This is a genomic window from Paenibacillus sp. FSL R5-0517 (assembly GCF_037974355.1).
Classification (GTDB): domain Bacteria; phylum Bacillota; class Bacilli; order Paenibacillales; family Paenibacillaceae; genus Paenibacillus.
The window spans coordinates 2,998,913-3,056,583 of sequence record NZ_CP150235.1; the positions used below are offsets into that span (position 1 = coordinate 2,998,913).

Here is a 57,671-nt window from a genome sequence, read left to right on the forward strand (position 1 = left end):
CACATTGGCTTCTGCTGGATGAGCCGAGCGCTGGTTTGGAAGCGCAAAGTGTCGTGCTTTTGCTGGATGCATTGGAGCAACATCGTCAGGCAGGTGGTGGGGGCGTGGTAGCAACACATGATTTGGATACATTCTTGCCTTGTGCGGATCGGGTATTGTTATTGCAGGAAGGTCGCCTAATCGCCGATCTTACGCCGCGAGAACTTCACGATAGGCCTGAATTGCTGGAGCAGACAGGGATCGGACTGCCACCTTCGATGCGACTAGCACAGCAGATGAGGGCTGCGGGTCTTGATCTACCTTCTATCGCGATGACACCAGAAGAGATGGCTGAAAGTATTATTCAGTCTACGTTCGTTGAGGTGGGCGTTCAGAACGAAGGGAAAGTGGCATCCGGACCAGCGACTAACCTGGCAGAGAGAGAGACAACGGAGAACATGAAAGTGCACGATCCGAAGCTTCTTCCGAACACATGGACTCCTTCAGGCGGATTATATGGTGTTATGGACCCGCGTTTGAAATGGATTTTATATATTTTGCTGGTCACCGCCGCGATGCTTCAACATCGATGGCTGGGATTGACATTAACACTGGTGCCGGTAGTGACAGCACTTGTCGGGCTCCCGCGTCAGACTTTGGCTGGATGTATGAAGTTAATGAAGCCATTGTTATTCTTTTTCATCATATCGACAGCGCTATCGGGGACAACCCTTTCAACAGAGGGAGGAGGTCTGCACTTTGGCTTTTCCCTGATGCAGGCAGAGGGCACTTTGCTGAATGTGTATCGTTTGTTTATTGTCACGTTGGCAAGTTTATGGTTTTCACTAACGACACCATATGGGCGAATGGTAGAAGGACTGAATTGGGTACTCGGTATCGGTAAAAAGATCAGACTGCCCGTAGCCTCGTTTGCTCTTGCTGTATCGTTAATCTTTCGATTTATCCCGATGATCTGGAGTGAATGGCAGCGATTCTCACTGATTGTACGGGCACGTGGAAAGGTCGCTTTAAGACCAAATACCGTACGGATTCGTGATTTGGGTCCGATGGTAATTCCCTTGTTAATGGCACTGTTCCAACGTGCAGAGGATATGACGATTGCGATGGAAATGCGTAAAGTTAGAGAGCACTCTATGCTTGGAACGCGCTCTTCGTTATTGGTGTGGTCCAAGCGTGATACCTGGATTAGCATGGCAGGCCTCATTGGTTTTGTACTATTAGTATGGATTGGCCAATTGTGATGAATTAGAATTATTAACGCAGTGTTTTCCATTGTTCATGCATAAGTACGGTCGACCTTGCTCACAATAAGTGTGCGTGAATCATCTGGAAGTGGATCAGGAGGGATAAACGATGAAAGATAAGTTTTTGCGTGAAGAACGACAAGAATATACCGATGTGTCTACGGTGGAGTCGCAGCGAAACGATATCACACTCGAAGAATTCCCGGAGGGTCCTTACGGTTCATCTCTGTTATCCGAGTCTCTTGGGAAAAGTTCTCCGTGGCGGGCGGATCAGAGGTCTGCACATCGTTTTGATTATGAGAATCATGAGCTTCACGAGGGAGAAGTACGGGATTATCCGGGTCAGGATGTTTTTGACGAAACGGTTCCGGATAATGTGTCCAAACCTCAATACACGGAAGAATCGTAATGTGATATGGATATAAAATAGAGCGCAGCCTCCGACAGGTTTTATCTTGTTCGGGGGCTATTTTCGTTTGTGCTCAATAAAAACAAATCTCCTCCAATTCCACATTATGGGTTATTATATTTGTAGCTCGGAGTAAAAATTTGGTTGAATAGGCGGAGGATTCGGAATGGGCGGTTATTGGAGTGTGCAGTAGAATTACCTCCAACTCATGGTGAGGCTAAGAATTTCACGGAAAACTTCTCTGATTTTTCTTTAACCAAAGGACGGATCATGTTTACCATTGTAAATATGGATGGTGAGAATGTCGGAGGTGTGAACCTGAACAGCATTGATGAGAGAAACGGTACCTTTAGCATTGGCATTCAAATTGACAGGGATCATCGAGGAAAAGGATACGGAACCAGAGCTGTTCGCATTTTGCTGAACTATGCCTTCTTCGAGCGCAGGCTCAACAAATTCAATGACTCTGTACTCGAAGGAAATGAACCTTCTGCAGCCATGATGAGAAAACTTGGATGTATTCAGGAAGGTGTGCGTCGCCAAGTGATCTATACGGATGGAAAATACCAGGATCTAATTCTCTTTGGATTAACCAAAGACGAGTTTGTGGAAAAAGAGGGGCTTGTTTGATTGTTTGATTCCAGCATATATAAGATCACTAGGTGCTTAAAGTCTGCCAATGATCATTGGATAAATGGTAATGTACATTAAGCTAAAGGTGAGAGTATATTCTAATGATATCAAAATCTGAGATGATCGTGTGGATAAAGCGATACCCGATCCGACATGGAAAAGGTTAGGTTTTGCTGAACAGCCTGATTTTCATACTTCTGGTCTGGGTGTGGGGATTGTAATTATCGATTCAATTAAACCGCATCATCTCGTACATCACTTAAATACACGAATTAAATGTGTTACCGTACATGAAAATATGACTGTCACTATGCGAGACATTTCATCTATGAACAGGGAGGAGGATAATCGGAAAGGCGAGCATGGCCTTATGAGTGTATTAGCTTTGGCTCATGAACCTATTCTATTAGAGGGACAGATTCATGTCGGGATTGCACCAGCAGCAACATTTATCGTTTTAGATCATGGGGCATTTACAACTGGAGAAGGAGAACGTCTGAAAAAAGGAATGGAATGGATTCTTGAACATGGGCTCGAATGGAATATAAAAATTATTTTAAGCACTGGTTGGCAGGCATTAGATAATGAAGTTTATCTTAAAAATACGAGTGAAAACTCAACGGTTAAAGCATTGGCGACAGCTGTGCAACAGGGCATTTTGGTTATTTGTTCGAATGGGAATACACGTTTAAATAACATCATGCCTCCAATACAGTATTTAGCAGTAGGGGGCTACGTGGATCGTGGAAAGGCTGATCGTTCATTACACGTTCCTTTCCCTGATGAACCTTATGGCAGAAATGGAGATGGTCATTTTAGACCAGATATATTAGCACCCAGACTAGACCTTACGATCCCCTTTTGTGAAATTGAAGAATCTACTCGGCGTGTATCTTTTTATGGGGGCACATCTGGAGCGGCTGCCCTTGTTGCTGGTGTTGCGGCTCATCTATTCTCCCGATTTCCGACTTTAAGTTCTGAGATGCTAAGACACTTATTAGTCGAGCATGGAGAACCACTGGAGGGTGATGATAACCTGGCTCCTCGAATTAACGTTGAGAATACAATTCGTTATATGGACAGGGCAGATAAGCCAAGCTACATAACAAAAACTTTACCCATGGTAAGTATAAAAAATCAAAATCCCTATAACACAATTCATTCAATGGATGATATCGAAAGAGCGCTCTCTTTAACAGTTTTAGTGGAGAGGGGAGGATTATCACGTGAAGAGTTGTGGAGCTTCACTAAGGATTCATCCGCTATTGTTCGTAAAATTGCAGTATCGACCCTCGGCCAACCGATGAACGAACGAGAGCGAAAGTTGTATTGGATGTATTTAATGAATGAAACAGAAGGGGGAGTGCGTGGATGGTATATGCATGGATTATTGCAAAATGCTCCAAAGGAGGAAATACATAAATGGATAAATTGGTCAACAGATATTAACTGGTCGGTTCGATGGTGTGTTAGCGAATATTTGGCTCAATATCCAGAGTGTTTTCCCCAACTGGAAAAAAACCAAGATCCTGACGCTATACATATCAAGGCATTGCCTTTAAGGCAATGGTTCACGACTCTATTTCTATAATGAAGTAACGTAAATCAGTATGTGGAGGGAACCTTATGAAACAAACCATTTCAAGTGATGAATTAATCATTGATTGCAAGGATATTTATTTGCGCGAGTATCGACTTGAGGACTTAGAGAAACTGCAAGAAATTACGTGGCAACCTGAGGTGTATGAAATGTTACCCGGATGGAACGCTACGATTGAAAACAGGACCCTGTGGCTCACCGAATATGAAATCCCTGAGAATCAGCGTTTTAAACAAGCAGCATTGGCGGGAGGGGATATTGGAGATTTATACTTACGTATGGCTATCGTACTGAAAGAGAATGATGAGTTCATAGGATGGTGCTGCTCAGGGACCAAGGACGAACTGCCAGCACCCAATCGGGAGATTATGTACGGTATTTCGAAACACTTCAGGAATCGTGGCTATACAACGCAGGCAGTAAAAGGGATGACACAGTATTTGTTTGAACATACCAACGTTGAAATATTAAATGCCATCGCTTTGATTACCAATCAAGCATCCAATAAGGTGATACAGAAATGTAATTTTGAAAGGTTAAATTTGATCGAGATCGAGAATGAACCTTATCACCATTATCAACTGTGTAAGCATGAAGGTCATTTTTGATAGAACATAGTCCCATGTAGAATCGTTATAACATTAACATTTTGGATCAGGCTAGACAGTTATTGCTGGCTGCCTGATCTTTTTCTTTCATTTAATTTATAGGACAAGGCTTATTTTAAAAATTTTCTCCGCGATAATAGCGTTCCAGTTTGTGATCCAAATGAACAAGCTGCGCTTTTTTTTCCTCGATATCATTCAGCAACTTTTGCTTTTGATCCTCAATTAGCCTGGTTCTTTCTTTCAACGTGGAGGTTCCTTCATTGACCTGATCATAATACTTTTTGATGTCTTCCACACTCATCCCCGTTTCACGAAGGCATTTGATAAAAACCAGCCAGTTCAGATCATCCTCCAAATAAAGGCGGTTATTCTGCTCATTTCGTGCAGCGGGTTTCAGCAGTCCCTTTCTTTCATAAAAGCGGATCGCTCCAATCGAGATATCAACTTTTTTGGCTACTTCTCCAATCGTTAACATGTGAATCCACCTTTTTATAAAAAAAATTTGACCTGCACTAAGTGTAGCATAGTAACTTATACATTGTTAAATAAAAATCTAATGACGGAAAGAAGGATTCACATGAAAAAGACTGTTTTTGTAACCGGAGCAAATAAAGGAATTGGATATGAAATTGTAAAACAGTTGGGTGAAGCTGGTTGGAAAGTTATCCTTGGCGCAAGGAGTGTCGAACGGGGGGAAGCAGCTGTTTCGGAGTTAACTTCCAGGGGATTGGATGTAGAATTTGTGCAGATCGACATGATCGACATGAAGAGTATCGAACTGGCAGCTGATACGATCTATAAGAAGTATCCCTCAATAAACCTTCTGATCAATAATGCAGGTATGCCTGGTGCATTCTCTCATTCCTTCACGGATACGAAAGAGGAAGACCTGCGGAACGCCTTCGAAGTGAACTTTTTCGGCACGTTCCGTTTGAATCAGCGTTTGTTCCCGTTAATCAAAGATAATGAAGGCACAATCATTAATGTTTCGACCGACATGGCATCTCTGGACCATATGCAAAATGCGGAATTCACTTTAAATGCCTTCGACTATAACTCATCCAAAACGGCCAACAGTGCCATGACTCTTTCCATGGCCTATGAAGTCAAAAACAGCAAGGCTCAAGTCTTTGCAGTCACGCCCGGATTCACTTCAACAGATCTTAACGGCAATGCCGAAGGCGGTAAATCAAAAGAAGCCGGCGCTGCGATTATCGTGCGTTATGCGACAGATGGTAAACGCCATAATGGGGAGTTCCTTGATGAGGATGGCGTATACCCTTGGTAATCCATAAGATAATGGGTATGAGGGGCTAAAAAATTTTGAGTTCATTCTGACTGATTTTGTCTCTTGGATAGCAAGGAATATGAGAATATAACGTCGAATAAGAAAAATGTGTTTGTTAGTTCTAATTTATTAGTTGTATATGAAACAAACATAAACGTAGACGAACATCTTTCTTGTACCAGTTTAAGAGAGCATGTACTGAAAAATCATATTTCTAACAAGTGTATCAATCGGAGGTATATATTTAATGGGGGTTTCATTAGATAAAGCATGTTTAACAGATGCAGTGACTATTCATGAGATGAAAGTTAAATCATTTATGCCTTTGTTGGAAAAATATCAGGATTTTGAAACAAGCCCTGCTAATGAAACCGTAGAAAGAGTTATTACTCAAATCAATCAATCTTTTACAGATTATTTCATAATTCGTCATCTTGAAATTGCTGTTGGTGGAATAAGAGTCGTGAAAAAAGAAAATCAAGTCTACAGTGTTAGCCCAATTTTTATACTGCCAGAACATCAAGGAAAAGGAATTGCTCAAAAAGTCTTTACAATAGTTGAGCAGATATATGATGATGCAAAATCATGGAAACTAGGTACCATCTTGCAAGAGAAGGGAAACTGTTATTTGTATGAAAAGATAGGTTATAAAAAAACAGGTGCAACAAAAGCAATTAACGACAAAATGACAATGGTATTTTATGAGAAGCATTTATAGGCCGTAAATCCTTGAATAAGGGGCTTCAGATTCCTAAGCTTGTAAGCCCGGAAGCCTCAAACCAATTGGACTACTACTCTTCACTCTATCAAACAGATACAAAAAAGAATCCCCCATTCGTTTCTTAATTGAAATGATGGGGGATTCTTCATGGCAATGAAAAGCCGGAGTCTACCTCAATTCAGACATCAGTCTTATATAGCGGCATCAAAATCATAAATTCAGTTCCCACGCCTACCTGACTTCGTACTGTAATTTTCCCACCATACGACTCCACAATTGAGCGGGTAATGGCTAGACCGAGACCTGCACCACCTTGTTTGCGCGAACGAGAACTGCTTGTGCGGTAAAATCGCTCAAAGATATGGGGTAGATGTGCAGGTTCAATACCTGTACCGTTATCCTTTACTGACAATTCAGCCTTATGGTGCGTGGCATACAACGTAATGGAGATGGCTCCATGCTCTGGATCGGTGTGCTGCACCGCATTATGGAACAGATTCAGCACAACCTGCTTCAGCTTATAAGGGTCAGCCAGTATATGGACCGCAGCCGTCAAGTCCAGATGAATGGACCTCAGCTGAGCCATCATCGCAAGTTGGGGTTGCATTTCGAGCAACAGACTGTCCAACTGAATGACCTCACGCTCCTGCTTCGGAGCCTGGTCCAACTTGGTCAGGAGCAGTAAATCTTCAACGAGCTTGTTAATTCGTACCGATTCGCCGTGCATGCTGTCCAGTGCTTTATACAATTGATCCTGATTGGTCGCTGCTCCCCGCTGTAGAACTTCAATGAAGCCGTGAATGGAGGTAAGCGGGGTACGAAGCTCATGGGAAGCATCGGACAAGAAACGCTGCATCTGCTCTTTCGATTCCCGCTCCGCTTCAAACGAGTTCTCCAACCTTTCAAGCATCCCATTAAATGAAACGGCGAGCTGATCCACTTCCTCTTGTCCCTGAACGACGGGAAGGCGTTCTGCAAGGCTGCCTGCATCGATCTGCTGAACTTTATTAACCATGTTGGACAGGGGAATCAATGTCCGGCGTAATACCTTAGTGTATAGAATAAGACCGGCTACCATGGCCAACAGTGATAACATCAGAAAGATCAGAAGCTGTTTAATAATCAAGTCTTTCAGTGGCTTTGTAGCTGTGCCCATCTGGACCATGGGTAAGCCCCGATTGCGTGGACCTGGTGAGGCGAATACAATCAATTGCTCATTCCCTTGACTATCCGTTACGATCCGATAGGGAATATGTTTTTGTTCTTTCAAATCCACTGTAATGTCTTGATATTCAACGCTTGATAGATGAGGAGCTTTCAGACCGTCTTCCCCAAAAACATCCTCAAATGTACCTTGATTATCAAACAACGCCAGTGACCGGTCCGGAATAAATAGCACCCGATTGCCAGATCCGTTACCTGCCTGTCCTCCAAAAGGATTGTTGGAAGAGCCACTACGTGACTGGATTCCAAGCCAAACCGGGGGCATGGACATGAGCTGTTCTTGCATGGTTTTTGCCTGATTTCGATACAGAAAGCTTTCCATGATCCAGAATTGCAGGATACCGATTAACAATAGCAACCCAGCAAGCACGAACAGAGAACGTGAGAGCAATTGAGAACGCAGTGAACGGGGCCAGATCCATTGGTGAAGACGTCTTAAACGAAGTTTATTTTTCTTAGGCAGTGAGTTCATCAGAGGTCCACCCTGTACCCGACACCCCGAAGCGTGCGTATGAGTTTATGCTCTTTGTCCCCGAGTTTGTCACGCAAGGAGCGAACATATACCTCCACAATATTTTCTTCTCCGCCAAAATCATACCCCCATACCCGGCTCAAAATGGTTGCTTTGCTAAGTACGATCCCATGATTAAGCACAATAAATTTTAACAGTTCGTATTCGGTAGGAGATAGCTCCAGGACCTGATTCTGATAGGTGATTTCTTTGCGCTGATCATCAATTCGGAAGGGACCGTGGGTGACAGCTCCTATTAATAAAGGAAATTGATTGCGCAGTCTGGCCTGAATTCGAGCGAGCAGCTCGTCGAAGGCAAAGGGTTTGATCATATAATCATCAGCCCCCAGCCAAAGGCCCTTAACCCGATTCTCGACTTCGTCCTTCGCTGTCAGCATAATAACACCAACCTGAGCTCCGGTCTTACGAAGACGCTCGACCACTTCGAATCCATCCATCTCTGGCATCATGACATCCAGAATAGCCATATGTGGCCTGAATTCAAGTGCCAACTCAAGCGCAGTCGCTCCATCCGGTGCCGTACGCACATCGAAGCCTTCATTGCTTAATCCAAGCTCCAGAAATTGCAAAATATGTGGTTCATCATCAGCCAATAGTATTTTAATTCCGCTGCTAAGCTTCATAATGCGGGGTTCCTCCTTGCTTGCTTCCATCTTAATTCTCCCTCAAGTGATAGGGACTATATGTTGTATTATCGCTTGCCAAACTGAAATTTAGCTGAAAGGATTATGAATTATCCTCAGACAACATTCAGCGGACACTCATCCCAGTTTTATTTTGGCATGTCAGAATAGTAGACATGAAGAACTTTGAAGGAGTGATTAACATTGAATAACACCAAAAGAAGGATGGATTTTGTCCTTCTGCCAATTGTATTACTGGCGGCGTTTCTGAATGGATACGGTATCTGGAACGACCAATATGCCAATTCCTACTATACGACTGCCGTTGGTAGTATGCTCAGCAACTTCCACAACTTTTTCTATGCTTCACTAGACTCGGCAGGCTCCGTCACTGTAGATAAACCACCTGTGGTCTTCTGGATTCAGACAGCTTTTGCCTATGTCTTTGGATTGCACGGATGGAGTGTTATTTTGCCACAGGTATTAGCGGGAACCGGTTCGGTGCTCCTGATCTATTTCATGGTGAAACCTACATACGGTCTTGCAGCAGCACGGATCTCGGCGCTTGCAATGGCAACTGTGCCTGTCGTGGCGGCAGTCAGCCGGACCAACAATATTGACAGCATGCTGGTGTTTACACTACTGCTGGGTTCATGGTTTTTGTTCAAAGGCAGCAAACAAGGCAGTGCTTGGCGCATTCTCGTTGCCTTTGGGTTAATAGGCGTAGCCTTTAATATGAAAATGCTTCAAGCCTACATGATTCTGCCAGCTTTTTATTTGTTCTATTTGTTCGCATTTCAGGCGAAATGGAGAAGGAAGATCATTCTGATGATCGGCAGTACAGCGGTTCTGTCGGTCGTTTCCTTATCCTGGGCCGTCACTGTGGATTCCATACCCGAAGAAGAGCGTCCTTATATCGGCAGCAGTGAAACGAACTCGGTCATGGAACTGGCATTTGGATACAACGGCCTGGCTCGTCTAACGGGTCAGCAGAATACTTCAGGTAACGCTGGTATGCCAAATGGGATCGGACAGGGAAATAATCGTGGCAATCGAGGGGACATGTCTTCAGTTCCTAATCAGACGGATAGTGGTGTTCCTGGCGCTGGACGAGATGCCAATGCACCGGATACCGATAATTCAAATGCTTCAAACGGCAGGAACGCCATGGGCGGCATGAATGGGCTGAATGGCAATTTCCCGAACGGACAGATGCCAAATGATATGGAAATGCCAAACGGAAGAAATTCTGGCGGTAATGGTGGCGGAGGCATGGGAGGCATGTTTGGTACGGGGGAGAAAGGTCCTTTGCGTCTCTTCCAGACTGAACTGTCAGGTCAGGCAAGTTGGCTATTGCCAGTTGTGCTGCTTGGGTGCATTGCCATATTTGCAGGGTTAAGACGGAGAAATATAACCAATAAGCACAAGGAGGCCTTATTCTGGTTGGCCTGGCTGCTGCCGGTTGCTGCCTTTTTCAGTGTGGCAGGGTTCTTCCATCAATATTATCTGATTATGCTTGCACCTCCAATTGCAGCGCTGACTGGCGCAGGATTTGTAGCGATGTGGAAGTTATATCGTGATCGCACCGGATGGCAGGCGTGGTTGCTTCCGGTGTCCGTACTGCTTACGACGCTGTTCGGCTGGTATATCATGCAGGTGTATAACGATACGATTGGTGCAGGATGGTCGATTAGTGAATTAATCGCAGGCATTCTGGTTACGGTCATTCTGGTCGTTATGCTTCATCGCACACATCGATGGAAACAGGGCTTCATTATCGCGGGATTCATGGTGATGCTGATTGGTCCAATCTATTGGGCATTCACCCCAATTACTTATGGTGGTAACAGTATGATTCCGGCAGCAGGACCCACGGGTTCCAGTAGCATGTTTGGTGGAGCCGGAATGGGCATGCCGATGGGTAACGGTGCAGGAGATACAGAAATGCCTGCAACGGGTGGCCGAGGTGGAATGGGTAACCGTAACGAAGAAGTGGATACAGCCACATTGAATTATCTGAAAGAGCACAATACGGGCGAAACGTATCTCTTCGCCACTACGGACTATAATCAGGCAGCGCCTTATATCATCGATGAGAAGGCAGCAGTGATTACGCTTGGCGGTTTCTCCGGATCAGACCCGGTGTACACCACAGAGGAACTTGAGGAACTCGTCAAGAGCGGGCAAGTGAAATATTTCATGGTTGGTGGCATGGGTGGCCGTGGAGGAAACTCGGAAATTACCGATTGGATCAAAGAACATGGAACCGAGATTCCAACGTCAGAATGGAAGACAGGCACCGACAGCGGATCTATGGATAACGGAGACACCGGAAACAGAGCTGGCTTTGGATTCGGCGGACAGACGACCTTGTACGAAGTGAAATTATAAACTGTAATGAAAATCTCGAACGAAGTCCATTGGAAAAGGGAGGGGACGAACATGGCTCACGCGTACCGATACAGCATTATTATTCCCATGTATAACGAGGAAGCGGTGATCGAAGAGACTTATCGGCGTCTGAAGAAGGTCATGGGCAGCACAGGAGAGAGTTATGAACTGCTGTTTGTCAATGATGGCAGCGTGGATGGAAGTGCACAGATGATTCGTGATTACGCCCGTTGGGACGAGAGTGTGAAGCTGATTGATTTTGCTCGTAACTTCGGACATCAGATTGCGATAACAGCAGGTATGGATTATGCAGCGGGGGATGCCGTGGTTATTATTGATGCGGATCTGCAGGACCCTCCCGAACTGATACTGGATATGATCGCCAAATGGGAAGAGGGTTATGAAGTCGTATATGCCCGTCGCACCAGACGAAGCGGGGAAACTCGTTTCAAGAAATGGTCGGCAAGTCTATTCTATCGTCTACTTCGTGCCTCCACGGATACGGATATCCCGGTAGACACCGGAGACTTCCGCCTCATTGACCGCAAAGTATGTGATGAAATGAAACGTCTTCCGGAGAAAAACCGATTTGTGCGCGGGTTGGTCAGTTGGGTTGGATTTCGTCAGACGGCTATTGAATATGAACGGGATGAACGTCTGGCAGGTGAAACGAAATATCCGCTGAAACGCATGCTGAAGCTGAGCCTGGATGGCATTACGTCATTTTCGCATAAACCGCTCAAGCTGGCAGGATATGTAGGTGCGATCCTGTCGGTAGGTGGATTCATCTACATGTTAACGGTTATTGGTTCAGCCATCTTTACGGATTCTACGATTAAAGGGTGGCCATCTATTGTGAGTATCATGCTGATGTTTAACGGATTCATCCTGATTATGCTGGGCATTCTGGGCGAGTATGTTGGCCGAATCTATGATGAGACCAAGGCACGTCCACTATACATTGTAAGAGACGTGGTTCAGGCCGAGAGTCAGCAAGTGCAATCCCGATTGACAGCCCGAGTCGCTCATCATGACTAAGCGTCTGGTAACAATCTTCAAGTTTGGTATTGTGGGTGTTGCGAATACCGCAGTGGATGCGGCGGTGTTTGCTATACTCGCACTGGTCGGTATGCCGATTCTGATTGCTCAAGGAGTCTCGTACAGCTGCGGTGTTGCGAACAGCTATTGGCTGAACGGCAGGTGGACTTTTCGAGATGCGATGCGAGGGGGTAACGATAGAGCGAAACTTATTCGTTTTCTAATCACCAATCTCATCGTTCTTGCATTATCCGCCCTCATTCTGATGACATTGCACGATGTGTTGGGTTGGAGTCTCGTGATGAGCAAGATCCTGGCGACATTAATGGGAATGGTCCTGAACTATATGGCTAGTAGATATTGGGTGTTTCGTATAGCAGCTTAGCTGCGTGTAGTATGAAATATTAGTTATATGAAGCAAATGAAAGGAGTGTATGATGAAATGCGCATTAAAAAAGCCGTTATTCCGGCAGCGGGTCTCGGAACCCGTTTCCTGCCAGCAACGAAGGCACAGCCTAAAGAGATGTTACCCATCGTGGATAAACCGGCTATCCAATACATTGTTGAAGAAGCAGTGCAGTCAGGCATTGAGAATATCCTCATTGTGACTGGACGTAACAAAAAATCCATAGAAGACCATTTTGATAAATCGGTTGAACTTGAACATTCTTTATATGCCAAGGGCAAACAGTCTTTACTGGAAGAGGTGCAAGCGATCAGCGAGATGGCCAATATTCATTTTATTCGTCAAAAAGAACCGCTGGGTCTGGGGCATGCCATTGGATGTGCACGGCAGTTTGTAGGAGATGATGCCTTCGCAGTACTGCTCGGCGATGACATTATGGTGTCTGATCCGCCTGCACTTGCCCAGATGGTTCATCTCTATGAAAAGACAGGCAGCCAGATCATCGGTGTCCGTCAGGTAGACGCGGCAAATGTGAGCAAATATGGCATTATTGATTCGGCTGGTGCAGAGGACCGGGTTCACCGAGTCACCAATTTGGTCGAAAAACCTTCCCTTGCAGAAGCACCATCCCGAACAGCTGTAATGGGAAGATACATTCTGAAACCTTCCATCTTTCCCATCCTAGATCAGATCGAGAGAGGGGCTGGAGGGGAATATCAGTTAACGGATGCCTTGAAAGAAATAAGTCAGGTGGAGGAGTTGTTAGCTCTTGAACTGAAAGGACGTCGCTACGATATTGGCGATCAATTCGGATATATTCAGGCGATCTTGGAGATCGGATTGATGCGCAAGGAATTACAGCCCATGCTGACACCCTATCTTCAAAAGCTTGCAACCCAGTGGGTATAGGCATTGATATGAAGCAGAGGCCCACATCTGCTGCAACAAGATAGCCTTTCCTTCGTACATGGTTCTTTCATAGAATCCAGCATTGTACAATGTTTCCAGTAACGCTACAATGAGCAAGAAGTTCAAGTTGCTCTTGGAGGAGTGAGGAATCATGAATGAGACTATCATCAGGGACCTTATTAAGTATATGGACGTCGAGGACAACGCCGCCATTCAGTACATTCAGACCGAGCATCGGATGAAACTGGGACACTTTTGGGGAATACAGAAAGGTAACCGTGTACTGGAAATCGGGTGTGGTCAGGGAGATACAACAGCCGTGCTTGCACACCTGGTGGGGGAGCATGGGTACGTTCATGGTGTAGATATTGCACCAGAGGATTATGGTACACCGTTGACCGTAGGTGAAGCGGCAGCCAAGCTGCGGAGATCTCCGCTGGGTGACCGAATTCGAATGGATTATGAGTTCGACATTCTAAGTGATCAGGTTAAATTTGCCGAGAATGAGTTTGATGTGATTGTACTATCCCATTGTTCCTGGTACTTGAAATCGTTTGACGAACTCGCCCGGATTCTTAGCAAGGTTAGGACGTGGGGACATCAGTTATGTTTTGCCGAATGGGATGCACGAGTAACAGATGTGAGCCAGCTCTCGCATTGGTTATCCGTTCTCATTCAGTCCCAGGTTGAATGTTACAAGGAGAACAGCTTCTCCAATGTGCGTACGCTTTTTACACCGGAGGATATTCAGGAGCTTGTCACTGCGTCAGGCTGGATGATGAAGGAAGAGATTTCGATCCATTCTTCCGAACTGCAGGACGGTCGCTGGGAAACTGAAATGACACTGACAGAAGCGCCTGAGGAACTAAAACGGCTTCCGATCCCTGACAAAGTAAAAACACTTCTTCTTTCCGAACTGAAATTACTCAGAACACATCATGCGTTGGGCCCTGGGAGTCCACTGGGGACGTATGCCATTATTGCCAACAAACAGTAAGGAAATCACGAATAAATTTCATTAGCCAAAAAAATATGTTTACTTCATCACGGTAATTTTGATATTATAATCGCAATATCAAATGCGACGAAGAGACGAGTAGATAAAAACCATTCTTTCAAAGAGAGCTCCGGCAGCTGAAAAGGAGTAAAGAACTTTTTATTGAATAAAGACTCAGAGCAGCACATCGGAACTTAGCATTAAGGGATGGTGTGACAGGCGCTCCTGTTACAGAGCTAGAGTAGGAAGGTATACAACAGCAACATGGTTGTGTAACCTTTACTTGAAGAGGCGGATATGGTGACATATCAGCGAATCTGGGTGGTACCACGAGAGTTCAATCTCGTCCCTGAGACTATTGTCTTGGGGATGGGATTTTTTGGTTTTTTCGGGGCTGTGACTACACGCTTTGGAATTGCCTGAATAGTGTTTAATAAGAGGAAACTCACACCGAAAGGAAATGATGATTGAATGTCAGCAAAATTGAAAGTTGGTATCGTCGGTGGAACGGGAATGGTAGGTCAGCGTTTTGTAGACCTGCTCGATCAACATCCATGGTTTGAAGTAACAGCTATTTCTGCAAGCGCCAATTCGGCAGGTAAAACATATGAAGAATCCGTACAGGGCAGATGGAAACTCGCAGTTCCTATTCCGGAAGCGGTGAAGAAAATCGTGGTTCAAGATGCTTCGCAGGTCGAAGCTTTTGCGAGCCAGGTTGATTTTATTTTCTGCGCGGTTGATATGAAAAAGAATGAGATCCAAGCGCTCGAAGAGGCTTATGCCAAGACAGGAACACCTGTCGTGTCCAACAACTCGGCTCATCGCTGGACAGCAGATGTACCTATGGTAATTCCTGAGATTAACCCGGGACATCTGGACGTGATCGAAGCTCAACGCAAACGTCTGGGTACGAAAACCGGATTCATTGCCGTAAAACCAAACTGCTCCATTCAGAGTTATGTGCCAGCATTGCACGCTTTGCGTGAGTTCAATCCGACTCAGGTCGTTGCTTCCACGTATCAAGCCATCTCGGGAGCAGGTAAAAACTTTACGGACTGGCCGGATATGCTCGATAATGTCATTCCATACATCGGTGGCGAGGAAGAGAAGAGTGAACAGGAACCTCTCCGGATCTGGGGTAGCATCGAGAACAATCAGATCGTCAAAGCTTCTGCTCCATTGATTACCACACAATGTATTCGTGTACCGGTAACGGATGGGCATCTGGCTACCGTGTTTGTAAACTTCGAGAAAAAACCAAGCAAAGACGAAATTCTGGAGCGTTGGTTGCAGTTCAAAGGTCGTCCGCAGGAACTGGCTCTGCCAAGTGCACCAAAACAATTCATTACGTATTTTGAAGAAGAGAACAGACCACAGACAAAACTGGATCGTGACATCGAACGCGGAATGGGTGTATCGACAGGCCGACTGCGCGAAGATTCACTCTATGATTACAAATTCGTTGGATTGTCCCACAACACGCTCCGCGGAGCGGCAGGTGGTGCGGTTCTGATCGCTGAATTGCTCAAAGCCGAAGGATACATTCAACCGAAATAAGCATCAAAGAATCATGAACAGCAACAGATTTCTGCAAAGAATGATTAGATGAAAACCATCACTTGTTGATGGTTTTTTTTGTGGGCTATATCCGGAAAACGGAGTGGAGTCATGGAGTGGTATGAAATATGTAAAGTGAAAAACGCCGACAGGATTGTCAGCGTTATTTACTGCGCAGCTGCCGGGCACGGACTCGAAGCTTCGGATTCAGGAAGAATACGACTCTTTAGCCGAGAAGCCGGACAGCTGCCTTCTTCGTCGCGTTTGGTTTCCCAATGAATAGGATTGGTCATATCCGGGATGCGTTGCTCCAAAATGGCTTGATATTGACGTGCTTTCTCTTCCAAATGAGCAACCCGGCTCTTGGCTTCTTCAAGCTGAATCAGCGCTGCTTCCTTGTATTCCATCATAAGTGCGAATCGCTGTGCAACGGTTGAATCCCCTTCAAGACAGAGATCGACGTATGTTTTAATGTTCTCAATCGGTAAGCCAGTCTGTTTGAGGCATTTGACACCATGCAGCCAGTTGATGGATTCCTCATCAAACACCCGAATGTTATTTTTATTGCGTTGAATGCTTGGAACCAAACCTTTATCCGTGTAAAAGCGTACCGCGTGCTCTGTGAGTCCTGTAAGATGGGCAGCATCCTGAACCGTATACATATGTAATCCTCCTCGTAAAAAATATAATGGAGACCGCTTGACTTCGTGTAACACGAAGGAGCTAGGGTTATTGTAACGCAAGTCGGACGGAAGTGGAACAACTGCTTTTTTTGCTGAATTTCAGCAATACGTGAAGACTTGCGATTCACAATAGAAGCTTAGGAGGCGTTAATATGCAAACTGTAACTTTAAATAATGGAGTGAAAATGCCGATCATCGGCTTTGGTGTCTACCAGGTTCCTGATGCCGATGAATGCGAGAACACGGTATATGAAGCATTGAAGGCAGGTTACCGCTTAATTGATACGGCCGCCGGATACCTGAACGAAGAAGCAGTTGGACGCGCGATCAAGCGCAGTGGCATACCGCGGGAAGAACTGTTTATCACGACCAAGCTATGGATTCAGGATGCCGGATATGAAAGTACCAAGCTGGCGTTTGCCAAATCGCTCAGTAAGCTGCAGCTCGATTATCTGGATATGTACCTCATTCATATGCCTTTTGGTGACTACTACGGGTCTTGGCGTGCGATGGAAGAACTGTACCGCGAGGGCAAGATCAAGGCAATAGGCGTCAGTAACTTCCTGCCAGACCGTCTGATGGATCTTATTGTTCATAACGAAATTGTGCCTGCCATCAATCAGATCGAAACACATCCGTTTCAACAGCAGGTCGATAGTGCTGCTTTTATGAAAGAACAGGGCATACAACACCAGTCATGGTCACCGTTTGCGGAAGGTCGCAACAATTTATTTAGCAACGAAGTGCTGGCTTCGATTGCTGGGAGACATAACAAATCTATCGCCCAGGTTGTACTCCGCTGGCTTGTGCAACAAGACATCGTGATTATTCCAAAATCGGTACGCAAAGAGCGGCTTATCGAGAACTTTGATATTTTCAATTTTGTACTGAGTCCGGAAGAGATCGCAACCATTTCCACGCTGGATACCAAGGAAAGTCTATTCATGAAGATTGACGACCCTGAAGTTGCCCAGATGCTAGGTAAGATGAAAGTGGATTTGTAAAGACAGAAACGAATGACTAGATTTACGAAGCCGAGTAGTATCGTAGCGATATTAGTAATAAAAGCAATCCAATGTAAAACGCCGACGATCATGTCGGCGTTTTTTACATTCCAGTATGTTGTTAGGCGGCAGATGTCTTATCCGACTTATGCAGAAGCTGAGAGCGACGACCGAGCAGATAACCTGTCAGGGAAGCAAGCATCTGTTGGAATACCATGCCGAGCACGACCGGGACAGCAACAGGTGGCGGAAAATACGAAACAGCGAGTACTGCACCTGCGCTGATATTACGCATGCCTCCATTAAACACGAGAGCTACCTGGTCGGCCTCATTCCATCCCAACAATCGAGCAATAAAATAACTTAGTGCATACCCGAGAGATGCCAGGAAAATAATGATGACCGCAAGACCAGCCAATTTCCAGTTGAAATCGGCCAAGTAGGGGGCAACAACAGATCCATTTATTGCAACGACGGATGCCATAAACAATTTGGATAATGGATTCAATCTCGGTCCCCAGACCGGGACAATGGCGCCTTTGGTCCACTCATTCAAAAGCATACCGAGCAGGGATGGCACTACAATCATCCAGAACAGACTGCTCATCATGGCAGCTGTATCCAGGGTGACACTGGTGCCAATCAACAGAGATAATACGCCGGGAACGACGAAAGGAGCAAGCATCGTATCAATCAGGATGATGGAAAGCGTAAGTGCGATATTGCCCCGATAGATGCTGACCCAGATGAAGCTGCTTATTCCAGTTGGTATAACGGCTGCCAGAACCAGACCCGTTATGGTGTACGCATCTGTAGGGAACACCAGATGACCCATACCGAGAGCAATTAGAGGCATCGCCAAATGCAAAATAAACAGACATACAAACAAGGGGAATGGCTTCTTCAGTACATTGACAAAATCCCGTATCCCAAGACTGATACTTCCAGCGAACGTCATGAACGCAAAGAGCCAAGGAGATAAAAAGGTATAAGAAGAAAGGAAACTCCCGCATAACACGCCAATAATAATGCTGATTGGGGTAATCAGTGGCATGATGCGGTTCAAGCGTTGGTTCAAGGCTTGAAGCATTATCATGACATCCCTTTACCGTGTGATTTTACTATTATACATGTTAATAACGCTGGCTGCAGATCCATTTGCAATAAAACAGTCTAAACAGGTATCATGGACTTGGAACAAGGATTTAGAATAGGAGAAAGGGAGATGATCATGTTTAAAAGAAAACGAAGGCACACATTAATGATGACAGGCCTTATCGCATCAAGTATTCTTTTGATTTCGGCCTGTTCTGTCGTGGAGCAAGCCAATGAAAGTTTAAATTATGTTAGTGGGGCTACTGATTATATAGAACAGGTATCGAACGCCGGCGCAGATCTGCAAGAGCTCGCATCAGGTGCAGTGAACAATCCGGAGATAACCACTCAGATTCAGGAGAAAATCGACGTGATTCAAGCAGAAGCAAGCGAATTTTCTCAGCTGACTGCTCCTGCAATCGGTGAGAGCATTCATGAGAATCTGGTCAGCTACAATACGCAATTAACGGAAGTTGTGGACCATTTCGAGAATACGATTACAGAGCAAGGGTTTACGGTGGAAAATTGGGAGAAGACGGGCATTCCAGAACTCATCACCAACATTAATAACCTGAGAGATCCGCTGAGCGGACTTCAGGGGGAATAAGTTGAATTCATTTTCAATATGTAGAGACAACTAGTCTGAAATTTTCATATTTTATACGAGCGGGATATCGGAGGGATTGAATGACTGATATGTTCGCTTTTTTTATTTTCCGAAAACTCATGCATATTTAATGTCACAGGAGCTAGACTATAGCAAGTAATCACGAGATGAATATGAGCCAGGGTTTGATATATTTTGGCACAAAGGAGAACTGAGTCATGACCGAACACAATGGAAAAGTAATCATTATTACTGGTGGAGCTAGTGGTATTGGTAAAGAAACAGCCCTTCAACTTTCGGATCAAGGTGCGACTATTGTTATCGCTGACTATAATGAAGACGGAGCGAAGAAGCTTGCGGCAGAGATTGAAGCAGCAGGCGGAACAGCGGGCGCATATAAAGTGGATGTATCCAAAGGGGACGAGATTAAAGCCCTGATCGACTGGACAGTTGAGCAATACGGTACGTTAAGCGGTATTTTCAATAACGCAGGCATTGGACTTGTGAAGCCATTTCTGGAGATGGACCCGGAATCCTATCACAGAGTCATTGATGTAGATCAACACAGTGTATATTATGGGATGTATTATGGCGCGAAAAAAATGGTTGAATTAAATGTACAAGGTACCATTGTTAATACGGCTTCGATCTATGGAAGTGTTGCTGCAGTAGGCAGCTTCAACTACAATGCAGCCAAGGCGGCTGTTGTAATGATGTCCAAGTCTGGTGCATTGGAACTTGCGGAGCATGGAATTCGTGTCGTTGGTGTAGCGCCTGGTTTTATCGAAACACCGATTCTTGGCGATGACCAAGCCATGAAAGATGCACTTGCTACTCAACATATGCGTGGAGAACTTATTCAGCCAGAGAAAGTAGCCAGTGTGGTTACATTCCTCTTCAGTGATGCAGCAAGTGCAATGAATGGTACAACCGTAGCAGTAGATGATGGTTTCCTCAGCTTCAAAACCAAATAAGTAACCCTTCTAGAAGGAAGGGAAGTCTCCTCAAATAAACAGAAAAAACGGTGCAAAACGATTTATTCGTTTTGCACCGTTTTTGTATTTCATTATAAAGGAATCGTGGCATAGGAGGTGGAAATAAGTTTGTCGAATTTTCCCGAAAATTCAGAGATCATGATACAATTAACAAGGCTATAGCTTTTTATCATTTTGTGGTGTCATATACAATTCGAACTCCAAGAGAGCCATAGCTCTCTTCTTTGTAATGACATTGAGAACAGCTTTTGGTTGAACACAACGCATCATTATGAACTTGTAATTTTTCGTTGCACTGTGGACATTTATTTTCAAAAAGAGTCTTCAACACGTTAAACATGCTTAATCACTCATTTCGGATTAATTTACTTGGTTTTTATTATAACGGATAATATTCGCCTTGTATAGCACTTTAGATGGGGATCGAAATGAAATTTATATTGGCACGAAAGGAAGCGCATAACCGATGGATCTTCAGCTTTTTATCATCATGTTTATTCTCGGTCTGGTCGGTTCATTTTTCTCCGGTTTGTTGGGTATTGGTGGGGCCATTATCAATTATCCGCTACTGTTATATGTTCCATCCTGGATGGGACTGGAGCCATTCTCAACACATGAGGTATCGTCGATTAGTATGTTTCAAGTATTTTTCGCTTCACTGGCCGGTGTTGTTGCATTCCGGAGAAAAGTAAAAGCGGGGAGAAGTGGTGGGGCATTTGTTCACCGAGGATTGGTACTCTACATGGGCTCCAGCATTCTTGCTGGCAGTCTGATTGGCGGGTTCGTCTCAGGTCATTTGGATGGAAGAGTTATTAATGTGATCTATGGTATTTTGGCAATTCTGGCGATTGTGCTCATGCTGATTCCTGGAAAAGGAAAGCTTGATACCTCGGCTCCTTTGGTGTTCGACCGATGGATAGCAGCAGGCACTGCGTTTGCAGTAGGCATTGTATCAGGAATTGTGGGTGCGGGTGGTGCTTTTATCCTTATTCCCATCATGCTGACGATCCTTAACATCCCCGTGCGAACGACGATTGCATCTTCACTGGCAATTGTATTTATCTCGGCCATTGGTGGTGTGATAGGGAAATTGACGGGTGGAGACATTCCGCTGGAACCCATTATCTATACAGTGATTGGTAGCATGCTGGGGGCTTCCATTGGTTCTAAGGTTAGTTCGATGATCAATGTGAGGATACTTCGGTATGCATTAATTGTACTTATCGCCATTACAGCGGTCAAAGTCTGGTCTTCCATTCTGTAAAATCACGTACGTAGAATGAACAGTGACGATTTCGTAACCAAACGGTTGGATCACCGTATAAAGGTTATGAACATGAGCTGACACGTTGGATACACCATCAAATGAGTTCAGTTTTCGTCCATGGAGCACCTCATCTCCTTTCATGGATACATGTTTAACATTAATAGAAGTTGAGGTATCCACCCTATGAATAACGTACTTACAGAACAGGCTGATGCAGGATATCGGCTAGCTGAACAGAAAGCATCTCAGTATTTTACTGCTCTTAGGCAGCAACTTATGGATAATACGTATACAACTATACTTACCCAAGATATTCATGTGTGGCAAAAAAAACATATTCATCGTTTTGCCTGGCTTTCTCTTTTGTCACCAAGTAAACGAAAACCCGACCCCCGGGATGTGCATAGATATATCCATTGGCTGAATACGACTGGAAAGTTGGATGATTACCTGGATCGGAGTATTTCATATATCTATATGCGAGATCTGGGGCAAGCCCTTGATTCTCCAGATACTCAGGCCCGAATTCAGCACGTTGTCGAGAATACCAAAAAATATTTTATGGGCTCTGCCGCTGGGCGCAAAGGACAGCACGATTACATCAGTCTGGCTGCGCTGTACCGGTGGGGGCAGAAGGAGCACATTGAAACGGCTGTCATCTGGGTGATGAATAAATTAAAGAATGTAGCATCCAACATCCCGAAGGAGCTGGATGCAGAGCAGGCGCAGCGGAAGCTTATCAAAATTATTCTCGGCGTGGTTCTTCATGTGGACGATGAGATGAACGAGCAGACTCCACCTGAGGAACGGGCCCGAAGATTTGATGCGGCGATCAGACTCGGTTATTCCTACGGTTTGACGTATCCATTTGTGGATGACCTGCTGGATTCTCAAGCCTTGACTGCTCAGGAAAAGGAACAATATTCCCTGATGATACGCGATGCACTTCTTACCGGGGTTGTACCTGATCTGGGAGAATGGAAAGGTGCTAACCTTGAAGTGATTGAATATGTGCATTCCGAGCTTCGGGAAGCATTTGAGTACATCAAGAATTACCAGCATCCAGAGAAACAACGCACGTTCCTAGAGCAATCCTATGTTTTCTTTCAGTCTCAAGAGATGGATCGCAACAAGAAATTAGCCAATGCGAATTATACCAATGAAGAATTGTACATTCCAATTATTATTAAATCTTCGTCTTCCCGATTAATTGTCCGGTCTGTACTCAGTGCACCAGTGGATGAAGGATTTGATCTGCGGACGTTCTATTACGGGATATATAATCAGCTGGCAGATGATTTTGCCGATATGTTTGACGATATGGAAGAAGGGGCTGTAACTCCTTATACGTACTATTTGAAGTATCGTGATTTGCGCCCTGATCTGATTAATCCATATGAATTGTATTGGGCAGTCATCTCTCACCTGATCCACGATGTATACAACTCGGACGCCAAGACCCGGGAGGTCATCCTGGATCGGGCTATAAATGGTCTGAAGCGTTGTAAAGAACGGTTGGGGCAGCAGAAATATGATGAAGTAATGACGATCTTTGCCTCGGGGCAGCCTGAATTCAATCAACTGGTTCAACAGATGGTGAGAAAAGCAGATGACGTTGATTTTCTCGATAAATTGTTACGGGATCAGGTTGTGCTTCAGTTGAAACATGACAAGCAGGAGAAAGAGGAGTTCAAGCAGACCATTCGAACAGTTCGCGAACAGATTAATGTGGAGTTGCAGATTGCGAAGCCCGGTGGACTTCATGAGATGAAAGAAACGCTGATCGATGCAGCCAATTATAGCTTGCAGGGAGACGGAAAGAGGTTACGCCCCATATTAACTTGGGTTATGGGTGTGCGCGAGTATGGCCTACCCGAATCATCTATTGTTCCGCTGCTACGATCGCTGGAGTACATGCATACTGCTTCCCTGATCTTTGATGATCTGCCTACGCAGGATAATGCTTCGACGCGGCGTGGACGTTCCACTCTGCATCAGGTACACAATAGCGCCACAGCAGAGCTTACGGGTCTGTTTCTCATTCAGAAGGCGATAGGAGAACAATCCTCATTGAATCGCTTTGATGCAGCAACCGTACTCACTCTTATTCAATATTCGGCTGAAAAAGCTGAGGATATGTGTATGGGGCAAGCGATGGATCTGAACTCCAAAGGCAAAGTGTTAACGCTTGAGCAGTTGAATATGATCTGTTTTTACAAAACAGGCATTGCCTTCGAAGCTGCTCTGGTCATGCCAGCCATACTTGCTCAAGTGAAGGAACCGGAGATGGCAACGCTGAAAAAGTTCGCTTATCATGCGGGGATCGCCTTCCAAATCAAGGATGACTTGCTGGATTACGAGGGAAATCATCTCATTCTTGGGAAACCTGCAGGTCAGGATGAGCGGAACAACAATTCAACCTTTGTGTCCATCCTGGGTGATGAAGGCGCGAAGAAAGAGATGTGGGAACATTACTGTCTTGCTACAGATGCATTAAACGAGTTGCCGAAATCTATTCCATTTTTGAGACATCTTTTGGATTATCTTGTGGCTCGTGAGCGATAAACCATTTTTCTCGTGATGCCTTATTGCATATGACTTATAATGATAGATAACGACAAAGGTCGGGATTCCATAGGATGGATTCCGGGCCTTGTTTGCCTTCATAGACACAAATTTCTTGGAAAGTTTTGTTTCAAGGATTGAAATTCTGGGTATTAAGCAGGTACTGTTGTTTTAAAACCGACTAATTATTATAGAAGATCTTTTATCAGGAAAAATCTTAGATTTCGACAATCTTTAGATGGAGTTTATATGCCAAAAGGAGAGCTTACAATGCAGGTTCAAAAGGTCGATCATCATGAATTGTTCGAGCAGATTTACAACCAAGCGCCTATTGGGATTGCACTCGTTGCTCCGACGGGGCAATGGATGAAAGTGAACCCTGCTTTTTGCTGTATGCTAGGTTACACAAGTGATGAACTAATGAATCTTACGTATCAGGATATTACACATCCGGATGATTCACCACACGATATGATCTGTAGTTACGACCTATTTGAGGGTAAAATAAAAGAAAATCAATACGAAAAGCGTTACATCCATAAAAATGGTGACATCTTATGGACGTCATTGCATGTTACATTAGTTCGTAGAGAAATTACGGATGAACCGATTTACTTTATTTGCCATATTGTTGATATTACTGACCGCAAAATGTCTGAACAAAAGCTTCTGCATAGTGAAGAGATGTTCAAACTTATAACAGATCATGCTCAGGAGATCATCTATATTGCCGATCAGCAGGGTGTTTGTAGATTCTGCTCACCCTCCGTTCAAGGTTTACTGGGTTATTCGCCAGAACAAGTAATTGGTCAAAATAATGATGCATATTTTCACCCACAAGATCTGGAACGGATTTCACAGATGGACTTGACCAAGGGTAATCTGTTGAATACTAGGGTCCGTCATAAAGATGGGCATTATCTGTGGTTTGAAACCACATACAAGGTCTTTGGAGATGCTGAGCATGGAATGCAGATTTTTTCAATTGGACGAGATGTATCCGAACGGAAAAAACATAAAGACATCAGTGCAGAGGCTGAACGCATCGCCTTAATTGGCAGTTGGGAATGGGATATGGTCAATGACCAGATCGCTCTTTCAGATCAGATTTTTGAGATTCTTGAATTCGAACGTACACGAAAATCATATCGTGCAAGCGATATAGCTAATGTGATTAATCCTGCGGATAAAGCCTCCTTATACGAACAAATGGAATGGGTAAAACAAGGGAAAGCGCTAGATTTCGAGTACAAGCACATTAGTACGAATGGAAGTGAGAAGTATCTTCACTTGCGTGGATTGATTACGTTCGATGAGAATCATCAGCCAGTCCAGCTAAACGGGACACTACAGGATATAACTGAACGCAAACGTATCGAATTTAAATTACAGGAATCTGTGGAGCGCTACACTTCGCTTAAAAAATACAATCATGACGCCATTATCTCGTTTAACATGGATGGTAATATTATGAATGCCAATCCCGTAGCGGTGAACATGACGGGCTGTCCCGTGGCTGAGATGATCGGCACAAGCATAAGCAGATTTATCGGAGCCGACAATTTGGGTCTGATCTTGGGCAGTAATTATGAGATGGCTGAAAAGGAAATCAACGCTGTAAGGCACACCGATGGCTCTGAGACCGAAGTCTTGGCTACGCTTGCTCCAATCATTGTAAATAAATCCAATGTCGGGTTTTACCTGATTGCGAAGGATATCATGGAGCAGAAGAAACTGCTTGTTGCCAAAGAGACAGCGGAGAGAATGAATAAGGCCAAAAGTGAATTTTTGGCGATGATGAGCCACGAGATCCGCACACCTATGAACGGTGTAATTGGGATGACGGATTTGCTATTGGATACTCCTGGACTTAGCGCGGAACAAAAGGAATATATTGAAATCATTCAGAAGAGTGGAGATTCCTTGCTGGCAATCATTAATGATATTCTTGATTTTTCCAAAATCGAGTCAGGCAAAACCGATCTGGTAGAAGATCCTTTTGATCTCGTAGAAATCGTGACCGAGACGGTACAAATCGTAAAACCACTGGCTATTGAAAAAAAACTGGATGTTCGTATGTGCGTAGAAGATGTCATACCAACTCCGGTATATGGTGATGCGTATCGACTGAAACAGGTGCTTACCAATATCATTGGCAACGCGGTCAAATTCACTTCAGAAGGCGGCGTGGATATTAAAGTTGGGGTTAAGGAGCAGTCTAGCAATAGCGTGAAGCTTTATTTTCAGGTAAAGGATTCGGGCATTGGGATTCCGGCTGAGAGGAGACAACAATTATTTGAACCCTTCTACCAACTGGAGAATTTTATGACCCGCAAACCTCAAGGTACCGGTCTTGGCCTAGCCATTAGCAAGAAACTGGTGGAGCTTATGCAGGGCGAGATTTGGATTGAGGATTCGGATCAACCGGGTACAATATTTATATTTACTGCCCAATTCAAATTAAATAATGGTGAAGAAAGCAACAGCTTGGATCAACAGCAGAAGAAGAGCAGAACCTCAGCCTTGCGAATATTAGTCGCAGAAGACAATGAGGTGAATCAGCTTGTCCTTAGCAGAATTGTGGAGAAAAAAGGACATTTTGTGGATCGTGTGGCGGACGGTATTGAGGTAGTCGAAGCGGTAAAACACAATTCATATGATATTATCTTCATGGATGTGCATATGCCAAGGCTTAATGGATTCGAAGCGACAAAAGTGATTAAAAATTCTTTGCACTCCGAGAGTTGTCCGTATATTATTGCGGTAACTGCCAATGCGTTAAGAGGAGACAAGGATAAATGCTTGAAGGCAGGCATGGATGCGTACGTCAGCAAACCGATTAAAATCGAGTCCATCATGCAAGTCTTGGAAACCTATTACGTCAAACATAATCTTTGAAACTAATTTCTAATTGTACTAAAAAATAGATTGGCAATAGAGCCGTTAGCTTACCACAAATAAACTAGCGGCTTTTTTTGCTGTTCCATGATTTTGGTCCACCCCTGTATCCCACAGATGCAACTGCACACGAATATCCCTAAGGATTTTTGATCCACAATTTGGAGATGTCCATATATCCGAATTCTGCTATCTGCATGCCGAAGATGCTTTGATCCAGTTCAGCCTGCTTGTTCATGTGGCAACCATGCAAGATCCAGCATTGATCACGAAGCAATGCTTCAGCTTCATCCAGGAGCACTGTTCGGTCTTCCCGATGAAGCTTCGCGAAATGATCCAGTTTGTCATCCAGTTGAGACTGGAATGCAGGAGACATACACATATGAAAATGGTTGGACAGGTTTTTGAAAAAATGAATCATGCCGTACTGCCAATCTTCCTCCAGTATCTCTTCAGCCAAGATCAATTGTGCGTTCGTGGTTTCCTCTGAGTTGAAATAATCCACAACGGGCTGCATGCTGATGTTTATTCCGATGGACTGCGCACGACATTGGAACCACTCCGCAACATCTGCATCCTTATTTTGCTTATACGATAAAGTTATCGTCTCACCCTGGTATCCACAGCCATGCAGCAATTCACGAGCATGGTCAAGAGAAACCGCTGTCCAGTCTTGGGCTGCACTTCTCCAGGGAAGGAAACTGCTGGCTGGTGTGATCCGATTGCCACCGAGATCTCTGACAAGAGCGACCGAATCATAGACGATACGAAGCGCTTGTCGAAATAGAGGCTGATGATGGATGCCTTCCTTGTGAAAATTAAACAGCATATACTGACAACCCAGTGCCGGATAATTGATGCTGTTGGTCCGTTCAAAGCCTGTTGCGAGACTCAATCGATCTGTACCTGGTAGCTCATAATAACGATCATTCGGACTCAGGTCAGGTACGAACCAGAAATGGACTTGATCCAGATGTGGCCGAATGCCGTAGTAGGCATCAAATGCAGTAAGTTCCAATACATCTTCATTCAGCTCAGAGATCTGGAAAGGACCGGTACCAATTAAGGTATTGGCTACATTGTAATCGTAGGGCAGGATCGTCATTCGAATACAGCTGAACAGATGCAAAAAGAACCGATTAGGACGACGAAGAACAAACTTGATGCAGTAATCACCTGCTACTTCCGCGTGTTCGATATCCCGATATAACCAGATGGACGGACTATGCACGTCTTTTAATCGTTGCAACGTTGCTTGCACATCCCGGGAGGTCATGACACGACCGTTGTGAAAACGTACACCCTTCCTGAGATAGAAGGTCCATAATCGGTGGTCCTCGCTGCACTCCCACATATGAGCCAATGCTGGGCGGAATGATTCTTTTTTGGCATCATAAGTGATTAATGTATTACAGACCTGGCTCAACAGATAGGTTTCAAAAGCAGTATACACAAAGGCTGGATCCAAATCGCCTAACTGGCGAGACCTCATAATGCGCAGGATATCCTGACCTGAGGAAGTTTCGTCGTGGCTGTGAAATCCCATCTGTTGATGGAGGGAAAGCATGAGCTGTTCTCGCAATGAATCATGCATCTGAATGGTTCCGATGAGTTCAATGGCATCTTTCATTTTGTCTTTAGCGAGAAGTTGTGTAAAACTCGCTTCCAGCGCTTCATTCATGCTACGCAGCAACGTTAATTCCGAATGGTGCCCACGACCACGCCCGGGTTGCCAGTGGATGAAGCCTTGCTCCTCCAATTTTCTAATAATGAACTTCACATTACGAGGGGTGCAGCACAAGGCAGCGGACAGGCTATCAATGGTTACCGCTACAGGTTCATGGAGCTTGAATGAAAGTTGTTCGGAACCGGCGATCCTTAGAAAGTGTGTATGTAGAGTATCCATGTGCATAACTCCTCTATTAAAGGTGAAAAGTGTGATCAAATGTTTACACTTTTACTTCCCCCTTTTATCCTTACAATTATACATGAGTAGAGGTAGTTCAAAAAGTCCGCTTTTGATTACGAAAGATGCCTAAAGGCATCATCAGCATCGAATATGGAATACAGCCGAAATGTCCGTTGCTCACGTAGTTTTCCCTACGCTCAGCTACTCCATTTCTAGCTTTATCCCATCTTCTCGGTACTGAAAACCGAACTTTTTGAACACGAATTAGTAGAAGTTGTTCAAAAAGTCCGCTTTTGAAGCATCTAGAATGAATAGGAGAAGTTCGCATGAAGCAATATTTAAGGCAAATTCACCCCTTGGCATGGACCATCATTATCGGAACCATGTTTGGACGTCTTGTCACGTCAATGAGTATCCCGTTTCTATCCATTTATCTGACACGTGTACTAGAGGCTACACCGACCCAGACCGGTATTACTGTGGCCGTTAGCTCGCTGGCAGGTGTAATGGTCAGCTTTTATGGCGGTTATATTTCGGACCGGATTGGTCGCAAAATCGTGATGTTAATCTCGGTATTTAGCTGGGCAGGTGTGTTTTTCATTTTTTCAGCAGCAGAGCATCTATGGGTGTTCTTTGTTGCCAATACGTTAAACGGATTATGCCGTGCAGTATTCGAGCCTACCTCCAGAGCCCTGTTATCGGATATTACTTCTCCGCAGAACAAATTGCTGGTGTTCAACCTCAGATATGCTGCGATTAATCTCGGCGTGGTCTTTGGGCCAATTATCGGATTTCAACTGGGATCGTCTGAATCGACATTTCCATTTGTGATTTCCGGCTTGGTATACATAGCCTATGGACTTGTACTGTTTCTGCAATTCAAGCTACAGCATGCCAATTTGCCAGAGCGTCATCAGGCAACCGCACCACGTTTGCGTGAAGCACTCATGACCACTGGTCGCGACCGGGTGTTTCTGCCAGTATTGATCGGTACCACATTTTGTGTTCTGGGTTACGGACACTTCAGTTCTACATTGGCACAGTACTTGGCGAGGAGCCCGATCTTTGAAAATGGAAGCCAGATGTTCTCGTACATGCTTTCCCTGAATGCCGTGACGGTATTGATTATTCAGTATCCGCTTGTGCGAACATTCCGAAACTTTCCACCGCTTGTTCCTCTGATTGTGGGTAATCTGCTGGTTGCAACCAGTCTGATGATGGTTGGAATCGCTGAAGGTGTACTCATGATGATGATGAGTGTCATACTATTTACCATTGGGGAAGTATTATTGTTCACGATGATGGATATGCTCATCGACCGGATTGCGAAGCCGGAATGGAAGGGAACGTATTTCGGGACCATCGGCTTCAATAATATTGGTAGTGTCATTGCTCCTGTAATGGGAGGGGTGTTATTAAGTCAATTTGGAGCGGAGAATGGGCTGGCTGTCTTTGTACCAATTGCACTGACAACAGCACTGGGAGTGCCTTTTCTTCTGATCGCACATAGACGCCTTGTTGTTAGAGAGAAGCAAACGGAGTCCACATCATTGGGTATGTAGCAGGAATTGAAAGATTAATGACATGAATTAAATAACAATTCAGTTAAAATTATCTTGACGGATGTTAAACCAGCGAATACAATAAACAACAAATATGTGAAACGGGTGGGATGATGATTATGTTTATGCCTATACAGATTTCGAATCAATAATTGAATACGCATAAGCATAGTGACATTAATCCGATTTTTTTTGCAATGATCGCGTTGGGACAGTCATGTTTGTGCACCCCTGTCGTGGACGCTCATCATTATTGCGATGCAGAGGAGATTCGGGAAATGCTTGCATTTCATCCGGATTCCTTCGGTTATAAGCTGTAGATGAACTTTAGTTCATCTATGGCTTTTTTGCATGCATTCCACCAATCCGTTCACATGGAAAGGAGCATTTGTTTTTCTTTTTGGCAATGAACATACCCTTAAAGGAAGAAAGAGAGGTAACCCTATGAAGCAACCTGCGCAAAGTTATACCATTTGGTTCTCCCAACGCACGGGCAGTACTCTGTTGGGTGACGCTTTAAGTTCTACAGGTGTGGCCGGTTATCCGAACGAATGGCTGCATTATCAGTTTAAAAGTCCAGAAAATTTGAAGATTGAAGATCTGGAGCAGATTTGGAGCCAAGGGACAACGTCAAACGGCGTGTTTGGCATAAAGATTAATTTTGAACAACGATGGATTGATGCATTCCGTAGTCTCTATCATCTGCCACCAGTGTTATCACGAGCTGAGGTATGGAGTACGGGGTTTCCGAATTGTAACAAGCATATATACATGACACGTCGCAACAAAGTCAGATTGGCAGTGTCGTGGTGGAGAGCCATTGTTTCGGGGGAGTGGCATCGCAAGCATGGAGATCGCCCTCACATACAAGATATTGCAGATCAATACAACTTTGATGCGATTAAACATTTGCTTGTTGAGAGTAACATGTGCGAAGCTGCAATCGAAGATTTTCTGTCCGAATCAGGCATTGAACCGCTGACAATTGTATATGAGGATTTTATACAAGATTATGAGGGGACCGTCATGGATGTGTTAGCGTTTTTGGGTGTTCAAACGGACGGTATTACGGTATCAGCCCCCTCCTTTGACCCGATTGCAGATGAGATCTCTGAACAATGGGTCCAACGATTTCGGGAAGAGTGCCAGAGAGGATGGGAGAATGTAAGATGGTAAACACACATGGAAAAATACATCCACGGGTCGGAAATGTTGCATTTAGTGTCATTATGTATGATTCATCTTAGTGAGGAACAAAGATGGTTTGAATCATTAGAACGGAAAAGAATTGTTATTCGAAGGAGTGAGGGGTTATGCGCAAAACAGAGAAACGCTCCATGTCTTGGCTGCTGCGCTATTTAAAACCAGTCAAAGGACGGCTGGCCTTACTTTTAATCATGTTGCTGACATCAACGGGGCTTCAGCTATTGAATCCACAGATTATCAAACGATTTATCGATACAGCGGCAAATGGTGGAGTGCTCACCAATCTCATTCAGCTTGCAGGAATATTTCTGGTTGTGGCCGTGTTTAATCAACTCATCACGGTAGCGGTCAGTTATCTGGGAAATGATGTGGCCTGGCGGGCTACGAATCAACTTCGTGGAGATCTGCTGAAGCACTGTCTGCGTCTTGATATGCGTTTTCATAATGTGAAAACACCTGGTGAGATGATTGAACGTGTGGATGGTGACGTAACGAGTATCTCCAATTTTTTCGCAATGTTTATCGTGCAAGTGATCGGGAGTTTTGTACTGCTGGCCGGAATTCTCGGGTTCATGTTCAGCGTCAATGTGCCTATTGCTATGGTCATGACCGTGTTCACATTGTTATCGATCCTGTTCATGGTCTTCATCCGAAATCTGGGCGTGGACTCTTCCAAAAATGAACGGGCGGCAAGTGCCGCTCTGTTCGGATTAATTGAAGAACGTATTGCCGGGATTGAAGATGTGCAAGCGAATGGCCATGTGCCCTATGTGATGAACCGCTTTTACCGCACGATGCGCACAGTATTCCGTAAGGGGAGAAAAGCCTGGCTACTTCGGGTTATTCCATGGAATACCACAGTAGTTCTGTTCGCTCTGGCGGTCACTGCGGTGTTATTGTTGGGTGTGCATTACTATATGGAAGGTCTCATTAGTATCGGAACATTATTTCTGATCTACCAATATACGCAGATGCTGAATGATCCGATTGAGATGCTTGGAGATCAGGTGCAGGAGTTCCAAAAAGCAAAATCAGGTATGCTGCGCTCCAGAGAGCTACTATCCATGCAGAGTGTGATTGAAGAGGGGACAGAGGATCAATTGCCTGAAGGACCGCTTGGATTGGAATTCAATCAGGTACATTTCAGCTATAACCGGGATAAACCGGTATTGCAGGACATTAATTTTGCCATTAAACCTGGAGAACGTCTGGGAATCATCGGTCGCACAGGAAGCGGCAAATCGAGTCTTAGTCGTGTTCTTCTCCGATTGTACAATCTGGATCGGGGAACGATCCGTGTAGGTGGAACGGATATCACGAAGCTTTCATTACAAGCGCTCTATCGCCGGGTGGGTATGGTGACCCAGGATGTGCAGTTGTTTGATGGCACGCTGCGTGACAATCTGACCTTGTTCAATGGGGATGTATCGGATCATATGATCAGGGAAACGACGGATCGCCTTGGGCTTAGCCAATGGATTAATTCACAACCAGAAGGACTCGATACCTATCTGGCAGCAGGTGGAGCTTCGTTATCGGCAGGGGAAGCACAGTTATTTGCCCTGACCCGCGTATTCCTGACCGAACCAAGTCTGGTCATTCTGGATGAGCCTTCGTCACGTCTGGATGCTGCGACTGAAGGCATGCTGCAATCTGCAATTGACCAGTTAATGAAACAATCCACAGGAGTCATCATTGCTCACCGACTGGCTACACTGGAGAAAGTTGACCGGATTATGGTGCTGGGGGATGGCAAGGTACTGGAATTTGGAGCGAGAGAAGAACTTGCCAGTAACCCGGCATCTCATTATGCCAGACTGCTCATTACAGGCCGAGAGGAGGAATTGGCATGACTGTAGCAGGATTTATAGGCCGTTTGTTTCGATTCAGGCCATTGTTATTTGTAATCAACGGATTGTTATGGTGTATATTTCATTCCTTGCCGTTAGCCATTGGTATTGGGATGCAGTGGTTTTTTGATCGCACAACAGTGGGGTCAAATGACTATATGTGGCTTGCTGTGCCGCTTATCTTTATTGCTTTGGTCCGAATGGCTCGGGTGGGCACATTCTTTGTAGCCTTCTATGCATGGGTTACGTATCTGTATCATGTTCAGGCGATTTTGCGAACCAACATGCTCGCAGCGATCATGCGCTGGCCGGGCCGTAATCTTCCGGCTTCACCAGGGGAGGCGATGAGTCGCTTTCGGGATGATGTGGATGAAGTCGTCGAGTATGTAGAATCATGGGTGGACTTCTGGGGACGACTTGTATTTGCTGTTGTGTCCATCGTCATTATGGCGAACATTAATTGGCAGATCACATTGGTTGCCGTGCTGCCATTGGTGGTCGTGACCTTACTTAATAACCTGTCGGGGAATCGGGCCCGGAAATATGCACAGGTTAACCGCGAAGCGACTGGGCGAATTACCAGTTTTATTGCGGAAACGTTTGGAGCTGTGCAAGCCCTGAAACTGGGTCAGGCGGAAGAGAACGTCTCTTCACGTTTTGACCAGTTGAATGAGGATCGTCGTCAGGCTGCACTCCGGGACAATCTGTTCAAACAGTGGATGAGATCAATGAATCAGCATGTGCTCAGTATCTGCACCGGGCTGATTCTACTGATGTGTGCAGCTGAGATGAAAGCAGGGAACTTTACCGTAGGTGATTTTGCCTTATTCACCAGTTATCTGGCTAATATCGGATTTAGCATTTCACTGTTTGGTTATATGGTGTTTCAGCACAAAAGGCTTAAGGTATCCTATGATCGTATGCGCAAGCTATTTCGCCCAGGGGAAGAAGACCAGATCATGGATTCGAGAGAAATCTACCTGTATGAAGATCCGCCAGAGCTTGTAAGTGAACAGAGAGATCCCAAGGAGAAATTGCAATCGCTTGAGGTGAAGAATCTGACATATCAATACCCGAATTCTGCAAATGGCATAGAAGAGATCAGTTTCCGTCTGCAACGCGGACAATTTCTGGTCATTACGGGACGGATCGGGTCAGGTAAATCAACGCTCGTACGCACACTTCTTGGACTGTTACCCAAGCAAAAAGGGGACATTCACTGGAATGGAGCAGCTGTTGATCCAGCCACGTTCCTGATGCCGCCTAGAGCAGCGTATACCCCACAAGTGCCAAGACTGTTCAGTGATACGTTGAAAGAAAATATCGTCCAGGGTAAACAAGGTAACATGGAGCAAGCGCTGGAGAAAGCCATTCGTCTGGCTGTGATGGAGAAGGATATCAACCATCTGGATCAGGGGCTTGAGACCCCGGTTGGTCCAAGAGGGGTGATGCTGTCAGGCGGGCAGATTCAACGGGCGGCTACAGGGCGCATGTTAATGACGGAGGCGGATTTATTTATCTTTGACGATCTGTCCAGTGCACTGGATGTGGAGACCGAACAACAAGTATGGGAAGGGTTGTTCCAAGAGCCGGATGTCACCTGCATCGCGGTTTCTCACCGCAGGGCAGCGCTCTCCAAAGCAGATCATATTATCGTGATGAAAGATGGACGCATTGAAGCGGAGGGAAGCTTGGCTGAATTGCTTGCTACCAATGAAGAGATGCAACTGCTGTGGCAAGGCGAACAAACTCCCGCTAAAGTAGGATAGCTTTGAATAAATTAGAAAAGCCAATAAAAACCAAAAAAGCCTTACAGACGTTTACTCCTTGAAAGAGTATAGTCTGTAAGGCTTTTTCGTTATAACGAGTGTAACGGTTTTATCTCATCATTTGAGCAATCAAGGAATACGCAATGATGACCAGGAAGATAATAGTGATATGGTTAATGGAGAAGATAAACATCCGTTTGGACCATTTCTCCGTTTCTTTCCGATCAAAGGTAGCCACACTGAGAATGAGCCAGGCCAAGGTAACCAGAAATGCCACAATAGCGACAAAAGGACTCATCGGCCAGAATAAAAAGCTGGATATCAGCAAGAGTACCAGATATACATTCGTCTGAATGTATGTCCGTCTAATACCTTTAACGACAGGCAACATGGGAACACCAGCAGCTTTGTATTCGTCAAAACGACGAATTGCAATGCCATAGAAGTGAGGCATTTGCCATAGGAGCATCGTTACGACCAATGCCCAGATCTCAAAATGACCCAGTTCCGGTGAAATGGCTGCCCAACCGATAAGCGGAGGCACAGCCCCTGAAAGACTTCCCACTTCCGTGTTGTAGATCGTTGTACGTTTGGTCCACATCGTGTATGGGAACACGTAAAGCAACAGTCCCAAAATACCGAATACGGCAGCAGATGGGGAAGCGATGTACAACATGATGCCCCCGATGATGGTGATTGCAATACCGAGAATTAACCCCGACTTGGTATCTACGCGTCCCGTAACGGTAGGACGTGTCTTCGTGCGCTCCATAATCGCGTCAATATCGCGATCATACAAGTTGTTAAACACCCCTGCAGCCCCAATAATAAGGGAAGACCCGATAAAAGAAAGAATAATTGGTACAATATTAGCTAAGATTGAAGCATCAAATACATATAAAGCCAAACTTAAACCCGCAAACATGGCGATCAGGTTGGACTTGATGATTCCGATTTTGATCGTATCGAAGAATACTTTCGGAATCGAGCTATACTCCAGGCTGATATTGGTCTGTGAACCATTGTTCAATGTTTTCAAGAACTCACTTCCTATATCTATACTTATATATTATGTCGCTATTATACCATTCAATACACTATGTGATTTAATTAACGTTTTAGTATTTAAAATAATGTCATTTGATTGTGAACAATTTAAAAACAAGGTTTTTTTTAATTGTTAAATAATTATTTCTGTGTTACAGGAGAGAAGCAGAAAATCCGTGGATAACAGTGATGTGAAGTTTGTTCTATCATTAGTAGTGTAATTGTAAATGTTCTTTTGTTCAACTCACATAGGGTGGATTGAAGAATGTAAACCAAGATATAGGTTGCAAAATGTCTGAGATTTGTATATTGTAGATATAAGATATCTTTAATGGTTTTATTTTAAATGATTTTACGTAAATCTCCGAATGATTTTTCTTAAGAGAAAGCGGAGGTTATTTTTAGAAGTCAATTAGAGATATTAAATGTCTGGAAAGGGTGAATAATATGAGTAATACGAATCAACTCTTGGATGTACTTATTATTGGTGGAGGACCAGCGGGGCTTAATGCAGCCCTTGTACTCGGCAGAGCCCGCAAGAACGTCGTAGTCATCGACGATGAGACACCGCGAAACTGGGTTACAAAGGAGACGCATGGGTTTGTGACGAGAGATGGGGCCAGTCCTCGTGAATTTCGCAAAGCGGCAAAAGAGCAGATTGCAGCATACCCTTCAGTTCAATTTGCATCGGATACGGCAGTAGCAGTTACAGGTAGTGATGGTGATTTTGTAATCCAGACTACACAGGGGACAAGCTATCGCACGAAAAAGATTTTGTTTGCAGTAGGTAAGAAAGATCTGCCTCTGGATATTAACGGATTAACAGAGGTTTATGGCAAAAGTGCGTTTGTGTGTCCATATTGTGACGGATGGGAGCTAAGAGACCAGTCGTTGGTCATCATCGTTAGTGGAGATAAGGCATTACATATGGCAAAAGTCATATCCGGCTGGACAGATCGTTATACAATCTGTACGAATGGATCAGATTCCTTGACCGATGAGGAGCGTGAAGAGCTGAAACAGCATCATGTTACTGTATTCGATGCACCAGTTAAATCCATTGACTCTGAAAAAGGAATGGTAAAGCAAGTTGTACTGAATGACGGTACAGCGATTCCATGCACGGGAGTTTTCTTCCAACCCAAACTGTTCACCGGATCAGAACTGCCGAAGGCCATCGGTTGTGATATTTCAGAATCAGGAACAGTTATCGTTGATGCTTCGGGCAAAACATCCATAGCGGGTGTGTACAGTGCAGGTGATGCAGCCTCTGAGTTGTATCAGGCCATTACGGCTGCGTCCCTGGGAGCATTGTCTGCAGTAAGTATTAATACTGAATTGAATTTTGAGAAGTGGGATGAGCCAAGTCAGCATTAGATTATATGAATCAGTGTTATAGAACCAATAGAACCATAGCGATAGCGTCACAAGTTCACACAGTAGGGGATTGCATATGCAATCCTCTACTTGTTGTTTTCAGCCTTAACGTTGAACGATTCCAAAGAGAGGGAGCAACCGGAAGAAAATTTGATATCAAGTTTAAATTGATTTATCATATTATTAAATGATAGATATCACTATCAATTATAAGCAAAGGAGAGGTCATACATGAATGAAAACAGAGCAGCCATCCCTTGGTTAGCGAATACCTTGCTCCATGACGTACAGATAAGAGGTGATCATCATGAATAATACAACTCACATACCACAGCCTAAAATGTATGGACCGCTTGGAAATCTGCCTTTGATTGATAAAAATAAACCAACGTTGTCGCTAGGTGCACTGGCTGAACAGTATGGACCGATATATCGACTTACCGTGCCCGGTTATTCCGGTTTAATCGTATCTGGGCCAGATCTTGTTGCTGAGTTATGTGATGTGTCCCGTTTTGACAAGTTTGTATACAATGAACTCGAAAACGTCCGTGCTTTTGGAGGCGATGGTTTATTCACTAGTAGAACATCAGAGCCCAACTGGAAAAAGGCCCATAACATTCTGCTTCCGACTTTCAGCAAGCAGGCCATGAAAGGTTATCATCCCATGATGGTGGATATTGCCGAACAGTTAATCAACAAGTGGGCACGCCTCAATTCCAACGATACGATTGATGTTGCAGACGATATGACACGTCTTACGTTGGATACCATTGGACTATGTGGATTCAATTATCGGTTTAACAGCTTTTACAGACAGGATCACAGTCCTTTTATTGAGAGCATGGTCAGAGCGCTAAATGAAGCGATGCAGAAAAGCTCGCGTTTGAAAATTCAGAATCTGCTGATGGTCAAAACCAAACGACAGTTCCAGGACGATATTCAGACGATGTTCTCTCTGGTAGATCAAATTATAGAGGAACGTAAAGCGAGTTCAGCATCTGAAGAGGTTGACTTGCTCGCTCGTATGTTGAATGGCAAAGATCCAGGGACTGGAGAAATGCTGGATGATGAGAATATCCGTTATCAGATTATTACGTTTCTGATTGCCGGACATGAAACAACCAGTGGTTTGTTATCTTTTGCCCTGTATTTCTTATTGAACAATCCTGAATCCCTTCAAAAGGCGTACGACGAGGTAGATCAGATTTTGGTCAGTGACTCACCACAGTACGAGGAAATTCTTCAGCTTGCCTATATTCGCATGATTCTAAGTGAATCGCTACGTCTATGGCCAACAGCCCCGGGTTTTGATGTATATGCCAAAGAAGACACCGTCATAGGTGGCAAATATCCCTTGAAGAAAGGGGAGAGTTGTAGCATTCTTCTGCCCCAGCTTCACCGTGACAGAGAGGCTTGGGGAGAGGATGCGGAGCTGTTCCGTCCAGAGCGATTCGAAGATACGACGAAAGTGCCTCATCATGCGTATAAACCTTTTGGTAATGGGGAGAGAGCATGTATTGGCATGCAGTTTGCTTTATATGAAGCAGCTCTTGTGCTTGGCATGCTCCTCAAACATTTTGAGCTGATCGATTATAGCAATTATGAATTGGATGTTAAACAGACGCTGACGTTGAAGCCGGGAGACTTCCGAATCCAGGTGAAAGCGCGCGCGGCTACGCAGCCGATGAATAAGGCAACTGTATATGCAAAAGAGAAACCTGATGTTGTTCATAAAAATGTAGCAAGCAACCGTCAGATGGGAGAAAATGTGTTCGTTGAAGCAGATGGTGATCCATCACTCCTGGTGTTGTATGGTTCCAATCTGGGAACGGCAGAAGGCATTGCCAGGGAACTTGTGGAGAAAGGTCGTTCGTATGGCATCCCAAGTGAAGCTGCAACTCTGAATGAATGGATGGGCCGTTTACCCCGTCAGGGGGTGGTTCTCATCGTCACTGCTTCGTATAATGGTAAACCACCACAAAATGCTACAGCATTTGTAGACTGGTTGAAGGAAGCGGAGTCAGAGGATGCACGGGATGTGAACTATGCAATTTTGGGCTGTGGAGATCGAAGCTGGTCGGGAACATACCAGAGTATTCCGCGATTAATGGATGAGAAACTTGAAAATTTAGGTGGCAATCGATTGTTATCCCGCGGTGAAGCCGATGCCGGAGGTGATATCGAGAAACAAGTCGAGGCATGGCAGCATATGTTGTGGCCGCAGGTGTTGAACGCTCTGGGAATCAACGCGGAAGTAGTGAAGCCAACCCGGCCAAGCACAAGGGGAATTCAAATGGAGTTTGTCCATCAGGAAGCTGAGATGCCGCTTGCACAAACATATGATGCCAGCTATGCCACGGTATTAGTTAATAAAGAACTTCAGGAGATGGGAAGTGGGAGAAGCACACGTCACATTGAGGTGTTGCTTCCTAAAGGTATGACCTATAGAGAAGGCGATCATCTAGGCGTGTTGCCTAACAATCAGTCGCAGAATGTGGACCGGGTTCTGAGTCGGTTCGGGTTAAGTGGAGATGTCCATGTACAATTAACTTCGGACACGAAACACCTTACACATCTTCCCCTTAACCGTCCCGTCAAGGTACAAGAGTTGCTCACTCAATGTGTGGAACTGCAAACACCTGCTACCAGAACACAGTTGCAGGAGTTGGCTAATCATACGGTATGCCCCCCTCATAAGCGTGAACTGGAAGGCATGTTGGACGAGAACGGCTATAGGGATTATATTCTTGCCCATCGAATCACCATGTTGGACCTGTTAGAAAAATATGAGGCGTGTGAGTTGCCTTTTGAAAAGTGTATTGAACTATTACCGCCGCTTAAACCCAGATATTATTCAATATCCAGCTCACCACGACTGAATTCGGAGCAAGCAAGCATAACCGTATCGGTAGTAAGAGAGCCTGCGTGGAGTGGCAGGGGCGAATACCTTGGCGTTGCCTCATCATACCTCGCCAGTTGCCAATCCGGAGAACGTATACTGATGTTTGTACGGACGCCGGAATCCGAATTTGTTCTATCGGAAGAGGCCGATGTTCCCATGATCATGGTGGGACCGGGAACGGGGGTTGCACCGTTCAGAGGGTTCCTCCAGGCAAGAGCTGTCATGAAACAGAGAGGTTTGCCGCTGAGTGCGGCGCATTTGTTCTTTGGGTGCAGGGATGATTCAGATTTCATCTATCGTCAGGAGTTAGAACAATACGAACGAGAAGGCATTGTTAAGTTACACATTGCTTTTTCTCGTGCGGAAGGCAAGCCCAAAACGTATGTACAGGATCTGATGAAAGAGGATTTCGAGCAGTTGCTTCATATGCTCATGAACAATGGAAGAATCTACGTATGTGGAGATGGAAGCCAGATGGCTCCTGCGGTGAAAGAGGCTTTGCAGCAGGCGTATCAGGAGGTGCAGGGAGCAACGAGGCAGCAAGCGAAAGAATGGCTCATTCAGCTTCAGGCTGAAGGACGTTATTTGCAGGACGTGTGGGCAGGTAATATACGAACGGTTGAAACCTCTGAATGTATCTATTAAAACTTAAAAATGAAAGAGTAGTTCACACAAAATAAATCAAATATTTTCACTATATTACAAATATTACATTTTGATAGACTAATATCATATATGATGAAAATGTACTTAAATACGAAAGGAAGATGAAGATGAAAAAGAAACTTATGATTGGTCTATTAACCGTCGTTGCATGTTTCAGTCTTGGCTCCACATCTTTTGCAGCCAGTGTACCTTCAACTTCAATCATTTCCAACGCTTGGTGATATTCCAATGACAGCAAGTTATAATGTTGATCCATACTGGGGACAACTCACACTAAAATCAGTTGATGGTCAAACAGGTTACACATGGACCGTGACATACGCAGGTTATGTTAACTATTAAAGTAGTAATGGAACATTGCTGTTAATCCAAAAAACAGCCGTTCGATCTGGACTTTCACATCCAAATCGGCGGCTGTTTTTTAGATTAGGCACTTTGTAAGAGCGAGAAATGATTCTTATCTGGAATCCTGAATTGTTGCAGAGCTATTATTGGCACTCAGATCGGTAAGCGGATCGAAAGGAGGCCCTGTTATTGTACCTGCGAGCAGTGCTATATCCACCGCATTGACTGGACTGCCCCATGAATTTCCCGAGAAAACCATAACGGCCTGATCATTCACAAATCCTCTGGTATTATAAACTACATTACTGATGATTTCTCCAGTCGTGTTAGGGTTAAAGTATGCTGGTTGACGCAAGGAATAAAAAATATTATTGCGTACAATTAATCCGGTCATATTTCCAATCTGGGTGACGAGGCCCCGATTCACAACCCAACCTGAAGAGGGACCTGCTTGCGGAGGACCGAATATGGTATTGTTTTTTACGGTGTGGTTGGTTCCGCCTAATTGAATAAACTCAACAGCATAAGGATTGTCACTGGTGATCGTTAATCCGTCTACAGTTACTCCGCTTCCAATGATGGTGAAAGGGATAACAGCAGCTTGTAACAGGATAATTGTACTAGGATAGCCCATCAAAGTTACTCCTGCTTTATTAATAGTAATATTTGCAGTAATAGGGTATGTGCCACCAAGAATATGAACGGTTCCCGTTGGAGATACCGCGGTTACACCTTGTTGAATCGTTCCAAAGGGACTAGCTTGTGTTCCATTTCCACCCACCGCGCCTTGTAAAACATATACGTTAAAGGGATCGGGCAGTACAGTACCCGTAGCTCCCGTAGCTCCCGTAGCTCCAGTGGCACCAGTGGCACCAGTGGCACCAGTGGCTCCGGTGGCTCCAGTAGCTCCGGTGGCCCCGGTGGCTCCAGTGGCTCCAGTAGCTCCGGTGGCTCCAGTAGCTCCTGTAATCCCCGTAGAACCAGTAACTCCGATGGCACCTGTTGCACCTGTATTACCCGTTGCACCCGTAGGGCCTTCTGGACCGCCTGATGGACCAGTATCACCCGTTGCACCCGTGACGCCCGTCGGACCTGTATCCCCAGTAGCGCCTGTTGATCCTGTAACACCTGTCGGACCTGTATCCCCAGTGGCACCCGTCACCCCTGTAACACCTGTTGAACCGGAAATACCTGTAGCTCCCGTAGGACCTGATGCCCCAGTAATGCCGGTGGCCCCCGTAATACCGACCGCACCCGTGAGACCTGTCGCTCCTGTATCCCCAGTGGCGCCCGTCACCCCTGTAACACCTGTTGAACCAGAAATACCTGTAACTCCAGAAATACCAGTAGCGCCTGTGATGCCCGTTGCCCCAGTAGATCCTGTGGCTCCAGAGACACCAGTAGGTCCTGTAGATCCTGATGCACCCGTAGCTCCAGTCGTGCCGATGGCACCAGTGAGCCCCGTTGCGCCAGTAGCACCTGTATTTCCTGTAGGTCCAGTAGGTCCTGTAAGTCCCGTAGTTCCTGTAGCGCCTGTTGTACCGGTAGCCCCGGTAGCTCCATTAAAATTCTCACTGCCAAATAATTCGGAATAAACAAGTCGATGAGCAGCAACTAAAGAGCCGGCACTGTTTTTCCCCCAAACAGAAACTAAAATGTCCTCAGGGGTTGCGCCTGTATCTGTAATAACGAATTCAAAGCTGTTGATATCGGCAAAATAACTACGTGTAGCTACTGCGCCAGGTAAAATGGTGAATTGCTCACTCACATATAAAGCTCTGGTTGTAATTAATGAATATCCCTGTATGAGTATAGTCGCGGCGTTTACAGCACTCTGATTTTCAATTTTAATTGAAACCGTCTGGGTGGGTCGTACGCCATTTACTGGACTATTATCAATAGGGCCAGTTAGCAGGATTGCCAAGTTTCTCACTCCTTTTCTCAGAAATCGTGATTATGTGTAATTCACTCACACTGATGTATGTTTATTCTGGATTAGAGAAATGTGCCCTACTTTCTGAGAAACAAATGTAAGAAAGGTAACAATAAAAAAATAAAGATGGCGTGATGAATCCATATGAAAATGCTTACATCTAAAATTTGAAATAAAAAGGATTGACAGTGCCTATTTAAGCGGGTTTAATTATATAGACCGATTGTTATAATTATTTGAAGGAAGTGGCTTTCGTTGAGTGAAAAGTCTAATGCTAGGGAGTCCATTGTCAGCACAGCAGCGAGACTGTTTTTTTCACAAGGATATCATGCGACCGGTCTGAATCAGATCATCAAAGAGAGTAATACGCCAAAAGGGTCGTTGTATCATTATTTCCCTCATGGCAAGGAAGAGCTTGCGCACGAGTGTATTCAAAAAGCCAATGAACAGATCCTGCAGACATTTGAGAAAACATTTGCAGCCCATGATAATACAGGGGACGCCATTCAGAGATTTATTCATGATTTGGCTCATGAAACAGAAGCAGCCGGGTTTACCGGATTTCTGCCATTTAGCTTCTGGGCAGCTGTGGAGACATCGTGTATTAGTCAGCAGTTGCGTATTGCATGTCAGGGTGTATTTGCAGATTGGCAGGATATCATTAAGAAACATCTGATTCTGGATGGCGTTGGTGAAGAGAAGGCGCGGGAGACTGCACTTCTGATCATTTCTTTGATGGAGGGAGCACTGATTATCAGCCTGACCAATCAGGATAAACAGCCTCTGCTGACGGCTGCTGAGTATTTGTCGGTTGTGACGAAGAACGCCAAACAGGTTCAATGAGTTATAGCAAGAGCCAGAGAAAAAGAAAGTTCGATACGTTTGAGGAGGATGGGATCGTGGAGGTTTCCATGAAGGCTGATTCTGCACAGAATCAACAAGAAACGAAGCAATACAAGGTATTTCCGATTTTGTTCGCAATGCTGCTGAGCGGCTTTATTGGTCTGTTTGGGGAAACGGCATTAAACGTGGCTTTGACGCCACTTATGGGTCTGCTTGAAGTAGGACCTACAACGATTCAATGGTTAACCACAGGTTACTTGCTTGTGTTGGGAATCCTGGTGCCGGTATCCGGTATGCTGTTGCAATGGTTTACAACCAGACAGCTATTCACAACGTCCCTGATTTTCTCCATTGCAGGCACATTTGTTGCTGCGCTTGCACCTAGCTTCGAAATTTTGTTGGTGGCACGGGTACTACAGGCTGTAGGTACAGCACTGTTGCTGCCGCTGATGTTTAACACGATATTGGTTATTTTCCCGATTGAAAAACGTGGTGCTGCCATGGGATTAATCGGTTTGGTTATCATGTTTGCGCCAGCAAGCGGGCCAAGTATCTCCGGTCTGATCCTGGCTAATCTGAGCTGGCACTGGATCTTCTGGATTTCGCTGCCGTTCTTCATTATCTCACTGGTATGCGGCTTGCTGTTCTTGCCGAATATTTCGAAATTGACCAAGCCCAAAATCGATGTACTATCCATTATCCTTTCTACTCTAGGTTTTGGTGGTATCGTATACGGCTTCAGTAGCGCAGGTGGACATGGGGATACCGGTGGGGGCTGGACAAGTCCGATCGTTGTATCCACATTGGTTGTTGGTGTGCTGTCCTTGTTACTGTTCAGCATCCGTCAGTTGAGAATGAAACAGCCTATGATGGACTTGCGTGCCTTCAAGTACCCAATGTTTACGATTGGTTTGATTCTTGTCTTCATCTGTATGATGATGATTCTGTCTTCCATGTTAATCCTGCCTATGTATCTTCAGCAGGGAATGGCTGTGACAGCGTTGACTGCTGGATTGGTACTATTACCAGGCAGCTTGTTGAATGGATTTTTATCACCAGTCATGGGACGTTTGTTTGATAAGTTTGGACCGAAATGGCTTGTGATTATTGGAATGACTGTCGTGGCAATAGTTCTGTTCTTATACACAGGTATTGAAGCGACGACTTCCCTTGGTACGATTATTACGTTGCATGTGTTCATGATGGTCGGCATTTCGATGATTATGATGCCTGCACAGACCAATGGTTTGAACCAGTTGCCTCGTGAGTATTATCCACACGGTACTGCAATCATGAATACATTACAGCAGGTATCCGGAGCAATCGGTACTGCGGTGGCGGTAAGTATATTGAGTGCAGGGCAATCCAGCTTTCTAAGTAGTGTGGCGAATCCGGAAACCCCGGAGAATCAACTGGCAGGTTTCACATCAGGAGTACAAAACGCTTTCGTCTTTGCTTTGGTTCTGGCGATAATCGGTTTGATCACTTCACTCTTCGTGAAACGAGTCAAGGTTGGATCTACACCAGAGCAACAAGGTCCAATGCATTAATATTATACCTATGCAATATCAAGAGCGATGCGTTCCTTAACCATAAGGATGCATCGCTCTTTTATTAGGTGAAATTTATTAGTTCAATAATTTGTGTTGACGTGAAACGGGTTTCAGCCATTAGAGTAAGTGTATAGCCAGTCTTCGGCAGCACAAAACATTGAATTTCAGAGCAAATACTTCATGTTCCTGCAAGATTGTATATGTTCATACTAATATAACAGGGTAATATAGAATATATTCGTGCAATTTTAATTAATCGAAAACGATTTATATCTTTTATCTTTATGCAAGGAGACCTCATTATGATAATCATTCATCCCATCGATAACACGATCGAAAAGATGCTGTTACACTACGAAAAAAATGGCCATCTCACACTACAGGCTTCGCTTATTAGTAATAGCTCGGTTGTATATAGATTGCAAGACTATTGTCTCAAGGTATACGCTTCACGAGCAAGATTGGATGGGGAGATGGAAAGTGAAGCAATTAGGTCATTGCAAAATAACCCTTATGCACCTAAATTGTATGCGTATTCACCAGGGGAGTACATCCTGACAGAGTGGATTGACGCATGTAATCTGAAACAATACCGTGCGGCGTATGGACATATTCCTCCAAGCTTGATATATGATATGTTCTCGACAGAGCTTCAGCAGATTCAAGCGGGATATTGGGATTGGGATGTTATCCGATACGAAAATTTACTTTGGACGGAAATCGGAAATGTGAAAAGAACAGACTTTTGGTTGTGTGAGCCTGTAAGAGCCAGACGCGAGAGCCTGTATGAGCAGGTCATTCAAAAGATTGAACAGATCTACAATGGGGATCGAATCGAAATGGAGGCAATGGCGCAGTATTTCATTCGTCACCAGCTTACTTCTTCAGAGATCCAGCAAGCCTTCAACGATTTCCGGTCTCAACGGCCAAGACTGGCGATAGCACAATAAATCATACTTAAAACCCCAGAGATATGGATAATCTTTGGGGTTTCTTTTTTTTACTATAGCCTTGCATTACTTTGGCAGATTGTAAGTTACTTCTTCACCATAGCCAATATTTCATCGGCAACGAGGTCAGGATGATATTGATGGATGTAATGGTCGGTATCTTTAACGGTTACCTGTTTCGATTCATCTGACCAAGATTTGAATTCTGCTTGTGTTTTATCCCATTCGGGCTCACTTGCACCAAAGTAGTCAGCCGTCAGTATGGTGAGTGGAAACGGAAATGGTTGCTTGTGATCCACGACCACTTTTCCATTTTCAGCTATTTCACGCAATTCATCCAACGTGTTTTCATTACCATAGTTGTGTAGTAGGGCAGTTGTATCCAATTTTTTTAAATCTTCAGGTACAAGTTTCAGTTCATTACGGTTGGCATTGGATGTTTCGACAACCAAGTCAGATTGCATGGAGAGGCGGAATAGTCCGGTTTGGATACGTAATTTATTAGCAAAACCACCAATTGTGTCTGCCAAAGAGTCATCGTCCTTCGAATAATATTCAGGGCTTCCACCATCAATCATGACGATACCCTTAACGAGATCCGGGTATTTTTGTGCGAAGCGGATGGTCTCCAGCGAGCCGAGCGAATGTCCAACTAATACATAAGGTGGCTTCTGTCCAGATACCTGCAACAACTCGTGTAATTCTTCAGCTATGGTATCAACATCACGTTTCTTATCGGTCTGATCACTGTATCCATAGCCAAATCGATCATATACAGCGAATTTTGTGTTGGGAGCGAGCTTTTCATATAATGGATAATAATCTACATAGGGATTAGCGGTACCCCAGCCGGAGGCGAGCACTACGGTTACATCGCCTTTTCCACCCGTATATAGATGCATATTTTCACCATGTACTTTGTACAACTCTCCAGGGGGCACAAGTATTTTTGCATCTTGTCTTGCACCTATTTGTTGGTAGATTACCCCTGTACCGAGAAGCAACAGAAGCACCGCCAGGTCGAATATCAAAAACTTGACTAATCTTTTACGCCATTTCTTCATGGTTTCTCACACACTCTCTCGATGTATTTTCTCAATTATATATGCCCAATCTTATACGAGAGAAAACCGTGTCTTAATTCTATCTTAATTAACCGAAAATTGAATATCACCAGCCAATGAATTAATATATAGCTACGATATGAATATATGTTATCTAAATGTTTAATCATAGATTGATTATATAGAACAGAAGGTATGAACAATGACAAAATACGAAAATCAGCTTCCGACATCAGCTGGCATGAACTTCAAGTCCTTGGTCAGTATATTGAGAGATTCCATGCGTGGAGATGTTGAGCGGAGGCCATCAGGTACGATGCCGATAGTGATGTGTGAACCTGCAGAGTCATTCAGTGCATCCGATCATCCGCAGGTTACATGGTTTGGCCACTCGGCGTTTTTGCTTGAAATCGAGGGTCACAGGTTACTCTTTGATCCGATGCTGGGCAATCGTCCATCCCCCGTATCATGGGTGGGTACCAAACGTTACAGCACGAATCTACCGATTCAACCGGAGGATTTCCCGGCTCTGGATGCAATCATTATATCGCATGACCATTATGATCATCTGGACTATGATTCCATTCGCAGATTGAAGGATAAAACAAAACGATTTATCGTGCCGCTTGGCGTACGTCGTCGACTGATTCAACTGGGAGTGCCTTTGGAGCAGATTACCGAGCATAACTGGTGGGATGAGTTATCGTTCAAAGGTCTGACATTTGCTTGTACGCCAGCACGACATTTTTCAGGCAGAGGATTATTCGACCGCAATTCGACGTTATGGTGTTCGTGGGTCATCGCTGGACAACATACAAAAGTGTTCTTTAGTGGTGACAGCGGATACGGTCCTCACTTCAAGGAAATTGGCAGTAAATACGGTCCATTTGATCTGACTTTGATGGAATGCGGGCAATATGACGAACGGTGGTCCAACATTCACATGATGCCGGAAGAGACGGTGCAAGCGCATTTGGATGTAGGTGGCCAGTTGCTTATCCCGATTCATTGGGCCGCATTTACGCTAGCTTATCATGCCTGGAATGAACCGGTCGAACGGATCACCAAGGCAGCACATTCTATGAATGTTAAGATTGCAACACCTAAAATTGGCGAGAAGGTTGTACTTCATACGGATCACTACCCTACACATCCATGGTGGAGACCGGAACTCGGTTGAAATTAAAAGCGTTCAGCTCATTCAATGAGTGGACGCTTTTTCTGTTGCATTTTACATCAGGATCGATAGGGCACTGTAGATTAACATTATACCCATCACGATATTAACTGGACGTTCATATCGCAATAGAAAGCTCTGGAATAATAGTCCACCAAAAGCCCAGGTCATATTGGCGCTAATCCCGATGAAGGTGAGCAGCAAGGAAAATGCGATAAGTTGAACATGGGATTGCCCAAGAGGCAGAACAAAAACAGATATGGCCGTAAGTCCATACAGAATGACTTTGGGATTAATGAATTGCAGGGTGAACCCAAATAGAAATGAATAATGATTCACTGTGTTTTCTTCCGTATCTGCAGGTTTGCTTCGCATAATTTTGATTGCCAGGTAAAGCATGTACACACATCCCAACAGGTTCAAAACGGGTGTGATCTTGGGGATATATTGATGCAGAATAAGGTTGAAATAGCTGGACAAAAACATAATAAGCAAGCAACCGGCTGCAACTCCACTAATAAACGGTAGGGTCTTGCGGAAACCCTTATTTCTTGCATGCGTCATGGAAATGATATTGTTGGGGCCCGGTGTAAATGATGCGATGATTGCGTATGTCACCAAAGGTATGATGTTCATGTGTCCTCCATGTCTTCTCAAGTTGTGTGATATAATAAACTAAAACGTGCGCTATAACGTATGTTCTTTATCATTGTACAATACGTACGTTATAAAGCACAACTAGTTTATATATGAAGGAGGATGGATTTTGAAGAACATTAATAATATTCTTGCCCAAAACTTGAAACAGCTTAGGGAACAAAGAAAGCTTAGTCTGGACAAGGTTGCCGAAATGTCCGGTATCAGTAAGACCATGCTGGGTCAGATTGAACGTGGCGAATCCAATCCATCGATTGCAACCGTATGGAAGATTGCCAACGGCCTGAAAATTTCTTTTACTGCTTTGATCCACGAACCGAAGTCAGATACTACCGTTGTAACGGGCGATGATATTCAAGTATTGGTGGAGGATGAGGGAAGGGTACGAATATATCCGCATTTTCCTTTTGAAGAGGGGCGGCGTTTTGAAATATATATGATGGAGATGGACCCTCAGTCTGCGTTAAATGCAGAATCGCATATTGAAGGTACGGAAGAATTTATTACGGTCTTTGAAGGGCGAGTTACGATTCGAGTTGGGACGGAAGAATATACGGTGAACCAAGGGGAATCCATTCGTTTTGGAGCGGACAAGCCTCATGCCTATGTTAACGCTAGTGCTAAGACCAATAAAATAAACATGGTTATTCATTATTCGAAGTAAACGCCAAGAGCCAACTGTGAAGGTAACGAATGATGAACGAATGTATGCATACATGAATGAAATGACAATAAAGCAGCCTGGTCATTGAACTGCACCTCCTTCAGTCTGACAAATGACAAAGAGGATACCGTTCAAACCATTGGCTGCTTTATTGGTGTGTGTGTTCGTTATGCAGAACAGCGACTATGATATGGCTGGGTTAAGGCTTTTCTTTGGCCTGACGCTGAATTTCCTTGGCTGTTAATGCTTTATCGTACACTTTTACATGATCCAGACTACCTTTGTAGAACGGATCAGCCTCATAACGACTTTTGCCGAGATAAGCTTCTGTCACTTGCAGATCCTTCGGATTAAAGGAGATTTCAGAGCTGCTTGCAACAGATGTACCATTCACATATAGAGTAGCCACATCCCCTTGAAGAGTTACAGCCACATGAACCCACTCCTTGGAAGGCAAGGGATTAGCAGCAATCAGACTCTGATCCCGTCCCTCATTATGGATGGTGAATTGTAATGCTCCATTATGCTGGGATGGAGTAAGGAACATGTGTCTCGTCAAGCCATTTCCAAAGTCGAAAATACGCTGCCAGGACCCGCCACCATCCCAATTGACCCAAGCGCTAAACGTAAAATCCGTGGTATCAGTCAGCAGTCCAGGCAACTGGATGTAACTGTTGGTCCCGTTAAATGTGGCAGCCTGATTTTTGCCACCTGCAGCAGAACTCACCACATTATAGGCTTGTCCATGATATTTGTTCTTACTGTCATCCTGTGCGATTTTTGCAATTTTCTTGTGTTCAAACGTATACTCCCCGAGCAATGGACTTACCGCTTGCTGCGGAATAATCACGTTGAACGTTTTGGAGCTTACCGCAGTACCTTTACGAATAGTAGCAGTTAATTTCACTTTGGCATCCCCCTTGCCAGCGCGTGGTCGCTGCACTACACCAGTAGCTGATAGAGCCGAAGGGTTTGAGCTTTTCCACGTAATGTCTGCATCACTTGAGCCCTTTGAAGGCAGTGAGAGATTGAAGAACACATGATCCGTATTACCAATGCTCAGATCATTTTTTATTGCATCTACAATGTCCTGATCACTCCGTTCAACAACTTGACTTCCCCAGACGGCAATCCCGGAGGAGGAGAGGGCGCTAAAGGTCAGAACCGTACTCTGGGATTCCGAATTCCATTCATGTGTGAAAACGCCGTTATACACAACTTGATTCGATGTAATCTGAACTTTGTTGTCTGTGCCGAGACTCCATGTTCCTGTCACGGCACCATGAATCTTCCCATCTACTGTGAACTGAACGGCCTGCGATGGCTTGATGTCCGCCGTGATGTCCTTACCGTGATTCACCCACTGGTACTGACCGGAGATATCCTGAGCTGTCAATTGCGTTGTATCCTCTCCCAAGGCAGCATAGCGATACGGAGAAACGACAGGCCAACCGTCTGCATTCATATGCATCTCATGTACGCGGACTTCATGTTCTTCACCACGCCCTGGAAAACGGGAATGGAAGATCAGATATTGTTTGCCTGTCTCCGCATCAATATAAGCTGAGTTGTGTCCCGGTGATACATAACCGATTCCCAGGCCTGTGCCTGGATCGCCAATCTGTCTCTCGAACAGGAAGTTCCCCATTAATTTGACACCAAAAGGCTCAATGGAACGATCATCAAATAGCGGTTTATCCTTGTCCGCTTTAACGTTGATCATATCGTTTCCTTCGGCATCCAGGAAAGGACCATCCGGCGTTTGGGAACGAGCAACTCGAATGTTATATCCTCCGTCAGCACCCAGTCCGCCGTAAGACAGGTACAGATAATAATAATCGGTTTCGGGACTGTAGAGCATATAAGGGGCTTCAATACGACTATGGTTGCCTCCGGTCAGCTTTTTGCCATAACCTTGATTCGGCAGCGGTTTGCCTGTCGTCTCATCCATCTCCAGAATGAAAATTCCCCCGGAGTAGGAGCCATACACCATCCATAACTTGCCGTTTTTATCATAAAAGACATCAGGATCAACCACATTGGGATGAATCGTTGCATCGTAAATGGTACCATCCTCACTGATCTGATCCCACATGCCAGATTTCAACAGTATGCCTTGGTCCTTATAAGGTCCTTCAATGTTATCTGCGACAGCAATTCCTAGGGCTGAGCGTGGAGAGTCTCCTTTACAGGCATTGTAGTACATATAAAATTTACCGTCTGCGAGCTGAATCACATCTGCCGCCCATAACGTATCTGTCTGTGCCCATTCCAGCGCTTCAGCGAATTCCTTGGTTACATTGGGGACAACAGGATTGTTATCCGTAACGCCGGAGGCGACGAGGTCCCAGTTCAGAAAATCTTTGGACTTGGCTACTTGCAGGTGTGATCCAAAAATATAAAAGGTATCCTCCACCTTAATGACAGAAGGGTCATGAACAGAAACATTTTTGAATGATGGAGCTGGATTTACGATTGGTGTAATGGAAGTCTGTGCGTTACCCACAGTTGCCCCTGAACCATTGGCGAACACCGAGACCGGCGTCAAAGTTGTTGCTGTAAGTAATACGGTGCTTAGTACAGAAATGTTAAGTACATTTACCCAATAACGTTTCATATTTTTCCCCTTTCCTAATTCCCGGAATGAAAAATAACGCGATACTTGGCAACACACGATATAAGGTTCAGCAGACCTCCTTTGAGTATCCAATCATAATCAAGCGCTTTCATTTGATATATTATCAATTGGTTTATATGTTTGTAAACCATAAATATGATGGATTTATAGCAAAATGAATAAAAATAAGAGCAGAGAGATGGACCGACCAAGCTTCTTACATAGAAATAAACATAAATAAAACAGGAGTCATTTTTAAATTTAGGATTGAAATGGGGCTCTGTAATGCGATAGTATTACGTTTAGATTATGTATTTAAACATTTATCAATCATTTTATAATTATGCGAATCAAAAGAGGGGAAGACAATTCTACACTACATAGGAGGTTAGCACATGACTTCGTATCAAAACCAATTAATCGCACGGTACACATTCGAAGATGCTGTTCAGATCGGTAAAGACAACTCCGGGAACGGGCATGATAGTTTGGCAAAAGGCGAGATTCTGCCAGTGGGATCCAAAGTGAAAGGCAGATCGGCTGTAACTTTTAGCGGGGGAGTGAATGGAACTTCTTATCTGCAGTTACCTTCGGATCTACTTCGGAATGTAAGCGATAACACAGGAATTACAATTGCCACTTGGGTGTTCCTGGGCAAGGGGTCTAATGTGTGGGAACGCATTTTTGACTTTGGCAAAGGAGAGAAGGGACCGTATATGTTTCTGACGCGTCAGCTCCTGGGTACGTTATATGCCGGAGATAATCTGGTTGTTCACCCAAATGGGGGAGTTGTAAGCGGTGAATGGATGCATATTGCACTCTCCGTGGCAGGCAGCCAAGGAGGGACGCTCAGCAGTGCAGGTCCGATTGTGTATGTGAACGGGGAGAAAGCCGCAGACGGTTCGATCAGTCAGACATCCAGTGGCAATTATGCCAAACTGCGCAATTGGTTTGATACGTTCAAGGACCCTGAGAATTATAACCAGAACTATATTGGACGCTCCCAATACGCAGCTGATGTGGATTTTGCAGGTTCGTTGTCCGACTTTCGGATCTATGGGGCAGCGCTCACCATGGATCAGGTGATTGAAGTGATGTGTGAATCACTGACAGATGAAGCGATTGTGAAGCTAGCGGCAGACAAGTATTTGTCCTTCCCTAACCGAATTATCACCAAAGATGTGTCACTACCCACACATTTACTGGGTGATAAAGTGACGGTACAGTGGAGTTCCAGTAATCCGGAAGTCCTGTCTGAGAATGGAGAGGTTCAGGCAATTACATCCGCACAAGAGGTTACGCTCCGTGCGCTTCTGAACAAAGGTGATAGCAAGCTGAGCCAAAGCTTTGACGTGTCTGTTGTGCCGGCGCACGTCCCGCCGTATACGATCACCATCCATGGAGATCAGAAGGTGGCTGACATCAGTGAAGTGATGTATGGTTTGTTCTATGAGGATATTAATAACGCCGCTGATGGCGGGATCTATGCGGAGCTTGTTCAGAATCGATCATTTGAATCTTTTGCATTTGATACATATTCACATGATTCGGGGGAATGTGGTTGTTCGACAGGCCGAAATCGTGAACCTTTGTTTGCCTGGTCAGGGGATACCGAGAAGATGCTCGTGCAGCATACGGAGGGATTAAATACACATTTTAACGTGCAAGATCCCGAAGTAAATGCTTATTATGTCACCGTTCAGGATGGGGCAACGATTCGAAATCGTGGATTCTCAGACTCCAACCAGCATTGTGCCATGTCCATCAAGCAGGGTGAGGCGTATGATTTTACCGTATGGGCAAAAGCAGAATCGGCAGGAGCAATCACTGTTCAATTGCAGGATAGAGAAGACACTTCCATCAGTGATTCGGTAACGTTACATGTTGAAGGCGGGAACACATGGAAGAAATACGGCTTGTCACTTACCGGAAAACATACTGTACTTGGTCAACTGGCACTTACGTTTGCAGGTGACATATCTGTTGATATGGTGTCTTTAGTGCCTCAGAATGTATGGGGAGCTGATCCGACAGAAGAAGGAATATCCGCTACAGCACATGCCAACTACACAGGTAATCCGAACTATCGATTGAGAAAAGATCTAATTCAGGCACTCGCAGATCTGCATCCAAAGTTCCTGCGTTTTCCGGGAGGATGTATCTCGGAAGGGTCCTTCATATGGGACAACGTATACGATTGGAAGGATTCTGTAGGACCCGTTGAGCTGCGCAAAGAGAATTATAATGTCTGGGGTTACATGATGACGATGGGGCTTGGTTATATGGAGTACTTCCAGTTGGCGGAGGATCTGAATGCTGCTCCGGTTCCGGTGATGGCTTGCGGTGTGTTATGTCAGGCACGTTCGGATTATGCTCACCCTGCGGGTGGCGCATTAAGGGAATATTATATCCGCAACTTCACCGACCTGATCGACTTTGCACTCAGTACAGATGTTGAACACAACGAATGGGCGGCGGTACGAAGCCAGATGGGACATCCTGAACCGTTTGATCTTCGTTATCTGGGTGTAGGTAATGAGAACTGGGGCACTGAATTTTTTGCCAATTTCGAAGTGTTCAAAAGCTCGATAGATGAGTACATGAAACGGAACTATCCGGATCATGAGCTGAACATTATCTCGACGGTTGGTGCTCAGGCGGATGATGATGCGTATCAGGAAGGATGGAAGTTCCTCAGCGGAAATCTGACCGGATCAGCCCAAGTTGCTTTTGCAGATGGTACAGAGGTCATTGAGGAGACCGTAACCTGGTATGAGAATCAGGACAATTATATGGACACCATCGCAGATGAGCACTACTATCGATCCAATGAATATTTGCTGAATAACGTGGATCGTTACAACTACTATGACCGGGCCTATCATGAAGACGGAAGTGTCGACTGGAAAGAAACATCCAAAGTGTTTGTGGGAGAGTATGCTTCCACGGACAAAAATACACTGGCAGGTGCGGTTGCGGAAGCTGCGATCATGACCGGCTTTGAAAATAATGCGGACGTTGTTCGTCTGGCTGCCTATGCGCCATTGTTCAACAAAGTACTAACGGACGGGACCTACCGCTGGACGCCGGACTGCATTTGGTTTGATGATGAAACGGTGTGGTACACACCGAATTATTATGTGCAGCAGCTTTTTGCAAAATATATAGGGGATCAGGTCCTTGCGACTTCGTTCTCCACATATAGCAAAGGCAAACCGCTGAATCTCATTCCACGTGGCGGCATCGAGATTGCGACAGGGAATGCAGACATCGTGGTGAAACGAGTCACCGTCACGTCCAATGTGGATGGCAGCTTGATATTTGAAGAAGATTTCAGGGAAGGTACAGAGCTTAGTGAGGCATGGAGCCAGATTCCCGGATCGGAAGGATACATGTTAACCGCAGGAAAAGGGCTCATCTTGAGAGCACAAACTACTGGATTAAATGGACTGTACCTGCTGAATGGCGAATGGACCAACTACAAGGTGCACGTTGAGGCGGAGAGAATTTCGGGTGAGGATGGTTTTTACATCGGCGTGGGATTGACGGATATCTCACCTGAGAACAAGGATGTCATCGAGTACGCAATCAGTTACGACGGGAACGCAACAGGCGTGAAGGTGTACAAACAAGGGGTCGAGGGTTATACACTGGGAGATTACTCATCCAGTTCAGCAGCAGGTAATCTGAGAGCGGCCAATTATGAACCAATCGAGAATGGGACCGATTATAGGATTACGGTTAACTATGGTGGGGATACAGGAAAGAATCTGATCTGCTCATATACAGATGGTCTCCATCCCAGCAAAGTTCTAGATTACAAGCTGGAAGCCTACAACCGGGAAGTATTCCACTCCGTTACGAAGGACGCACGGCATGTGTATGTGAAGCTGGTGAATGCAGATGATGTGGATAAATCAACCCGGATTTGCCTTCAGGATCTGAATGTGGAAGCTTCAGCCAGACTGCTCACGCTTACCGGAGAAGATCATTTGGTGCATATTCCAAATGTGAATCAGAAGAATGATGAGAAAGTGGTTCCCCAAGAACAGCAGATAAAATTGAATGGTGAATCAGTGATTGTTGATTTGTCAGCTCATTCGGTAAATGTTCTTATTATGGATCTTCAGTAAGAAAATATATAAACAAAGGCCCCTTTATGTAGACATCAGTTGTCTCCGATAAGGGGGCCTTTTGCTATTGAACTTGTTTTGACATAAAAAGCAATTAACTTTCGCAATAGGATTAACATGTCGTAGTCCGGTATGTTAACCAATAAGGACATG

General features: G+C 44.8%; 43 protein-coding genes and 1 other annotated feature (2 of these 44 running past the window's edge). Of the genes, 31 read left to right on the forward strand and 12 right to left on the reverse strand.

Features of this window, described 5'->3' with window-relative positions; genetic code table 11:
* From MKX40_RS13480 to MKX40_RS13500, 5 genes are all read left to right on the forward strand, one after another.
* Positions 1-1,241: the 3' portion of an ATP-binding cassette domain-containing protein gene (locus tag MKX40_RS13480; protein WP_339242266.1), read on the forward strand. 499 nt of this gene lie to the left of the window's left edge; 1,241 of the gene's 1,740 nt are visible here — the last part of the coding sequence; its start codon lies off the left edge, out of view; its stop codon occupies positions 1,239-1,241.
* 112 nt (positions 1,242-1,353) lie between these two features.
* On the forward strand, positions 1,354-1,653 hold the full coding sequence (locus MKX40_RS13485; protein WP_307537017.1) for a hypothetical protein: 300 nt from the start codon (positions 1,354-1,356) through the stop codon (positions 1,651-1,653).
* Positions 1,654-1,830: 177 nt separating this feature from the next.
* Positions 1,831-2,283, forward strand: a complete 453-nt coding sequence (locus MKX40_RS13490) for a GNAT family protein (protein ID WP_339243050.1) — start codon at positions 1,831-1,833, stop codon at positions 2,281-2,283.
* A 130-nt stretch (positions 2,284-2,413) separates the two neighbouring features.
* Positions 2,414-3,877 carry a S8 family serine peptidase gene (locus MKX40_RS13495; RefSeq protein ID WP_339242270.1) on the forward strand — a complete coding sequence of 488 codons (1,464 nt, stop codon included), beginning with the start codon at positions 2,414-2,416 and terminating at the stop codon, positions 3,875-3,877.
* A gap of 35 nt (positions 3,878-3,912) precedes the next feature.
* On the forward strand, positions 3,913-4,494 hold the full coding sequence (locus MKX40_RS13500) for a GNAT family N-acetyltransferase (RefSeq protein ID WP_339242272.1): 582 nt from the start codon (positions 3,913-3,915) through the stop codon (positions 4,492-4,494).
* Positions 4,495-4,609: 115 nt separating this feature from the next.
* Here the strand turns inward: MKX40_RS13500 and MKX40_RS13505 are convergent, their stop codons facing one another.
* Complete coding sequence (locus MKX40_RS13505; protein WP_339242273.1) at positions 4,610-4,969, reverse strand: MerR family transcriptional regulator; 360 nt, start codon at positions 4,967-4,969, stop codon at positions 4,610-4,612.
* A gap of 102 nt (positions 4,970-5,071) precedes the next feature.
* On the opposite strand from MKX40_RS13505, the gene MKX40_RS13510 reads away from it, so the two are divergent.
* Complete coding sequence (locus MKX40_RS13510) at positions 5,072-5,782, forward strand: SDR family NAD(P)-dependent oxidoreductase (protein WP_339242275.1); 711 nt, start codon at positions 5,072-5,074, stop codon at positions 5,780-5,782.
* Between the two features lie 247 nt (positions 5,783-6,029).
* Positions 6,030-6,500, forward strand: a complete 471-nt coding sequence (locus MKX40_RS13515) for a GNAT family N-acetyltransferase (RefSeq protein WP_339242277.1) — start codon at positions 6,030-6,032, stop codon at positions 6,498-6,500.
* Positions 6,501-6,681: 181 nt separating this feature from the next.
* On the opposite strand, the gene MKX40_RS13520 is transcribed toward MKX40_RS13515, so the two are convergent.
* Entirely contained in the window at positions 6,682-8,199 is a 1,518-nt protein-coding gene (locus tag MKX40_RS13520) for an ATP-binding protein (RefSeq protein WP_339242278.1), read from the reverse strand.
* Complete coding sequence (locus tag MKX40_RS13525) at positions 8,199-8,882, reverse strand: response regulator transcription factor (RefSeq protein WP_339243051.1); 684 nt, start codon at positions 8,880-8,882, stop codon at positions 8,199-8,201. The genes MKX40_RS13520 and MKX40_RS13525 overlap by 1 nt, the downstream gene beginning before the upstream one ends.
* A gap of 225 nt (positions 8,883-9,107) precedes the next feature.
* Here MKX40_RS13525 and MKX40_RS13530 point away from each other — a divergent pair, with 225 nt between their 5' ends.
* The 6 genes from MKX40_RS13530 to asd all read left to right on the forward strand — a co-directional run bounded on the left by MKX40_RS13530 (position 9,108) and on the right by asd (position 16,180).
* Entirely contained in the window at positions 9,108-11,273 is a 2,166-nt protein-coding gene (locus tag MKX40_RS13530) for a glycosyltransferase family 39 protein (protein WP_339243052.1), read from the forward strand.
* Positions 11,274-11,324: 51 nt separating this feature from the next.
* Positions 11,325-12,311, forward strand: a complete 987-nt coding sequence (locus tag MKX40_RS13535) for a glycosyltransferase family 2 protein (protein ID WP_339242280.1) — start codon at positions 11,325-11,327, stop codon at positions 12,309-12,311.
* The gene (locus MKX40_RS13540) at positions 12,304-12,696 is read left to right on the forward strand and encodes a GtrA family protein (protein ID WP_339242282.1); all 393 of its coding nucleotides are present in this window, start codon (positions 12,304-12,306) and stop codon (positions 12,694-12,696) included. Before MKX40_RS13535 ends, MKX40_RS13540 begins: the two co-directional genes overlap by 8 nt.
* A gap of 57 nt (positions 12,697-12,753) precedes the next feature.
* Positions 12,754-13,626, forward strand: a complete 873-nt coding sequence (galU, locus tag MKX40_RS13545) for a UTP--glucose-1-phosphate uridylyltransferase GalU (protein ID WP_339242284.1) — start codon at positions 12,754-12,756, stop codon at positions 13,624-13,626.
* Positions 13,627-13,777: 151 nt separating this feature from the next.
* On the forward strand, positions 13,778-14,623 hold the full coding sequence (locus MKX40_RS13550; protein ID WP_339242285.1) for a class I SAM-dependent methyltransferase: 846 nt from the start codon (positions 13,778-13,780) through the stop codon (positions 14,621-14,623).
* Positions 14,624-14,701: 78 nt separating this feature from the next.
* Positions 14,702-14,977 (forward strand) — a binding site (T-box leader).
* Positions 14,978-15,094: 117 nt separating this feature from the next.
* Entirely contained in the window at positions 15,095-16,180 is a 1,086-nt protein-coding gene (asd, locus tag MKX40_RS13555) for an aspartate-semialdehyde dehydrogenase (RefSeq protein WP_074094892.1), read from the forward strand.
* Positions 16,181-16,347: 167 nt separating this feature from the next.
* On the opposite strand, the gene MKX40_RS13560 is transcribed toward asd, so the two are convergent.
* A complete protein-coding gene (locus tag MKX40_RS13560; RefSeq protein WP_339242288.1) occupies positions 16,348-16,842 on the reverse strand; it encodes a MerR family transcriptional regulator in 495 nt (164 codons plus the stop codon).
* Between the two features lie 173 nt (positions 16,843-17,015).
* Here MKX40_RS13560 and MKX40_RS13565 point away from each other — a divergent pair, with 173 nt between their 5' ends.
* Positions 17,016-17,867, forward strand: a complete 852-nt coding sequence (locus tag MKX40_RS13565; RefSeq protein ID WP_339242291.1) for an aldo/keto reductase — start codon at positions 17,016-17,018, stop codon at positions 17,865-17,867.
* A gap of 121 nt (positions 17,868-17,988) precedes the next feature.
* Here the strand turns inward: MKX40_RS13565 and MKX40_RS13570 are convergent, their stop codons facing one another.
* Positions 17,989-18,957, reverse strand: a complete 969-nt coding sequence (locus MKX40_RS13570; RefSeq protein WP_339242293.1) for a bile acid:sodium symporter family protein — start codon at positions 18,955-18,957, stop codon at positions 17,989-17,991.
* 141 nt (positions 18,958-19,098) lie between these two features.
* Here MKX40_RS13570 and MKX40_RS13575 point away from each other — a divergent pair, with 141 nt between their 5' ends.
* The 5 genes from MKX40_RS13575 (at position 19,099) to MKX40_RS13595 (ending at position 27,294) form a co-directional block, all read left to right on the forward strand.
* The gene (locus MKX40_RS13575; RefSeq protein ID WP_339242295.1) at positions 19,099-19,569 is read left to right on the forward strand and encodes a DUF6376 family protein; all 471 of its coding nucleotides are present in this window, start codon (positions 19,099-19,101) and stop codon (positions 19,567-19,569) included.
* 218 nt (positions 19,570-19,787) lie between these two features.
* Positions 19,788-20,543 carry an SDR family NAD(P)-dependent oxidoreductase gene (locus tag MKX40_RS13580; RefSeq protein ID WP_339242297.1) on the forward strand — a complete coding sequence of 252 codons (756 nt, stop codon included), beginning with the start codon at positions 19,788-19,790 and terminating at the stop codon, positions 20,541-20,543.
* A gap of 487 nt (positions 20,544-21,030) precedes the next feature.
* A complete protein-coding gene (locus MKX40_RS13585; RefSeq protein ID WP_339242299.1) occupies positions 21,031-21,828 on the forward strand; it encodes a sulfite exporter TauE/SafE family protein in 798 nt (265 codons plus the stop codon).
* A gap of 186 nt (positions 21,829-22,014) precedes the next feature.
* Positions 22,015-24,396 (forward strand): polyprenyl synthetase family protein, encoded by a 2,382-nt coding sequence (locus MKX40_RS13590; RefSeq protein ID WP_339242301.1) that lies wholly within the window; start codon positions 22,015-22,017, stop codon positions 24,394-24,396.
* 270 nt (positions 24,397-24,666) lie between these two features.
* The gene (locus MKX40_RS13595) at positions 24,667-27,294 is read left to right on the forward strand and encodes a PAS domain S-box protein (protein ID WP_339242303.1); all 2,628 of its coding nucleotides are present in this window, start codon (positions 24,667-24,669) and stop codon (positions 27,292-27,294) included.
* A gap of 139 nt (positions 27,295-27,433) precedes the next feature.
* On the opposite strand, the gene MKX40_RS13600 is transcribed toward MKX40_RS13595, so the two are convergent.
* Positions 27,434-29,200: an ABC transporter substrate-binding protein gene (locus tag MKX40_RS13600; protein WP_339242304.1), complete on the reverse strand. Its 1,767-nt coding sequence runs from the start codon at positions 29,198-29,200 to the stop codon at positions 27,434-27,436.
* 329 nt (positions 29,201-29,529) lie between these two features.
* Here MKX40_RS13600 and MKX40_RS13605 point away from each other — a divergent pair, with 329 nt between their 5' ends.
* The 4 genes from MKX40_RS13605 (at position 29,530) to MKX40_RS13620 (ending at position 35,590) form a co-directional block, all read left to right on the forward strand.
* Positions 29,530-30,765, forward strand: a complete 1,236-nt coding sequence (locus MKX40_RS13605; RefSeq protein WP_339242305.1) for an MFS transporter — start codon at positions 29,530-29,532, stop codon at positions 30,763-30,765.
* A gap of 444 nt (positions 30,766-31,209) precedes the next feature.
* A complete protein-coding gene (locus MKX40_RS13610; protein ID WP_339242308.1) occupies positions 31,210-31,941 on the forward strand; it encodes a Stf0 family sulfotransferase in 732 nt (243 codons plus the stop codon).
* A 137-nt stretch (positions 31,942-32,078) separates the two neighbouring features.
* The gene (locus tag MKX40_RS13615; RefSeq protein ID WP_339242310.1) at positions 32,079-33,824 is read left to right on the forward strand and encodes an ABC transporter ATP-binding protein; all 1,746 of its coding nucleotides are present in this window, start codon (positions 32,079-32,081) and stop codon (positions 33,822-33,824) included.
* Positions 33,821-35,590: an ABC transporter ATP-binding protein gene (locus MKX40_RS13620; protein ID WP_339242311.1), complete on the forward strand. Its 1,770-nt coding sequence runs from the start codon at positions 33,821-33,823 to the stop codon at positions 35,588-35,590. The genes MKX40_RS13615 and MKX40_RS13620 overlap by 4 nt, the downstream gene beginning before the upstream one ends.
* Positions 35,591-35,699: 109 nt before the next feature.
* Here the strand turns inward: MKX40_RS13620 and cyoE are convergent, their stop codons facing one another.
* The gene (cyoE, locus tag MKX40_RS13625; RefSeq protein ID WP_253434982.1) at positions 35,700-36,629 is read right to left on the reverse strand and encodes a heme o synthase; all 930 of its coding nucleotides are present in this window, start codon (positions 36,627-36,629) and stop codon (positions 35,700-35,702) included.
* A gap of 455 nt (positions 36,630-37,084) precedes the next feature.
* Between cyoE and MKX40_RS13630 the strand changes: the two genes are divergently transcribed.
* Positions 37,085-38,014 carry an NAD(P)/FAD-dependent oxidoreductase gene (locus MKX40_RS13630; RefSeq protein ID WP_339242315.1) on the forward strand — a complete coding sequence of 310 codons (930 nt, stop codon included), beginning with the start codon at positions 37,085-37,087 and terminating at the stop codon, positions 38,012-38,014.
* Positions 38,015-38,321: 307 nt separating this feature from the next.
* Complete coding sequence (locus MKX40_RS13635; protein ID WP_339242317.1) at positions 38,322-41,561, forward strand: cytochrome P450; 3,240 nt, start codon at positions 38,322-38,324, stop codon at positions 41,559-41,561.
* A 478-nt stretch (positions 41,562-42,039) separates the two neighbouring features.
* Here MKX40_RS13635 and MKX40_RS13640 read toward each other — a convergent pair whose 3' ends face one another.
* Positions 42,040-43,851, reverse strand: coding sequence for a collagen-like triple helix repeat-containing protein (locus MKX40_RS13640; RefSeq protein ID WP_339242319.1), 1,812 nt, complete (start codon positions 43,849-43,851; stop codon positions 42,040-42,042).
* A gap of 264 nt (positions 43,852-44,115) precedes the next feature.
* Between MKX40_RS13640 and MKX40_RS13645 the strand changes: the two genes are divergently transcribed.
* The 3 genes from MKX40_RS13645 to MKX40_RS13655 all read left to right on the forward strand — a co-directional run bounded on the left by MKX40_RS13645 (position 44,116) and on the right by MKX40_RS13655 (position 47,206).
* A complete protein-coding gene (locus tag MKX40_RS13645) occupies positions 44,116-44,703 on the forward strand; it encodes a TetR/AcrR family transcriptional regulator (RefSeq protein WP_339242321.1) in 588 nt (195 codons plus the stop codon).
* 68 nt (positions 44,704-44,771) lie between these two features.
* The gene (locus MKX40_RS13650) at positions 44,772-46,253 is read left to right on the forward strand and encodes a DHA2 family efflux MFS transporter permease subunit (RefSeq protein ID WP_339243053.1); all 1,482 of its coding nucleotides are present in this window, start codon (positions 44,772-44,774) and stop codon (positions 46,251-46,253) included.
* A 305-nt stretch (positions 46,254-46,558) separates the two neighbouring features.
* Entirely contained in the window at positions 46,559-47,206 is a 648-nt protein-coding gene (locus MKX40_RS13655; RefSeq protein WP_339242322.1) for a hypothetical protein, read from the forward strand.
* A gap of 86 nt (positions 47,207-47,292) precedes the next feature.
* Here MKX40_RS13655 and MKX40_RS13660 read toward each other — a convergent pair whose 3' ends face one another.
* On the reverse strand, positions 47,293-48,270 hold the full coding sequence (locus tag MKX40_RS13660) for an alpha/beta hydrolase (RefSeq protein ID WP_339242325.1): 978 nt from the start codon (positions 48,268-48,270) through the stop codon (positions 47,293-47,295).
* Between the two features lie 202 nt (positions 48,271-48,472).
* Between MKX40_RS13660 and MKX40_RS13665 the strand changes: the two genes are divergently transcribed.
* Complete coding sequence (locus MKX40_RS13665; protein ID WP_339242326.1) at positions 48,473-49,450, forward strand: MBL fold metallo-hydrolase; 978 nt, start codon at positions 48,473-48,475, stop codon at positions 49,448-49,450.
* 51 nt (positions 49,451-49,501) lie between these two features.
* Here the strand turns inward: MKX40_RS13665 and MKX40_RS13670 are convergent, their stop codons facing one another.
* Positions 49,502-50,083: a LysE family transporter gene (locus MKX40_RS13670; protein ID WP_339242329.1), complete on the reverse strand. Its 582-nt coding sequence runs from the start codon at positions 50,081-50,083 to the stop codon at positions 49,502-49,504.
* A 130-nt stretch (positions 50,084-50,213) separates the two neighbouring features.
* Between MKX40_RS13670 and MKX40_RS13675 the strand changes: the two genes are divergently transcribed.
* The gene (locus MKX40_RS13675; protein WP_339242332.1) at positions 50,214-50,768 is read left to right on the forward strand and encodes an XRE family transcriptional regulator; all 555 of its coding nucleotides are present in this window, start codon (positions 50,214-50,216) and stop codon (positions 50,766-50,768) included.
* Positions 50,769-50,967: 199 nt separating this feature from the next.
* On the opposite strand, the gene MKX40_RS13680 is transcribed toward MKX40_RS13675, so the two are convergent.
* Positions 50,968-53,385, reverse strand: a complete 2,418-nt coding sequence (locus tag MKX40_RS13680; RefSeq protein WP_339242334.1) for a family 43 glycosylhydrolase — start codon at positions 53,383-53,385, stop codon at positions 50,968-50,970.
* A 395-nt stretch (positions 53,386-53,780) separates the two neighbouring features.
* On the opposite strand from MKX40_RS13680, the gene MKX40_RS13685 reads away from it, so the two are divergent.
* The gene (locus MKX40_RS13685; protein WP_339242335.1) at positions 53,781-57,518 is read left to right on the forward strand and encodes an alpha-L-arabinofuranosidase C-terminal domain-containing protein; all 3,738 of its coding nucleotides are present in this window, start codon (positions 53,781-53,783) and stop codon (positions 57,516-57,518) included.
* 135 nt (positions 57,519-57,653) lie between these two features.
* On the opposite strand, the gene MKX40_RS13690 is transcribed toward MKX40_RS13685, so the two are convergent.
* A protein-coding gene (locus tag MKX40_RS13690) for a TrkH family potassium uptake protein (RefSeq protein WP_339242337.1) crosses the window boundary here: on the reverse strand, positions 57,654-57,671 show its 3' portion. 1,380 nt of this gene lie beyond the right edge of the window; 18 of the gene's 1,398 nt are visible here — the last part of the coding sequence; the start codon falls outside the window, past its right edge; the stop codon is at positions 57,654-57,656.

What these genes read in the sequence shown, in the direction of transcription:
- MKX40_RS13485 (WP_307537017.1), top strand. Translation starts at nt 1,354, where the DNA reads ATGAAAGATAAGTTTTTGCGTGAAGAACGACAAGAATATACCGATGTG.
- MKX40_RS13500 (WP_339242272.1), top strand. Translation starts at nt 3,913, where the DNA reads ATGAAACAAACCATTTCAAGTGATGAATTAATCATTGATTGCAAGGAT.
- MKX40_RS13505 (WP_339242273.1), bottom strand. Translation starts at nt 4,969, where the DNA reads ATGTTAACGATTGGAGAAGTAGCCAAAAAAGTTGATATCTCGATTGGA.
- MKX40_RS13510 (WP_339242275.1), top strand. Translation starts at nt 5,072, where the DNA reads ATGAAAAAGACTGTTTTTGTAACCGGAGCAAATAAAGGAATTGGATAT.
- MKX40_RS13515 (WP_339242277.1), top strand. Translation starts at nt 6,030, where the DNA reads ATGGGGGTTTCATTAGATAAAGCATGTTTAACAGATGCAGTGACTATT.
- MKX40_RS13520 (WP_339242278.1), bottom strand. Translation starts at nt 8,199, where the DNA reads ATGAACTCACTGCCTAAGAAAAATAAACTTCGTTTAAGACGTCTTCAC.
- MKX40_RS13525 (WP_339243051.1), bottom strand. Translation starts at nt 8,882, where the DNA reads ATGAAGCTTAGCAGCGGAATTAAAATACTATTGGCTGATGATGAACCA.
- MKX40_RS13530 (WP_339243052.1), top strand. Translation starts at nt 9,108, where the DNA reads ATGGATTTTGTCCTTCTGCCAATTGTATTACTGGCGGCGTTTCTGAAT.
- MKX40_RS13535 (WP_339242280.1), top strand. Translation starts at nt 11,325, where the DNA reads ATGGCTCACGCGTACCGATACAGCATTATTATTCCCATGTATAACGAG.
- MKX40_RS13540 (WP_339242282.1), top strand. Translation starts at nt 12,304, where the DNA reads ATGACTAAGCGTCTGGTAACAATCTTCAAGTTTGGTATTGTGGGTGTT.
- galU (WP_339242284.1), top strand. Translation starts at nt 12,754, where the DNA reads ATGCGCATTAAAAAAGCCGTTATTCCGGCAGCGGGTCTCGGAACCCGT.
- MKX40_RS13550 (WP_339242285.1), top strand. Translation starts at nt 13,778, where the DNA reads ATGAATGAGACTATCATCAGGGACCTTATTAAGTATATGGACGTCGAG.
- asd (WP_074094892.1), top strand. Translation starts at nt 15,095, where the DNA reads ATGTCAGCAAAATTGAAAGTTGGTATCGTCGGTGGAACGGGAATGGTA.
- MKX40_RS13560 (WP_339242288.1), bottom strand. Translation starts at nt 16,842, where the DNA reads ATGTATACGGTTCAGGATGCTGCCCATCTTACAGGACTCACAGAGCAC.
- MKX40_RS13565 (WP_339242291.1), top strand. Translation starts at nt 17,016, where the DNA reads ATGCAAACTGTAACTTTAAATAATGGAGTGAAAATGCCGATCATCGGC.
- MKX40_RS13570 (WP_339242293.1), bottom strand. Translation starts at nt 18,957, where the DNA reads ATGCTTCAAGCCTTGAACCAACGCTTGAACCGCATCATGCCACTGATT.
- MKX40_RS13575 (WP_339242295.1), top strand. Translation starts at nt 19,099, where the DNA reads ATGTTTAAAAGAAAACGAAGGCACACATTAATGATGACAGGCCTTATC.
- MKX40_RS13580 (WP_339242297.1), top strand. Translation starts at nt 19,788, where the DNA reads ATGACCGAACACAATGGAAAAGTAATCATTATTACTGGTGGAGCTAGT.
- MKX40_RS13585 (WP_339242299.1), top strand. Translation starts at nt 21,031, where the DNA reads ATGGATCTTCAGCTTTTTATCATCATGTTTATTCTCGGTCTGGTCGGT.
- MKX40_RS13590 (WP_339242301.1), top strand. Translation starts at nt 22,015, where the DNA reads ATGAATAACGTACTTACAGAACAGGCTGATGCAGGATATCGGCTAGCT.
- MKX40_RS13595 (WP_339242303.1), top strand. Translation starts at nt 24,667, where the DNA reads ATGCAGGTTCAAAAGGTCGATCATCATGAATTGTTCGAGCAGATTTAC.
- MKX40_RS13600 (WP_339242304.1), bottom strand. Translation starts at nt 29,200, where the DNA reads ATGGATACTCTACATACACACTTTCTAAGGATCGCCGGTTCCGAACAA.
- MKX40_RS13605 (WP_339242305.1), top strand. Translation starts at nt 29,530, where the DNA reads ATGAAGCAATATTTAAGGCAAATTCACCCCTTGGCATGGACCATCATT.
- MKX40_RS13610 (WP_339242308.1), top strand. Translation starts at nt 31,210, where the DNA reads ATGAAGCAACCTGCGCAAAGTTATACCATTTGGTTCTCCCAACGCACG.
- MKX40_RS13615 (WP_339242310.1), top strand. Translation starts at nt 32,079, where the DNA reads ATGCGCAAAACAGAGAAACGCTCCATGTCTTGGCTGCTGCGCTATTTA.
- MKX40_RS13620 (WP_339242311.1), top strand. Translation starts at nt 33,821, where the DNA reads ATGACTGTAGCAGGATTTATAGGCCGTTTGTTTCGATTCAGGCCATTG.
- MKX40_RS13630 (WP_339242315.1), top strand. Translation starts at nt 37,085, where the DNA reads ATGAGTAATACGAATCAACTCTTGGATGTACTTATTATTGGTGGAGGA.
- MKX40_RS13635 (WP_339242317.1), top strand. Translation starts at nt 38,322, where the DNA reads ATGAATAATACAACTCACATACCACAGCCTAAAATGTATGGACCGCTT.
- MKX40_RS13650 (WP_339243053.1), top strand. Translation starts at nt 44,772, where the DNA reads ATGAAGGCTGATTCTGCACAGAATCAACAAGAAACGAAGCAATACAAG.
- MKX40_RS13655 (WP_339242322.1), top strand. Translation starts at nt 46,559, where the DNA reads ATGATAATCATTCATCCCATCGATAACACGATCGAAAAGATGCTGTTA.
- MKX40_RS13660 (WP_339242325.1), bottom strand. Translation starts at nt 48,270, where the DNA reads ATGAAGAAATGGCGTAAAAGATTAGTCAAGTTTTTGATATTCGACCTG.
- MKX40_RS13665 (WP_339242326.1), top strand. Translation starts at nt 48,473, where the DNA reads ATGACAAAATACGAAAATCAGCTTCCGACATCAGCTGGCATGAACTTC.
- MKX40_RS13670 (WP_339242329.1), bottom strand. Translation starts at nt 50,083, where the DNA reads ATGAACATCATACCTTTGGTGACATACGCAATCATCGCATCATTTACA.
- MKX40_RS13680 (WP_339242334.1), bottom strand. Translation starts at nt 53,385, where the DNA reads ATGAAACGTTATTGGGTAAATGTACTTAACATTTCTGTACTAAGCACC.
- MKX40_RS13685 (WP_339242335.1), top strand. Translation starts at nt 53,781, where the DNA reads ATGACTTCGTATCAAAACCAATTAATCGCACGGTACACATTCGAAGAT.